The 55,392-nt window shown below is 65.9% G+C and carries 59 protein-coding genes (1 of these 59 only partly in view); 33 read left to right on the top strand and 26 right to left on the bottom strand.

The genetic code is table 11. From position 1 onward, the window contains the following. Positions 1-1,241, bottom strand: the 5' portion of a protein-coding gene (lepA, locus tag CSQ99_RS23370; RefSeq protein ID WP_099041381.1) for a translation elongation factor 4. 682 nt of this gene lie to the left of the window's left edge; only the first 1,241 of its 1,923 coding nucleotides appear in the window; the start codon lies at positions 1,239-1,241; the stop codon falls past the left edge of the window. Positions 1,242-1,261: 20 nt separating this feature from the next. Between lepA and CSQ99_RS23365 the strand changes: the two genes are divergently transcribed. Next, entirely contained in the window at positions 1,262-1,852 is a 591-nt protein-coding gene (locus CSQ99_RS23365; protein WP_099041380.1) for a type II toxin-antitoxin system PemK/MazF family toxin, read from the top strand. A gap of 51 nt (positions 1,853-1,903) precedes the next feature. Here the strand turns inward: CSQ99_RS23365 and CSQ99_RS23360 are convergent, their stop codons facing one another. Next, positions 1,904-2,512: a GNAT family N-acetyltransferase gene (locus CSQ99_RS23360; RefSeq protein ID WP_099041379.1), complete on the bottom strand. Its 609-nt coding sequence runs from the start codon at positions 2,510-2,512 to the stop codon at positions 1,904-1,906. Next, positions 2,505-2,933 carry a CBS domain-containing protein gene (locus tag CSQ99_RS23355; protein WP_099041378.1) on the bottom strand — a complete coding sequence of 143 codons (429 nt, stop codon included), beginning with the start codon at positions 2,931-2,933 and terminating at the stop codon, positions 2,505-2,507. The genes CSQ99_RS23360 and CSQ99_RS23355 overlap by 8 nt, the downstream gene beginning before the upstream one ends. A gap of 173 nt (positions 2,934-3,106) precedes the next feature. Here CSQ99_RS23355 and CSQ99_RS23350 point away from each other — a divergent pair, with 173 nt between their 5' ends. The 4 genes from CSQ99_RS23350 to CSQ99_RS23335 all read left to right on the top strand — a co-directional run bounded on the left by CSQ99_RS23350 (position 3,107) and on the right by CSQ99_RS23335 (position 7,023). After that, positions 3,107-4,126 carry an aldo/keto reductase gene (locus tag CSQ99_RS23350; protein WP_099041377.1) on the top strand — a complete coding sequence of 340 codons (1,020 nt, stop codon included), beginning with the start codon at positions 3,107-3,109 and terminating at the stop codon, positions 4,124-4,126. A gap of 37 nt (positions 4,127-4,163) precedes the next feature. After that, positions 4,164-5,018 carry a ribonuclease Z gene (locus CSQ99_RS23345; protein WP_099041376.1) on the top strand — a complete coding sequence of 285 codons (855 nt, stop codon included), beginning with the start codon at positions 4,164-4,166 and terminating at the stop codon, positions 5,016-5,018. A gap of 117 nt (positions 5,019-5,135) precedes the next feature. Continuing rightward, positions 5,136-5,819, top strand: a complete 684-nt coding sequence (locus CSQ99_RS23340; RefSeq protein ID WP_099041375.1) for a cutinase family protein — start codon at positions 5,136-5,138, stop codon at positions 5,817-5,819. Positions 5,820-6,084: 265 nt separating this feature from the next. After that, positions 6,085-7,023, top strand: a complete 939-nt coding sequence (locus CSQ99_RS23335; RefSeq protein ID WP_099041374.1) for an esterase family protein — start codon at positions 6,085-6,087, stop codon at positions 7,021-7,023. A 12-nt stretch (positions 7,024-7,035) separates the two neighbouring features. Here CSQ99_RS23335 and CSQ99_RS23330 read toward each other — a convergent pair whose 3' ends face one another. The 3 genes from CSQ99_RS23330 to CSQ99_RS23320 are packed head-to-tail and all read right to left on the bottom strand — an operon-like array spanning position 7,036 to position 10,561. Next, complete coding sequence (locus CSQ99_RS23330; protein WP_099041373.1) at positions 7,036-7,875, bottom strand: transglutaminase family protein; 840 nt, start codon at positions 7,873-7,875, stop codon at positions 7,036-7,038. After that, positions 7,875-8,852: an alpha-E domain-containing protein gene (locus tag CSQ99_RS23325; protein ID WP_099041372.1), complete on the bottom strand. Its 978-nt coding sequence runs from the start codon at positions 8,850-8,852 to the stop codon at positions 7,875-7,877. Before CSQ99_RS23325 ends, CSQ99_RS23330 begins: the two co-directional genes overlap by 1 nt. Continuing rightward, complete coding sequence (locus CSQ99_RS23320) at positions 8,852-10,561, bottom strand: circularly permuted type 2 ATP-grasp protein (protein ID WP_099041371.1); 1,710 nt, start codon at positions 10,559-10,561, stop codon at positions 8,852-8,854. The genes CSQ99_RS23325 and CSQ99_RS23320 overlap by 1 nt, the downstream gene beginning before the upstream one ends. Before the next feature lie 150 nt (positions 10,562-10,711). Between CSQ99_RS23320 and rpsT the strand changes: the two genes are divergently transcribed. Next, positions 10,712-10,972 (top strand): 30S ribosomal protein S20, encoded by a 261-nt coding sequence (gene rpsT, locus CSQ99_RS23315; RefSeq protein WP_099041370.1) that lies wholly within the window; start codon positions 10,712-10,714, stop codon positions 10,970-10,972. Between the two features lie 16 nt (positions 10,973-10,988). Here rpsT and holA read toward each other — a convergent pair whose 3' ends face one another. The 3 genes from holA to CSQ99_RS23300 are packed head-to-tail and all read right to left on the bottom strand — an operon-like array spanning position 10,989 to position 14,316. After that, positions 10,989-11,951 carry a DNA polymerase III subunit delta gene (holA, locus tag CSQ99_RS23310; protein WP_099041369.1) on the bottom strand — a complete coding sequence of 321 codons (963 nt, stop codon included), beginning with the start codon at positions 11,949-11,951 and terminating at the stop codon, positions 10,989-10,991. After that, positions 11,948-13,489, bottom strand: a complete 1,542-nt coding sequence (locus CSQ99_RS23305; RefSeq protein ID WP_099041392.1) for a ComEC/Rec2 family competence protein — start codon at positions 13,487-13,489, stop codon at positions 11,948-11,950. The genes holA and CSQ99_RS23305 overlap by 4 nt, the downstream gene beginning before the upstream one ends. Positions 13,490-13,494: 5 nt before the next feature. Continuing rightward, complete coding sequence (locus CSQ99_RS23300; protein WP_099041368.1) at positions 13,495-14,316, bottom strand: helix-hairpin-helix domain-containing protein; 822 nt, start codon at positions 14,314-14,316, stop codon at positions 13,495-13,497. A 153-nt stretch (positions 14,317-14,469) separates the two neighbouring features. Between CSQ99_RS23300 and CSQ99_RS23295 the strand changes: the two genes are divergently transcribed. The 5 genes from CSQ99_RS23295 (at position 14,470) to CSQ99_RS23275 (ending at position 17,733) form a co-directional block, all read left to right on the top strand. Then, on the top strand, positions 14,470-15,186 hold the full coding sequence (locus tag CSQ99_RS23295; protein WP_176561170.1) for a hypothetical protein: 717 nt from the start codon (positions 14,470-14,472) through the stop codon (positions 15,184-15,186). Positions 15,187-15,248: 62 nt separating this feature from the next. Further along, the gene (nthB, locus tag CSQ99_RS23290) at positions 15,249-15,896 is read left to right on the top strand and encodes a nitrile hydratase subunit beta (RefSeq protein WP_099041390.1); all 648 of its coding nucleotides are present in this window, start codon (positions 15,249-15,251) and stop codon (positions 15,894-15,896) included. Next, positions 15,886-16,479, top strand: a complete 594-nt coding sequence (gene nthA, locus CSQ99_RS23285) for a nitrile hydratase subunit alpha (protein WP_099041367.1) — start codon at positions 15,886-15,888, stop codon at positions 16,477-16,479. Before nthB ends, nthA begins: the two co-directional genes overlap by 11 nt. After that, entirely contained in the window at positions 16,476-16,760 is a 285-nt protein-coding gene (locus CSQ99_RS23280; protein WP_099041366.1) for an SH3-like domain-containing protein, read from the top strand. The genes nthA and CSQ99_RS23280 overlap by 4 nt, the downstream gene beginning before the upstream one ends. Before the next feature lie 115 nt (positions 16,761-16,875). Continuing rightward, positions 16,876-17,733 carry an alpha/beta fold hydrolase gene (locus CSQ99_RS23275; RefSeq protein WP_099041365.1) on the top strand — a complete coding sequence of 286 codons (858 nt, stop codon included), beginning with the start codon at positions 16,876-16,878 and terminating at the stop codon, positions 17,731-17,733. A gap of 4 nt (positions 17,734-17,737) precedes the next feature. Here the strand turns inward: CSQ99_RS23275 and CSQ99_RS23270 are convergent, their stop codons facing one another. The 3 genes from CSQ99_RS23270 to CSQ99_RS23260 are packed head-to-tail and all read right to left on the bottom strand — an operon-like array spanning position 17,738 to position 21,101. Further along, a complete protein-coding gene (locus tag CSQ99_RS23270; RefSeq protein ID WP_176561169.1) occupies positions 17,738-18,565 on the bottom strand; it encodes a mycofactocin-coupled SDR family oxidoreductase in 828 nt (275 codons plus the stop codon). Positions 18,566-18,567: 2 nt separating this feature from the next. Next, positions 18,568-19,368 (bottom strand): mycofactocin-coupled SDR family oxidoreductase, encoded by an 801-nt coding sequence (locus CSQ99_RS23265; protein ID WP_099041363.1) that lies wholly within the window; start codon positions 19,366-19,368, stop codon positions 18,568-18,570. Then, entirely contained in the window at positions 19,368-21,101 is a 1,734-nt protein-coding gene (locus CSQ99_RS23260) for a flavin-containing monooxygenase (protein WP_245909052.1), read from the bottom strand. The genes CSQ99_RS23265 and CSQ99_RS23260 overlap by 1 nt, the downstream gene beginning before the upstream one ends. A gap of 199 nt (positions 21,102-21,300) precedes the next feature. On the opposite strand from CSQ99_RS23260, the gene CSQ99_RS23255 reads away from it, so the two are divergent. The 7 genes from CSQ99_RS23255 (at position 21,301) to CSQ99_RS23225 (ending at position 27,699) form a co-directional block, all read left to right on the top strand. After that, on the top strand, positions 21,301-22,479 hold the full coding sequence (locus CSQ99_RS23255) for an acyl-CoA dehydrogenase family protein (RefSeq protein WP_099041362.1): 1,179 nt from the start codon (positions 21,301-21,303) through the stop codon (positions 22,477-22,479). Positions 22,480-22,482: 3 nt separating this feature from the next. Continuing rightward, positions 22,483-23,391 (top strand): biphenyl-2,3-diol 1,2-dioxygenase, encoded by a 909-nt coding sequence (gene bphC / locus CSQ99_RS23250; RefSeq protein ID WP_099041361.1) that lies wholly within the window; start codon positions 22,483-22,485, stop codon positions 23,389-23,391. Positions 23,392-23,394: 3 nt separating this feature from the next. Further along, positions 23,395-24,858, top strand: coding sequence for an FAD-dependent oxidoreductase (locus CSQ99_RS23245; RefSeq protein ID WP_099041360.1), 1,464 nt, complete (start codon positions 23,395-23,397; stop codon positions 24,856-24,858). A gap of 164 nt (positions 24,859-25,022) precedes the next feature. Beyond that, complete coding sequence (locus CSQ99_RS23240) at positions 25,023-25,808, top strand: IclR family transcriptional regulator (RefSeq protein WP_099041359.1); 786 nt, start codon at positions 25,023-25,025, stop codon at positions 25,806-25,808. Beyond that, complete coding sequence (locus CSQ99_RS23235; RefSeq protein ID WP_099041358.1) at positions 25,805-26,743, top strand: alpha/beta hydrolase; 939 nt, start codon at positions 25,805-25,807, stop codon at positions 26,741-26,743. The genes CSQ99_RS23240 and CSQ99_RS23235 overlap by 4 nt, the downstream gene beginning before the upstream one ends. Continuing rightward, positions 26,736-27,077: a hypothetical protein gene (locus CSQ99_RS23230; protein ID WP_425437857.1), complete on the top strand. Its 342-nt coding sequence runs from the start codon at positions 26,736-26,738 to the stop codon at positions 27,075-27,077. Before CSQ99_RS23235 ends, CSQ99_RS23230 begins: the two co-directional genes overlap by 8 nt. Next, positions 27,070-27,699 (top strand): Dabb family protein, encoded by a 630-nt coding sequence (locus CSQ99_RS23225; RefSeq protein ID WP_099041357.1) that lies wholly within the window; start codon positions 27,070-27,072, stop codon positions 27,697-27,699. The genes CSQ99_RS23230 and CSQ99_RS23225 overlap by 8 nt, the downstream gene beginning before the upstream one ends. Here CSQ99_RS23225 and CSQ99_RS23220 read toward each other — a convergent pair. Both CSQ99_RS23220 and CSQ99_RS23215 read right to left on the bottom strand, forming a co-directional pair. Further along, complete coding sequence (locus tag CSQ99_RS23220; protein WP_099041356.1) at positions 27,696-28,583, bottom strand: SDR family NAD(P)-dependent oxidoreductase; 888 nt, start codon at positions 28,581-28,583, stop codon at positions 27,696-27,698. The two genes, CSQ99_RS23225 and CSQ99_RS23220, sit on opposite strands and share 4 nt — an antisense overlap. After that, positions 28,580-30,502 (bottom strand): flavin-containing monooxygenase, encoded by a 1,923-nt coding sequence (locus tag CSQ99_RS23215; protein ID WP_099041355.1) that lies wholly within the window; start codon positions 30,500-30,502, stop codon positions 28,580-28,582. The genes CSQ99_RS23220 and CSQ99_RS23215 overlap by 4 nt, the downstream gene beginning before the upstream one ends. A gap of 102 nt (positions 30,503-30,604) precedes the next feature. Here CSQ99_RS23215 and CSQ99_RS23210 point away from each other — a divergent pair, with 102 nt between their 5' ends. The 9 genes from CSQ99_RS23210 to CSQ99_RS23170 all read left to right on the top strand — a co-directional run bounded on the left by CSQ99_RS23210 (position 30,605) and on the right by CSQ99_RS23170 (position 39,125). Beyond that, on the top strand, positions 30,605-31,762 hold the full coding sequence (locus CSQ99_RS23210) for an acyl-CoA dehydrogenase family protein (RefSeq protein ID WP_099041354.1): 1,158 nt from the start codon (positions 30,605-30,607) through the stop codon (positions 31,760-31,762). Positions 31,763-31,772: 10 nt separating this feature from the next. Next, entirely contained in the window at positions 31,773-33,353 is a 1,581-nt protein-coding gene (locus CSQ99_RS23205) for an acyl-CoA synthetase (protein WP_099041353.1), read from the top strand. A gap of 25 nt (positions 33,354-33,378) precedes the next feature. Continuing rightward, entirely contained in the window at positions 33,379-33,864 is a 486-nt protein-coding gene (locus CSQ99_RS23200; RefSeq protein ID WP_099041352.1) for a polyketide cyclase, read from the top strand. Beyond that, the gene (locus tag CSQ99_RS23195; protein WP_099041351.1) at positions 33,861-34,712 is read left to right on the top strand and encodes an SDR family NAD(P)-dependent oxidoreductase; all 852 of its coding nucleotides are present in this window, start codon (positions 33,861-33,863) and stop codon (positions 34,710-34,712) included. The genes CSQ99_RS23200 and CSQ99_RS23195 overlap by 4 nt, the downstream gene beginning before the upstream one ends. Positions 34,713-34,741: 29 nt before the next feature. Continuing rightward, positions 34,742-35,647, top strand: a complete 906-nt coding sequence (locus CSQ99_RS23190) for an alpha/beta hydrolase (RefSeq protein WP_099041387.1) — start codon at positions 34,742-34,744, stop codon at positions 35,645-35,647. Positions 35,648-35,745: 98 nt separating this feature from the next. Further along, entirely contained in the window at positions 35,746-36,648 is a 903-nt protein-coding gene (locus tag CSQ99_RS23185) for an LLM class flavin-dependent oxidoreductase (protein ID WP_099041350.1), read from the top strand. 164 nt (positions 36,649-36,812) lie between these two features. After that, a complete protein-coding gene (locus tag CSQ99_RS23180) occupies positions 36,813-37,889 on the top strand; it encodes a hypothetical protein (protein WP_099041349.1) in 1,077 nt (358 codons plus the stop codon). A gap of 10 nt (positions 37,890-37,899) precedes the next feature. Further along, positions 37,900-38,331: a nuclear transport factor 2 family protein gene (locus CSQ99_RS23175; RefSeq protein WP_099041348.1), complete on the top strand. Its 432-nt coding sequence runs from the start codon at positions 37,900-37,902 to the stop codon at positions 38,329-38,331. An 11-nt stretch (positions 38,332-38,342) separates the two neighbouring features. Beyond that, positions 38,343-39,125 carry an SDR family NAD(P)-dependent oxidoreductase gene (locus tag CSQ99_RS23170; protein WP_099041347.1) on the top strand — a complete coding sequence of 261 codons (783 nt, stop codon included), beginning with the start codon at positions 38,343-38,345 and terminating at the stop codon, positions 39,123-39,125. Positions 39,126-39,128: 3 nt separating this feature from the next. On the opposite strand, the gene CSQ99_RS23165 is transcribed toward CSQ99_RS23170, so the two are convergent. From CSQ99_RS23165 to CSQ99_RS23155, 3 genes are read right to left on the bottom strand one after another with little or no spacing between them, the layout of a single operon-like run. Continuing rightward, positions 39,129-39,938 (bottom strand): SDR family NAD(P)-dependent oxidoreductase, encoded by an 810-nt coding sequence (locus CSQ99_RS23165; RefSeq protein ID WP_099041346.1) that lies wholly within the window; start codon positions 39,936-39,938, stop codon positions 39,129-39,131. Positions 39,939-39,948: 10 nt separating this feature from the next. Beyond that, positions 39,949-40,239, bottom strand: a complete 291-nt coding sequence (locus CSQ99_RS23160) for a ferredoxin (RefSeq protein ID WP_099041345.1) — start codon at positions 40,237-40,239, stop codon at positions 39,949-39,951. Continuing rightward, complete coding sequence (locus CSQ99_RS23155) at positions 40,239-41,393, bottom strand: 3-ketosteroid-9-alpha-monooxygenase, oxygenase component (RefSeq protein WP_099041344.1); 1,155 nt, start codon at positions 41,391-41,393, stop codon at positions 40,239-40,241. The genes CSQ99_RS23160 and CSQ99_RS23155 overlap by 1 nt, the downstream gene beginning before the upstream one ends. Before the next feature lie 100 nt (positions 41,394-41,493). Here CSQ99_RS23155 and CSQ99_RS23150 point away from each other — a divergent pair, with 100 nt between their 5' ends. Continuing rightward, positions 41,494-43,197 carry a 3-ketosteroid-delta-1-dehydrogenase gene (locus CSQ99_RS23150; protein ID WP_099041343.1) on the top strand — a complete coding sequence of 568 codons (1,704 nt, stop codon included), beginning with the start codon at positions 41,494-41,496 and terminating at the stop codon, positions 43,195-43,197. Between the two features lie 21 nt (positions 43,198-43,218). Here CSQ99_RS23150 and CSQ99_RS23145 read toward each other — a convergent pair whose 3' ends face one another. Continuing rightward, complete coding sequence (locus CSQ99_RS23145; protein WP_099041342.1) at positions 43,219-43,890, bottom strand: PadR family transcriptional regulator; 672 nt, start codon at positions 43,888-43,890, stop codon at positions 43,219-43,221. A 120-nt stretch (positions 43,891-44,010) separates the two neighbouring features. On the opposite strand from CSQ99_RS23145, the gene CSQ99_RS23140 reads away from it, so the two are divergent. The 3 genes from CSQ99_RS23140 to CSQ99_RS23130 are packed head-to-tail and all read left to right on the top strand — an operon-like array spanning position 44,011 to position 46,499. Beyond that, positions 44,011-44,595 carry a PaaI family thioesterase gene (locus CSQ99_RS23140; protein WP_099041341.1) on the top strand — a complete coding sequence of 195 codons (585 nt, stop codon included), beginning with the start codon at positions 44,011-44,013 and terminating at the stop codon, positions 44,593-44,595. 31 nt (positions 44,596-44,626) lie between these two features. Continuing rightward, positions 44,627-45,433 (top strand): SDR family NAD(P)-dependent oxidoreductase, encoded by an 807-nt coding sequence (locus CSQ99_RS23135; RefSeq protein WP_099041386.1) that lies wholly within the window; start codon positions 44,627-44,629, stop codon positions 45,431-45,433. 10 nt (positions 45,434-45,443) lie between these two features. Next, on the top strand, positions 45,444-46,499 hold the full coding sequence (locus CSQ99_RS23130; protein WP_099041385.1) for an NAD(P)H-dependent amine dehydrogenase family protein: 1,056 nt from the start codon (positions 45,444-45,446) through the stop codon (positions 46,497-46,499). Between the two features lies 1 nt (position 46,500). On the opposite strand, the gene CSQ99_RS23125 is transcribed toward CSQ99_RS23130, so the two are convergent. The 8 genes from CSQ99_RS23125 to CSQ99_RS23090 all read right to left on the bottom strand — a co-directional run bounded on the left by CSQ99_RS23125 (position 46,501) and on the right by CSQ99_RS23090 (position 53,434). Next, positions 46,501-47,340, bottom strand: a complete 840-nt coding sequence (locus CSQ99_RS23125) for a DegV family protein (protein ID WP_099041340.1) — start codon at positions 47,338-47,340, stop codon at positions 46,501-46,503. Further along, on the bottom strand, positions 47,331-48,059 hold the full coding sequence (gene octT, locus CSQ99_RS23120; RefSeq protein WP_099041339.1) for a diglucosylglycerate octanoyltransferase: 729 nt from the start codon (positions 48,057-48,059) through the stop codon (positions 47,331-47,333). Before octT ends, CSQ99_RS23125 begins: the two co-directional genes overlap by 10 nt. Continuing rightward, positions 48,049-48,717 (bottom strand): glucosyl-3-phosphoglycerate phosphatase, encoded by a 669-nt coding sequence (gene gpgP, locus CSQ99_RS23115; protein ID WP_099041338.1) that lies wholly within the window; start codon positions 48,715-48,717, stop codon positions 48,049-48,051. Before gpgP ends, octT begins: the two co-directional genes overlap by 11 nt. Further along, positions 48,714-49,115 carry a ribosome silencing factor gene (rsfS, locus tag CSQ99_RS23110; protein WP_099041337.1) on the bottom strand — a complete coding sequence of 134 codons (402 nt, stop codon included), beginning with the start codon at positions 49,113-49,115 and terminating at the stop codon, positions 48,714-48,716. Before rsfS ends, gpgP begins: the two co-directional genes overlap by 4 nt. After that, on the bottom strand, positions 49,112-49,735 hold the full coding sequence (gene nadD / locus CSQ99_RS23105; RefSeq protein ID WP_281258507.1) for a nicotinate-nucleotide adenylyltransferase: 624 nt from the start codon (positions 49,733-49,735) through the stop codon (positions 49,112-49,114). The genes rsfS and nadD overlap by 4 nt, the downstream gene beginning before the upstream one ends. Before the next feature lie 108 nt (positions 49,736-49,843). After that, complete coding sequence (locus tag CSQ99_RS23100; protein WP_099041335.1) at positions 49,844-51,289, bottom strand: vWA domain-containing protein; 1,446 nt, start codon at positions 51,287-51,289, stop codon at positions 49,844-49,846. After that, positions 51,289-52,164: an AAA family ATPase gene (locus tag CSQ99_RS23095; RefSeq protein WP_099041334.1), complete on the bottom strand. Its 876-nt coding sequence runs from the start codon at positions 52,162-52,164 to the stop codon at positions 51,289-51,291. The genes CSQ99_RS23100 and CSQ99_RS23095 overlap by 1 nt, the downstream gene beginning before the upstream one ends. A 22-nt stretch (positions 52,165-52,186) precedes the next feature. After that, positions 52,187-53,434, bottom strand: a complete 1,248-nt coding sequence (locus tag CSQ99_RS23090; RefSeq protein ID WP_099041333.1) for a glutamate-5-semialdehyde dehydrogenase — start codon at positions 53,432-53,434, stop codon at positions 52,187-52,189. A 73-nt stretch (positions 53,435-53,507) separates the two neighbouring features. Here CSQ99_RS23090 and CSQ99_RS23085 point away from each other — a divergent pair, with 73 nt between their 5' ends. Together CSQ99_RS23085 and CSQ99_RS23080 are read left to right on the top strand one after the other, a co-directional pair. Continuing rightward, positions 53,508-54,401 (top strand): ribokinase, encoded by an 894-nt coding sequence (locus CSQ99_RS23085; RefSeq protein ID WP_099041332.1) that lies wholly within the window; start codon positions 53,508-53,510, stop codon positions 54,399-54,401. Beyond that, positions 54,398-55,228, top strand: coding sequence for an enoyl-CoA hydratase/isomerase family protein (locus CSQ99_RS23080; protein WP_099041331.1), 831 nt, complete (start codon positions 54,398-54,400; stop codon positions 55,226-55,228). Before CSQ99_RS23085 ends, CSQ99_RS23080 begins: the two co-directional genes overlap by 4 nt. The last annotated feature ends 164 nt before the right edge of the window (positions 55,229-55,392 follow it).

Below are 55,392 nucleotides of genomic sequence, written 5' to 3'. Positions count from 1 at the left end.
TCCTGGACAAGGCGATACACGACGTTGGGCGAGGTTGAAATGAGATCGAGGTTGAATTCGCGCTCGAGCCGCTCGCGGGTGATCTCCATGTGCAGCAGGCCGAGGAAACCGCAGCGGAAGCCGAATCCCAGCGCCACCGACGTCTCCGGCTCCCACGACAGCGCGGCGTCGTTGAGCTGCAGCCGCTCCAGCGCGTCGCGAAGGTCCGGATAGTCCGATCCGTCGACGGGATACAGCCCGGAGTAGACCATCGGCCTGGGCTCCCGGTACCCGGTGAGCGGCTCGGTCGCGCCGTGCCGCGCGCTCGTCACGGTGTCACCGACCTTGGACTGGCGCACGTCCTTCACCCCGGTGATCAGGTAGCCGACCTCCCCAACGCCGAGACCCACCGACGGCTTCGGGTCGGGTGAGACGATGCCCACTTCCAGCAGCTCGTGGTGAGCGCCGGTCGACATCATCTTGATTCGTTCACGCGGGACGATCCTGCCGTCGACCACGCGCACATACGTCACCACACCCCGGTAGGTGTCGTAGACCGAGTCGAAGATCATCGCCCGCGCCGGGGCGTCGGCGTCACCGGTGGGCGGCGGCACCTCCTGCACGACGTGGTCGAGCAGTTCCGTAACGCCATCGCCCGTCTTACCCGACACCCGCAGCACATCTTCGGGTTCGCAGCCGATGATGTGGGCGATCTCGGCGGCGTAGCGGTCCGGGTCGGCGGCGGGCAGGTCGATTTTGTTGAGCACGGGGATGATGTGCAGATCGCGGTCCAGCGCCAGATACAGGTTGGCCAGCGTCTGCGCCTCGATGCCCTGAGCAGCGTCCACCAGCAGCACCGCACCCTCGCACGCCTCGAGCGCCCGGGACACCTCGTAGGTGAAGTCGACGTGGCCAGGGGTGTCGATCAGATGCAGCACGTAGTCGGTGCCGTCGACCTGCCAAGGGAGCCGGACGTTCTGCGCCTTGATCGTGATGCCGCGTTCACGCTCGATGTCCATCCGGTCCAGATACTGGGCACGCATGTCACGATCGGCGACCACACCGGTCAGCTGCAGCATCCGGTCGGCCAGCGTCGACTTGCCGTGGTCGATATGGGCGATGATGCAGAAGTTCCGAATCAGCGCCGGCGGAGTGAAGGTCTTGTCGGCAAGGCTGCTGATGGGAATCTCCTGTTGAGCCGGGTGGTATGCCGTACCAGGGTATCGAGGTACGCCCCCGTCGACACAATCGTGGGAACGCAGCTTCGCTTAAGCTCGTCGATATGGCTCCGCCTTGGAAAGCCTTCCAGCGCTTTGCGGAGAACCTGGTGTTCAACGAGGCGCCCAAGTTCATCCGCCACCAACTGCAACCAGACACCGTGGCGCGCGGTATCCAGCAGGGCATCAAGCTCGGTATCGACGCCATCGTGGGCACCCCGTTCGAGGAGACCCGCGCGATCACCGCGGGGCGACCGGTAAGCCAGAACTTCGTCCCGACCGCGCACCGGGCCCGCAAGGTGGCCTACGCGCCGGATCTCGACGGCCGGGCCGACCCGGGCGAGATCGTGTGGACCTGGGTGGTCTACGAGGACGATCCGTCGAAGGGCAAGGACCGACCGGTGCTCGTGGTGGGACGCGATCAGACCGTGCTGCTCGGGCTGATGCTCTCCAGCCAGGAGCATCACCGCGAAGACCCCAACTGGGTCGGCATCGGCAGCGGTAGCTGGGACTACGAGAGCCGCGCCAGCTGGGTGCGGCTGGATCGGGTCCTCGACGTCCCCGAAGAGGGCATCCGCCGCGAGGGCGCGATCCTGGCGCGGGAGACGTTCGAAGTGGTGGCCACGCGGCTGCGCGCCGAGTACTCCTGGAGCTAGCTTCTCGGTGAGCGCCACCTCTGCCTTATCGTGGCGCGCGCCACCTCTGCCTCATCGTGGCGCGCGCCACATGGGCCACATGGACGGCCCGTCGTCCGGCAGCTTGATCTCGCCGATGACCTCGAATCCGAACCGCAGGTAATACGCCTCGTTCTTCGGATTGCTGTTCTCGAGGTAAGCAGGCACGCGTTCGGCGTCGCAGCGGTCCAGACGTGAGCGCATCAGGGCTTGGCCGAAGCCCGCCCCGCGCACGGATGGGTCGCTGCCGATGAGCATGAGGTACCAGTGCGGCTCCTCCGGGTGGTGCTTCTCCATCAGCTCCATCAGCCGCATGCTGGCCGAGACCCTGGAGCGCATTGCCCACAGCATCATGGGCATCATGGCGAGCTCCTCGATCCTGCCGGCCTTGCGCTGTCCTGGCGGATCCCACAACGTGGCGGCGCCGACATTCCCGTCGCGCCGCGCAACCTCCGAGCCCCCGCGCGGCAGGAAATGATGTCGCGCCAGTCCAGCGAACACCCTTGTCAGCGCCTTCAGCCGGGTCCGGTCATCGGGCAGCATCCATGAATTCACCGGGTCGTCGTAGAACGCGCGCGCCAGTACCGTGCCGATCTGGCCGATGTCGCGGCGCTGTGCAGGCTCTGCCCCGATCTCAGCCACGGGTGATGTAGGCCTGCAGTTGCTCCTGGGTGGCTTCGAGCTCTTCCATCCGAGTCTTCACGACGTCGCCGATGCTCACGATTCCGGTGAGGCGGCCGTCCTCCATCACCGGGATGTGCCGGACCCTCTTGGTGGTCATCAGCACACTGAGACTGTCGACCGAGTCGGTCGGGGTGCAGGTCGCGACGAACGTCGTCATGATCTCCGAGACCGGCATACGCAGCAGGTCGGCGCCGCGCTCATGCAGCGCCCGCACGATGTCTCGCTCGGAGACGATGCCGATGACGCCGTCGGGCGACACCACCACCATGGCACCGATGTTGTGCACGGAAAGTTCGGTGAGCAGCCCGGACACCGAAGTCTCGGGGGTGATGGTCGCCACCGACGCACCCTTGTTCCGCAATACGTCCGCGATCCGCATCGTTGCCTCCGCTCGTGACCTGCCTCACTTCAGGCTAGGTGGGAGTCGCGTTGCGCGAAAGGTTTTGGCATCCCTATCCCAAAGCTGTCCCAATGTGCCCGCGGAGGAATAGAAACGTAGTAGCAGCCGCTGGACCTTCAAGTCTTTCGACCGTCGACGCGAAAGGAAGGAACATGGCAGCAGAAAACTCGGTGCCCTCCGTCAATCTGGGGGACGAACTCTGCGTCAGTGCAATCGGTTTCGGTGCGATGGCGCTGACCCCGGTGTACGGCGAGGTTGACGACACCGAGTCGCTCGCCACGCTTCATCGCACCGTGGACCTGGGCGTGACCTTCATCGACACCGCCAACGTCTACGGCAACGGCGACAATGAACGGCTGATCTCCCAACTCCTTGCCGACCGTCGCGATGAGGTGACGCTGGCAACGAAGTTCGGTATCGCGAGCAATCCGGCCCAACGCGCGGCGAGGGAGCTCATCGCCCGCGGTGACGCCGCCTATGTGCGCCAATGCATCGACGAGAGCCTGCAACGGCTGCAGACCGATGTCGTGGATCTCTATTACATGCACCGTCGCGACACGAATGTGCCGATCGAGGAAACGGTGGGCGCCATGGCCGAACTGGTGGCCGCAGGCAAGGTTCGCCACCTCGGGCTTTCGGAGGTGACTGCTGAGGAGCTGCGTGCGGCCGTCGCGGTGCATCCGATCGCCGCGGTACAGAGCGAGTGGTCGATCTGGAGCCGGGACGTCGAAACCAACGTCGTGCCGACCGCCGCCGAGCTCGGCGTCGGGTTCGTCCCCTACTCACCGCTGGGCCGCGGCTTCCTCACCGGAACGATCGGCTCCACCGACGACCTGCCCACCGGGGATTTCCGTCGCACCATGCCTCGCTTCGGCGAGGGTGCGCTGGACGCCAACCTGGCGGTCGTGGCGCTCGTTAAGTCGGTGGCCGTTCAACAGGGCGCGACGCCGGCGCAAGTAGCGCTGGCATGGTTGCGCTACCGCGCCGCGGCGCTCGGAGTGGCAGCGGTGCCCATACCTGGCACCAGGCGCGCGGCTCGTGTCGAGGAGAACCGCGATTCACTGGCGGTGACGCTGACACCCGAGCAGCTCGACTCGCTGGATGCCGCGGCAGCCGCCGTCACCGGGCATCGCTTCGGAAACCTCGGCTGGGTGTCCGCGGGCCGCGAATAACGCACATCGGCCTCGTGTGGCAGGTATACCTAGCCCCATGATTGAGGTCACGCTGCTCGGCACCGGAAGCCCTATCCCCGATGCGGATCGCGCGGGTCCGTCGACGCTCGTGCGAGCGGGCGACCAGACGTTCCTGGTCGACTGCGGCCGTGGCGTCCAGCAGCGGCTGACGGCCGCGGGCACCGGGGCCAACGCACTGACTGCGTTACTGCTCACCCATCTGCACAGCGATCACATCGCCGATCTGGGCGACGTCATCATCACCCGTTGGGTCTCTACGTTCACCCCCGATCCCGCGCCGCTGCCCATCATCGGTCCCCCCGGCACCGCCGAGGTCGTCGAGGCCACGCTCAAGGCGTTCGGTTTCGACATCGGGTACCGCATCGCTCACCACGCCGACCTGAACTCACCACCCCCGGTGGAGGTGTTCGAGTACACCGATGGTCCCGTGTGGGATCGCGATGGTGTGCAGATTCGGGTCGCACCGACTGACCACCGCCCCGTGACTCCGACCATCGGCTTTCGCGTCGAGCACGCCGGCGCGTCGGTGGTGCTCGCCGGCGACTCCGTACCGTGCGAAAGCCTCGACGCCCTGGCATCCGGTGCCGGGGCCCTGGTACACACGGTGATTCGCAAGGACCTGATCGACCCGATGCCGATGCAGCGCATCCGAGACATCTGCGACTACCACTCATCGGTCGAAGAGGCGGCCGCCACCGCGACACGGGCTGGGGTCGGCATTCTCATCCTCACCCACTATGTGCCGGCCATCGCGCCGGGCCAGGAAGACGAGTGGCGCGCGCTGGCGGCAACGGCATTCGACCGGCAGATCGAGTTGGGCGACGATCTGCACCGCGTCGAGGTGCACCCCGGCGTCTGCGCCAGATCCTGACGATTGGTCGATCTCGGATTGATTACGACACTCGCGATACGGGAGTGACGCAAGTGATAATTGGGTAGACCCCCGGCCAGATCTGGTCATCCCTCGAGATAGAGGAGCGGTACCGCGATGCGCCCCGGTCGTGCCTTCCGTGCCGGATTGCTTACCGTCGCCGCCCTGGGCGCATCGGTGAGCGTTGCGCCGCAGGTCTCGGCCGCCCCCGAGTGCCCCGACGTCGAAGTCGTCTTCGCCCGCGGCACCGACGAACCTGCGGGCATCGGGCAGGTCGGCCAGGCGCTCGTCAACACACTTAAGCCGATGCTGAAGGGCCTCTCGATCGGCACCTACGCGGTCGAGTATCCGGCGTCGTTCGAATTCCTCGAGGCCGCGGCGGGCGCCAACGACATGAGCCGGCGGATAAAGAGGACAGTTGCCGACTGCCCGGATACCAAGCTGGTCCTTGGCGGCTACTCGCAGGGCGCGGCCGTCGTGGACATCGTCGCCACGGCACCGATGGCCGGCCTCGGCTACACGGAGCCGCTTCCCCGCGCGGTTGTGCCGCACGTCGCAGCCGTGGTGGTGTTCGGCAACCCTTCGGCGCGCCTCGGCCAGCCCCTCACCCGGATGAGCCCCGACTTCGGCGCCAAGACCGCCGACTTGTGCAACAAGGCCGACCCCATCTGCTCGCTTGGACGAGATTGGAACTCGCACATCACCTATCAGAAGTCGGGTCTGGTGAAGACCGCCGCGGAGTGGGTCGCCAAGCTCGTGCGCACGACCGGTTCGGATAGCACGAAGACGACCCGCGGCTAGCGTCGGCGTCTGCGCCAAGCCCGCGGAGTCATGACCGAAGAATGACGATCACGGCGCCACGGCGCCCGCGGTCGTAACGTGGGGTTGTCGCTTGCCGACAATTCCATTGGCAGCGCATTACGAAGCTCGCCTCTGCGGCAGGTGTGAAGCAGAAGCACCTGAACCGGCAGCGCCGGGAGCGCCGGTCCGTAGATCTCAATCGAAGACCGCAGCTGATGCGGCATTACCCGAAAGATGTGCGAAACAAATGACACTAGTGAGCAGAATGGCGCGCAGAATCGTCGCCGGCGCCCTGGCCGCCCTTGTGGTGCCGGGGTTGATCGCAGTCGCAGGCGGCTCGGGGTCGGCCGCCGCGTACTCCCGGCCCGGACTTCCTGTCGAGACGCTGATGGTGCCGTCCGCGGCCATGGGCCGTGACATCCCCGTCAAGTTTCAGGGCGGCGGGACACATGCTGTCTACCTCCTCGACGGCCTTCGCGCCCGCGACGACAACAGCGGTTGGGACATCGAGACCGCCGCGTTCGAGAACTACTACGAGTCCGGGTTGTCCGTGGTCATGCCGGTCGGCGGGATGTCGAGCTTCTACACCAACTGGCAGGGCCCGGCAGTCGGCAATGGCATGACGTACAACTATCAGTGGGAAACGTTTCTGACCTCGGAGCTACCCGCCTATCTGTCTGCCAACAAAGGCATCTCCCCCAGCGGCAATGCCGTGGTCGGCCTCTCCATGTCGGGCAGTTCGGCGCTGATCCTGGCCGCCTACCATCCCGGCCAGTTCATCTACGCCGGATCGCTGTCGGGCTTCCTGAACCTCTCCGAGGGCATCTGGCCTACGCTGGTCGGCATCTCGATGCGTGACGCGGGCGGATTCGATGCCACCGCAATGTGGGGCCCCGGTGGCGGGCCGGCCTGGCAGCGCAACGATCCGACCGTCAACGTCAGCCGGCTGGTGAGCAACGGCACCAGGATCTGGGTGTACTGCGGCAGCGGCCGGCCCGGCGAGTTGGGTGACACCGGAATTCCCGGCCAGGTCCTCGAGAGCATCACGCTGGACAGCAACAAGAACTTCCAGAATCAGTACGTCGCCGATGGCGGCAACAACGGCACGTTCAACTTCCCCGCGAGCGGCATCCACGACTGGGCCTACTGGGGTGCACAGCTCAATGCCATGAAGGGTGATATCCAGCGCACACTCGGGGCGTAAGTCCCGGGCCAGCTAGGCCAGTCGGGTGATCTCCACGACGACGTCGAGGTCGGTCGAGCCTTCACCGGAATAGATGCCCTTGAGCGGGCTGACATCGGCGTAGTCTCGACCGACACCGACGCTGATGTATTGCTCGTTGATGGCGGCGTCGTTGGTGGGGTCGTAGTTCCACCAGCCACCGGTCCACGCCTGCACCCATGCGTGGCTTTGCCCGTCGATGGTGTCATCGATCTTGGCCTTCTTGTTCGGATGCAGATACCCCGACACGTAGCGGCCGGGAATTCCCATGCTGCGCAACAGGATCAGGGTCAGATGTGCGAAGTCCTGGCAAACACCTTTGCCTTCACGATGCGCATCCAGACCGGACGAGTGCACACCGGTGGTCCCGGGCACGTAGTCGAGTTCACTGTGCACCCAGTTGGCCGCGGCGGTAACGGCCTCCCGCGGTTCGTGGTACTTGGCAATGCGTTGTCCCACCCTGGCGATCCGCTTGCTGTCCGGCGTGTACTTCGTCGCGGTGAGCACCTCGTCGAACCGGTCGATCACCGCCACCGAACGCAGGTCTTCCCAGCTGACATCGTCTTTCGGCATCGCCCCGCGGTTGGTCTCCACCACCGACGACGAGGTCACTTCCAGTTCGGTGTGCGGGGCGTGCAGGTCGAATGCCGTCACTGCAGTACCCCAGTAGTCGACATATCGGTATGACCTTGTGGCGGGGACGGTTTCGACGCGGTTCAGGATGACGTTCTGCCGGGCGTCCGATCGTGGCGTCAGCCTGGCCTCGTTGAAGGATGCCGTCACCGGCGACTTGTAGGCATATCCGGTGGAGTGCACCACCCGCAGCCGCCACATCAGACTTCGCCTTCCTCGATGACCAGCGGGCCATGGTGGCCCGCGTCCGTCCACGCGACCCAGGGTGCGGAGTGGAAGTACTCCACTGCCAGTGCTTCTCCGACGTCAGCACAGGTCTTCTGCAACCCGGCGAGGCGCTCCTCGAGCGAATCCAACAGCACGCCCGGACGCAGGAACTCCAACTCGCTGCGTGCACGGCCCAGGAGTCGCTGCGTCTCCGCAGTCGCACCGACGCGATTGAGGGCCCGGCGACGCAGTTCGTCGAGGCTGTGTTCGGCCAGCCGCAGCGAGTACATGACAGACCGCGGGAAAAGCCGGTCCAGCAGCATGAATTCGACGACGCGGCCCGCGTCGAGCACACCGCGATAGGTGCGTAGATAGGTGTCGTGTGCGCCCGCAGAACGCAGCACTGTCACCCACGCCGGTGACGAGGCGCTGTCGCCGACACGAGCCAGCAGCAGCCGGACAGTCATGTCGACTCGTTCGATCGCGCGGCCAAGCACCATGAACCGGTAACCGTCGTCGCGACTCAGCGTCGAGTCCGCCAAACCGGCGAACATAGCGGCGCGCCCCTCCACGAACGACAGGAATTCGTGTGGCCCAAGACGTTTGGCTGCGCGCTCACGTTCGGCGAGCGAATTGTAGGTCGTGTTGAGGCACTCCCAGATCTCGGTCGAGGTGACTTCGCGAGCCCCGCGGGCATTCTCGCGGGCGGCGGAGATGGCTTCGACGATCGAACACGCGCCGTGCGTTTCGTGGCTGAAGGCGACGATGTCGGTCAACGACCACACATCCAGCGATTCTTCGGGTGGTTCGATGCCGAGCACGCGCAGCAGGGTCCGCGACGCCTGGTCAGGGTCGACGCTGGAATCCTCGAGAAGTTGGTGCACTGTCACGTCGAGAATGCGGGCGGTATCGTCGGCGCGCTCGACGTATCGCCCGATCCAGTACAGCGATTCCGCGTTGCGAGCCAACATTATTGGCTCCTTTGCTGCTGCTGTTGCTCCTGCTGGCTCTTGTGTGATCCATTGGTCGCGTTCGTTGGCTGCGCCTGCTGTTGCTGTTGAGAGCTCTCGGCGCCGTTCTCGCTCTTCGGAGCCTTGGGCACCTTGGGTAGTGACCGCACCACTTCGGCCGCGGCGAGTTCGCGGTCGGCCCCCGACGCGCGCGAGGCCAGCACCCAGGTGTCCTTGGAACCGCCGCCCTGGCTGGAGTTGACCACCAGCGACCCTTCGGGCAGCGCTACCCGAGTCAGGCCGCCGGGCAGCACCCACACGTCGTCACCGTCGTTGACGGCGAACGGACGCAGGTCGACGTGGCGCGGCGCCAGGTTGTCGTCGATCTGGGTCGGCACGGTGGACAGCTGAACCACCGGCTGAGCGATCCAGCCACGCGGGTCGCTTCGGATCTTCTTGCTGATCGTCGCGAGTTCCTTCTCGGACGCCTCGGGACCGAACACGATGCCGTAGCCGCCGGAGCCCTCGACCGGTTTGATGACGAGTTCATCCACTCGGTCGAGGACTTCTTCGCGTTCCTCGTCCAGCCAGCACCGGTAGGTGTCGACGTTCGCCAGGAGCGGCTTCTCGCCCAGGTAGTACTGGATGATGGTCGGAACGTATGTGTAGACCAGCTTGTCGTCGCCGACGCCGTTGCCGACCGCGCTGGAGATGACGACGTTTCCTGCACGCGCCGCGTTGAGCAGGCCGGCGACACCCAGCACCGAGTTGGGGTTGAACTGCATCGGGTCGAGGAAATCGTCGTCGATGCGGCGGTAGATGACGTCGACCTGACGCTCACCCTCGGTGGTGCGCATGTACACGGTGTTGTCGCGGCAGAACAGGTCGCGGCCTTCGACAAGTTCGACGCCCATCTGGCGAGCAAGCAGCGAATGCTCGAAGTACGCCGAGTTGTAGACACCGGGCGTCAAGACCACGACGGTTGGATCGGCTTCGTTGGAGGCGGCCGCATTGCGCAGCGCTCGCAGCAGATGCGACGAGTAGTCGCCGACAGCCCGCACCCGGTGGGTGGCGAAAAGATTTGGGAAGACCCGCGCCATCGTGCGCCGGTTCTCCATCACGTAGGAGACACCGGACGGAGACCGCAGGTTGTCCTCCAGCACGCGAAAGGCGCCCTGCGCATCGCGGACCAGGTCGATGCCTGCGACGTGGATGCGTACTCCGTTGGGCGGGGATATCCCGACCGCCTCACGATGGAAGTGCTCGCATGAGGTGACCAGCCGCCGCGGGATGACCCCGTCGCGCAGAATCTCCTGTTCGCCGTAGATGTCGTCGAGGTAGGCCTCCAGCGCCTTGACCCGCTGGGTGATCCCCTTCTCGAGACGGGTCCACTCCGCCGCCGAGATCACCCGCGGAACGAGATCAAGGGGGAACGGCCGCTCCTGGCCGGACAGCGAGAACGTGATGCCCTGGTCGATGAAGGCGCGCCCCAGCGCCTCGCTCCGCGCCGCCAACTCGGAGGCGTCGGAGGGTGCCAACTCGGTGAATATGCCCTTGTAGGGGCCACGAACGTTGCCCTGGGCGTCGAACATCTCGTCAAACGCCTTCGAATAGCTACCCAGGTTGTTGTAACCACCGAAAACGCCGTCATGGCGCCGGGGTTTCTTCGAACGGGCGCGCGACGACCGGGCGGTGTCGGTGGGGACCGTTCGAAGACTCACCTTTGACATGCTGCACCAAGTGCAGCGTTTCGGCAGGCCAGTGAGTTCATTTTGGGCATTTACCCATTGCGCTGGTAATCTGAACCCTCGCTGCCCGCAGGTCGGGGGCCATAAAGTCTTTGCACTCAAGCCAACCTGGATTTACGAAGGAAAACACGCGTGGCCAACATCAAGTCGCAGGAAAAGCGCATCAAGACCAACGAGCGCCGCAGACTGCGCAACAAGTCGGTGAAGTCGTCGCTTCACACCGCAGTCCGCGGCTTCCGGGCGGCCGTCGAGGCCGGCGACAAGGACAAGGCAGGCGAGTTGCTGACCACCACCAATCGTCAGCTCGACAAGGCGGCAAGCAAAGGCGTGATCCACAAGAACCAGGCCGCCAACCGCAAGTCGGCTCTGTCGCGCGCCTTCAACAAGATCTGATTCGCCTCAGTCCGGTTCAATCCTGGACGAGCTCGGCGACCTTCCGCACCGCTGACTCCAGCGCGTAGTCGGCGTCCGCTGCGGCTCCCTTGACGTCGGCGTTCAACGCTGCAACAAGGCGCATCGCCTCGGCGACCGAAGCACGCGACCACCGTCTCGCCTGCTTCTGCGCCTTTTGCACCCGCCACGGCGGCATGCCCAGCTCAGATGCCAGCCGGTACGGATCTCCCGATAGCGGCGCGACGCGGGCGATCGTATGGACTGCCTCGGCCAGCGCGTCGGCCAACACGACTTGAGGCTCACCGCTCAACATCGCCCAGCGCAGCGCCTCGGCGGCACCCGCGACGTCGCCGACGACCGCCTTGTCGGCGATATCGAACCCCTTCACCTCGGCCTTGCCCGAGTGGTAGCGACGCACGGCTGCGGTGTCGACCTCACCGTCGGTGTCGGCGACCAGTTGCGAGCAGACCGAGGCCAGATCGCGGATGTCGGACCCGACGGCGTCGAGCAGCGCGGTCACCGTGTCGTCGCTGACCTTGACCTTCAGCGCGCGAAACTCGCGCCGCACAAAGTCCGCGCGCTCGGCGAACTTCGTGATACGCGCACATGGATGAACCTGTGCACCAAGGTTTTTGAGTTTGTCAGCCAACGCCTTCGCACGCCCACCACCCGAGTGCACCACGACCAACACGGTTCCTGGCGGCAGATCCGCGGCGACATCGGAGATGAGTGCAACCGCGTCCTTGCCTGCCTCGCCTGCGGACTCCAATACGACCACACGCTCGTCGGCGAACAGCGACGGGCTGAGCAATTCGGCCAGCTCGCTGGTGCTGACCTCACCGGCACGCATCCGGTCGACCGGGATGTCCTCGGTGCCGGCCTGCTTACGGACACCATTGAGCACCACCGATACTGCGCGTTCGACCAGCAACTCTTCGTCTCCGAGCACCAGGTGCAGGCGTGCCGCGTCCTCACTCACCCCACGATCGTGTCATGGCCGGCTGACAGACCCGACATCGTCCACGCCAGTCCGAGCACGACCGCCACGTATACGCCGATCCGTGTCCAGCGCCAGCGCCACAACACCACCGCAGCCAGTCCCGCCGCCGCGACCGTGACAGCACCCAGCAGCCCCGAGGGCACAGCGAGCGACGCTCCGGGAATTTTCGCCGACCAGTGCGCAACCCTGAGCAGCCACCACAATTCAGGTCCGGTGAAACGAATCAGCAGGTCCGCGCCGGCAGGCCAGATCCAGCAGAGCGCCGCGGCCGCGGTGCCGACGACGGTGATCGGCGGGATCACCGCGGCGACAGCCAAATTCGCCGCGGCCGACATGACGCTGAAGGTGCCCGATATCCCCGCGATCAGCGGCGCGGTGACCAATTGCGCGGCGACGGCGACGCACACCGCGTCGGCGAGCGGTTTGGGCCAGCCACGGCCAACGAGCCGCCTTGACCATTCGGGTGCGATCACAACCAACGCCGCAGTCGCCGACACCGACAGCGCGAATCCGACGTCGACGGCCAGTTCCGGCGACGCGATCATCAAAGCCAGCACCGTGGCCGACAGCGCCGGGATCGCCTGGCGGCGACGGCGAGACAACACGGCCAACAGCGTGATCGCGCCCATGACCGCGGCGCGCAGCACACTCGCCGAGGGCTGTACGACGATCACGAAGAGCAGCAGCGCGAACGCCGCAAGCACGACCGCGACCCGCGGACCGACCAATCCGGCGCTCAGCAGCACCGCGCCGCACACGATCGTCACGTTGGCGCCGGACACCGCGGTCAAGTGCGTCAACCCCGACGTGCGGAACTCCGCCGTCGTCTGCTGCGGCAACGCCGACGTATCGCCGAGCACCAACGCCGGCAGAATCGCCGCCTGATCGGCCGGCAGCGCACCGCGTGCCGCGTCGGCGAATCGTCCCCGGATCTCGTGTGCGGCCCGGTAGACCGTCGCCGCTTCGCCCCACGTCGGTTGACCTGTCGCCGACAGCACCGCAACTGTGAGGTCCTGACGCGTCGGTCGGCCGAGTCGGGCGCGGAAGCCGACCGGCCGGCCCGCGGCCAGCTCTGAAAAAGCGGCGGCCGAGCCGAATACGACCACCCTGCCGGCCGCCTCGTGACCGTCGAGCACCTGCAGAGTTCCACGAAACATGGTCCGGTTGCCGCCCAGTTGGCGCGGGGTTTCGACCGGCGAGACAACGACGGTGGCGATCGTGCCGTAGCGCTGAGTGATCGGATGCTGCCGTTGCGCGTCGAGGCGCAGTCCGACCGAGATCGCCAACGCCGCGCCGACCACGGCGACGGCAAGCACACCCGCGCCGATCGCGCGGTTATCGGTGTCCTCACCTCGGGCGCGGAACCACCACCCCACCGCGGAGGCCGCCGCGACGGCCACGGCCAGCGTGACAATCAAACCGGTTGTTTGCCAGAGGATTCCGGCCGCAGTCACCGCCCATCCGGTAAGAGCCGCCGGTACCAGCCGCAGGTCGACCCTCGTTGTGCCGTCGTTCATCCGGGTCACACATGGACGCGGTCGCGCAGTTTGTCCAGTCGCGCCGGCCCGATGCCCTCCACATCGCCGAGTTGCTCGACGCTGCTGAATCCTCCGTTGGCGTCGCGCCACGCGATGATCGCGGCGGCGGTGACCGGGCCGATCCCGGGAAGGGTGTCCAGCTGCTCCTCGGTGGCGCTGTTGAGGTTCACCAGGCCGCCCGGTGTCGTGGCGTCTCCCTGAGTGGAAGGGGCCTCCGACGCTGCCGGGCTCTGACCGGGGCTGACGGAGCTACCCATGGTCGCGGGCCCTCCGGGGACAGGCGCAATGCCGACGACGATCTGCTCGCCGTCGGCAAGGCGTCGGGCCATGTTCAGTTCGAGCAGGTCCGCCCCCTCCAGCGGCCCGCCCGCGGCGGTCAGCGCGTCAGCGATCCGCGCGCCCGGATCCAGCGTGACGAGGCCGGGCTCACCGACAAGGCCGACCACGCTGACCACAACCGGTTCCCGAGACGTCGGTGCGCCGCCGGGCGGTGTCGGGCTCGCTGACGAAACCATCTGCACTGGCGGCAATTTGGCCGACGAAACCGGTGGGGAATCGTCACGAGCGAGCGTGAACAGCGTCACCAGCACGGCGATGACGCCCACGACACCCAATGCGATGACCCCCGCACGTCCTGGGTCGGCTCGCACGGCCGCCACCCAACCCGATGCGCCACCCGACTGGGATTCGGGCAGCCACCGAGATAACAGCGTGTCGGGTTGAGGGGCGGCGTCCCGTTCGCCATCGGGCTCGCTTTCCGCGCCGAGGCGGCGATGCAGACGCTCTGCGGGCAATTCCGTTCGCATGAGGTGAAAGTAGGACCGAACTCGGACTGTTCGCCCCACGCTCGGGGACACGCGGCGCGCGCTGGGGATCAAATGGCGGTTGTGGATAACTACGTTGTCTACGATTGACTTCCGGCGTTCGCGACAATCAACGCGGCACACAGGGAAGGCAGCATGGATCGTCGTACCCCGATGATCGCGGGTATTGCGTTCGCGGTGCTGTACGCCGTTGCGCTGATTGTGATTCCGAAACTTCCCGGCGTTGACCAGCCGGGATCAGACATCGTCGCGCACGTCAGCGAGCACTCGGCGACGATGCGAATGCAAGCATTGTTGTTGGCATTCGGATCCCTCGCGCTGGTGGTGTTACTCGGGTACGCCCGCGAACGGTTGAGCGGGCCACCAAGCTACGTCTTCACCATCGGTGCGGCGGCGGTGCTGGTGCAGGTGTTCATCGCGACATGGTTCACCGCCGGGTTGGCGCTGCACCCCGCGCAGCTCGGCTCGGCGACCGCGCGGACGATCACCGATGTCGTGACCATGTGGGGTCCGATGCTGACGATCACCAATATCATGGTGTCGGTACCGATTCTGTTGGCTGCCAACGATGGTCGGTTTCCCCGCTGGCTCGGAATCGTTGCCGCCGTCTTCGCGGTGGAGCAGCTGATCGAAACGATTACCATCATCGGCCCCCCGGGAAGTTTCATCTCACCGGGCGGCCCGATGAACTCCTATCTCGGTGCACCGTTGTTCATTCTGTTCTTCCTGGCGCTGGGCATCGCATTGTCGTTGGAGCAGCAACGCGACCATCGGTCCGAGACCGTGGACGACACGGTGGGCGAGCCCGACCGGGTGGACGAACCGGCCACGGTCGACGATGCCGCCGAGTGACCGACGGCAGGGAAGTTCAATCCGCGAACGTCGGCGAACCGTTCGCCGTAACATCCAGAATCGTGGATGGGGTGCATGACCTCGGTGGAATCGCCGGGTTCGGCCCGGTGGAACACGACGCCGACGAATCCCCATTCGCCGAGGATTGGGAGCGGCGCGTCTTTCGCCTCAAAGTCGGCTCCGGTCCGCTGGGCCTCAACTTGCCCGCCTTCCGCCATTCGATCGAACGGATGGATCCGGCGCACTACCTCTCATCGCCCTATTTCGAGCACTGGCTGACCGGAGTCGCGACGATGGCTGTCGAGGCCGGTCTGACGACCCGCGAAGACCTCGAGCGGCGCGCCGGAGGAAGCTTCCCATTGTCACAACCGGACCGTGGCGTCCTGACCGACGACCTCACGTCGCGCACCGAGCCGCGGTACAAAGTCGGCGACGGGGTGCGGGTACGCGAATGGCATCCGCCCGGACACACCAGGGCTCCGCGCTATGTGCAGGGCAGGCGCGGCACCATCGTTCGCGTGCACGGCGTGGTCGACGTCGACGACATCGAGGCACACGGCGGCGGTTCGGTGACCGACCCCTTCTACGCGGTCCGGTTCACATCCCATGAGCTGTGGGGCGACGGGGGCGGCAATGGCGAGGTCGTCCACGTCGATCTGTTCGAGCGATACCTGCGGCCCGCCGTATTCGAGGACACTGATGGCAGCTGACCACCACCACCCCGCCGAACTGGCGCCGATCGAGGCCCGCGTCGCGGCGATCGAGTCGGTCCTCATCGAGAACGGAATCCTGGACATCGCCGCGGTCGACGCAGTCGTCGCGCACGTCGAGCACAACTTCGGCCCGATGAATGGTGCGCGGGTCGTTGCGAGAGCGTGGAGCGATCCCGCCTATAGGGAGCAGCTACTCGACGACGCGACCGCGGCTATCGACGCTCTCGGGTTCGGCGGTCCACAGGGTGAGCACATGATCGTCGTCGAGAACACGGCTGCGGTGCACAACCTCGTGGTGTGCACGCTGTGCTCTTGCTACCCGTGGCCGACGCTGGGGCTACCCCCGAAGTGGTACAAGGAACCGCCCTATCGCGCACGCGCTGTGCGTGAACCACGGAAGCTGCTCGCCGAGATGGGCACCGTCGTACCCGATGACGTCGAGATCCAGGTGTGGGACTCCAGTTCGGAGGCAAGGTATCTCGTGCTGCCGATGCGGCCCGCCAGCACCGACGAGATGTCGGAGGACGAACTCGCCGGGTTGGTCACCCGCGACTCGATGATCGGTGTGCAGCGGTTGTGAACATCCCCGACGACGAATCCCTGCCCCGCGACAACGGAAACCTCGTCTTCGACGCACCGTGGCAGGCGCGGGCGCTGGGCATCGCCGTCGCCGTGGTCGAAAAGCTCGGCCTGCCATGGGATGCGTTCCGGCACCGCCTGGCCGACGAGATCGCCGCCGACCCGCAGCGCCCGTACTACGAGAGTTGGGGCAGGGCACTCGAGTCGATGGTGCTCGATCTCGACCTCGCGACGCCCGCCGCGCTCGACGCTGCCACGCCGACCGAGCGCTCGCCGCTCTAACGGCCGTGGGTGTTCAGTCGCCGCTCATAGCCCGCTCACCGGGACCGTGGCCGCGCGGCCGTATGTCACGATGCCAGTCTGAGGTATGACCCAAACGTCGGTGACGGGATCGGTGATGGCAGCGGAATTGACCTACGATGACACGCTTCGCGAGATATCAACCGAGGCGGGCGTGCTTCGCTACCACGAAGCGGGCGCGGGTACCCCGCTGCTGCTCCTGCACGGCTCCGGCCCCGGTGTGACGGGCTGGCGCAACTTCCGCGGCATTCTGGGCATCTTCGCCGAGCACTACCGCTGCCTCGTGCTGGAGTTTCCAGGCTTCGGCGTGAGCGACGACTTCGGCGGTCACCCGATGATCACGGCATTCGGTGCGGTCGGCACATTCGTCGACGCGCTCGGTCTGGATTCCGTTGACATCGTGGGCAATTCGATGGGTGGCGCCGTCGGTATCAACTACGCGATTCACCAGCCGGCCAAGGTGCGGCGCCTCGTCACGATCGGCGGGATCGGTACGAACATCTTCTCGCCGGGGCCGAGCGAAGGCATCAGGCTCCTGCAGGAGTTCACCGAGAATCCGACCCGGCAGCGACTGGTCGACTGGTTGAACTCGATGGTGTTCGACCCGGCGCTGGTGACCGAGCAACTCATCGAGGAGCGGTGGGCGCTGGCGACCGACCCGCCGACGCTGGAGAGCGCCCGGCGCATGTACGGCAAGGCGGCGTTCGCACAGATGATGGCGGGCATGCGGGCATCCGACGCCCCGATGCCGTGGGCGATGATGCACAAGCTCGCGGCGCCGACGCTTCTGACGTGGGGCCGCGACGACCGGGTGAGCCCGTTGGACATGGCACTGATCCCGATGCGCACCATCCCCAACGCCGAACTGCACGTGTTTCCCAACTGTGGCCACTGGGCGATGATCGAGGCCAAAGACGCGTTCGTGTCGACTGTGCTGTCGTTTCTGACGCGCTGACCTCTCAGCGCTGGGTGCTGCCCGCGTCCACCGGAAGCGAAACGGACGTGATGTACCGGGCCTCGTCGGAGGCCAGGAACAGGCATGCATTGGCGACGTCGACGGCTTCGACCCACGGGATGGCAAGCATGTTCATCGAACACGCCGACTCGGCGAACTGCTCGCGGGTCACGTGCTCGAGGTCCGGCCGGAACGCCGCGCGGACATGGTCATTCTGAATCATCGGGGTGTCCACGTTGGTCGGATGCACCGTGTTGACCCGGATATTGTGCGGCGCAAGTTCATTGGCCAGGCTGCGCATCAGGCCGACGACTCCGTGTTTGGCCGAGGTGTAGTGCGCCACGCCGACCAACCCCCGCAGGCCCGCGATGGAGCTGATCAGAATCATCGACCCGGCGCCGCGTTCAATGAGATGTGGAGCCGTGGCGCGACAGGTGCGCCACACCCCGGTCAGGTTGATATCGAGCATTGTCTGCCAGGCGTTTTCGCTCAGTTCGGTGGCTAGCCCGCGCGACGTGATCCCCGCCGTCGCGCAGACGACGTCGAGGCCGCCGAGCTGTTCGACACCACGGTCAGTCGCACCCTGCACGGCCTCGGTGTCGCGGACGTCGACGACCTCCGCGACGACCCGGCCACCCGCTTCGGCGACCAGCTCGACCGTCTCGTCGAGGTCGGCCCGGGTGGCGGGTGGTGTGACGACGGTGTCCACCGGACCGCAGATGTCGAGCGCGATGATGTCGGCGCCCTCCTGCGCGAACCGCACCGCCTGCGCGCGCCCGATGCCCCTGGCCGCCCCGGTGATCAAGGCGACCTTTCCCTGCAAGCGATCCATGGTCATACCTTCTGCGTCAGGCCGGCATCGACCACGATCTGGGTTCCGGTGATGTAGCGGCCTTCGTCGGAGGCGAGGAACACGACGGCGTTGGCGATGTCGACAGGCTCGACCCATCCCACCGGCAACAGGTTGCGCGCCTTGAGGACTTCGGCGGCGTCGGCCGCCGTCGGGTTCGGCAGATCGGGACACAGACGTCGAAACGTCGCCTCGTTGAGCACCATCGCGGTGCCTACCGCCCCCGGATGAACGGTGTTGACCCGAATTCGCTGCGCGCCCAGTTCGTTGGCCAGCGTGCGGGCAAGGCCGACCAAGGCATGCTTGCTGGCGGTGTAATGGGCGGTGTTGGCGGTACCGCGTAATCCGTTGGTGGAGCTGATGATCACCACCGATCCCCCGCTCGCGCCGATGTGTGGCACCGCCGACTTCACGGTGTGCCAGACGCCGGTCAGATTGATGTCCAGCGTGTTCTGCCAGGTTTCCTCGCTGAGTTCCCATACCGGTGCACCCGCGGTGTGCACACCGGCGTTGGCGACGACGACGTCGAGCCGGCCCAATTCGCCGACGGCGGCGTCGATCGCGGCGGACATCGCCTCGGCGTCGCGCACGTCGGCCGTCGCGGCGACGCATCGCCGACCGCGATCGCGCACCTGCGTCGCCGTGTCGCCCAAATCATCGGCGAGCGCGGCGGCATCGAGAGCGATGACGTCGGCACCTTCGTCGGCGAACCGCTGGCAGTGCACGCGGCCCGTTCCCCTGGCGGCGCCGGTCACGACGACCACCTTGTCGTCGAGTCCCGACATCACTGCGCCTTCGAGAGGCTGAACCCTTTGTAGCCCGCAGCCACGACCTCGTTGCAGATGTCGAGATAGGTGGCAAACCCGCCGATGAACAGCATGAAACCCCGAGGCTTACCAGGCACATTCGCCCCCATGTACCAGGAGTTCGCCCTTGTGAACAGCGACGCCTCCGCCCGACGGCTCAGTTCGGCGTTCCAGTCCTCGACGGCGTCGGCCGTCGCCTCGATGGCGGTGTGACCGTGGTCGTCGAGATAGGTGATGGCCTCGGCGATCCAGTTCACGTGGGCTTCAGCATGCAGCACCATGTTGGCCAGCACGGCGGGGGCGCCGGGGCCGGACACCATGAACAGATTCGGGAAATCGTCGACACACAATCCGAGATAGGTACGCGGTCCGTCGGCCCAGTCGTCGCGCAACGTGTGCCCGTCGCGTCCGACGATCTCGATCTTGGCCAAGGCGCCCGTCATCGCGTCGAAGCCGGTGGCGAGCACAATCGCATCGACATCGAAACGGGCCTCGGAGGTGTTGATACCCGTCGCGTCGATGGACTCGATCGGTGTCCTGCGCACGCTGACAAGTTCGACGTGCGAGCGGTTGAAGGTCTGAAAGTAGTTGGTGTCGGTGCAGATCCGCTTGGTGCCGATCGGGTGGTCGTTCGGAATCAGCAGATCGGCGACGTCGGGATCGTCGATGACGCCGCGGACCTTTTCCTCGTAGAACCTGCGGGCCTCGTCGTTGGCTTCGATGTCGGTCATCTGGTCGCTGAACGTCTTGGAGAACAACACGCCGCCGAGTTCCCATCGTCGTTCGAAGGCCGCCCTGCGCTCCTGCGCGCTGGCCTCCATCGTCAGCTTGGGATGTGCGATGTGCGGTGAGCCGCCGCCGCTGCGCCACGACAACCGCCGTCGCTCGTCGTAGCCGGCCTTGTAATCGGCAATGTCCTGGTCGGTCAGCGCTCGATTGCCCGCGGGCACACTGAAATTCGGAGTGCGCTGAAAGACGACGAGCGAATCCGCCTGATCGGCGATGATCGGTATCGACTGGATGCCGGATGAGCCGGTGCCGATCACCGCGACGCGCTTGCCGGTGAAGTCGACGGCCTCTTTCGGCCAATGCGCGGTGTGGTACACCTCGCCCGCGAACGTGGGCAAGCCTTCGAAGTCCGGCGTCAACGCCGCCGACAGCGGTCCCGTCGCCATCACACAGAACCGTGCGCTGACCGACTCCCTCTCGTCAGTGCTCACTGTCCAGCGCAGAGCCGTCTCGTCGAACACCGCCGATGTGACCCGGGTATTGAACGTGATTCCGTCGCGCAGGTCGAGTGTGTCGACCACCCAGTTGAGGTAGCGCAGGATCTCGGCCTGCGTCGCATACTTCTCGCTCCAGGACCATTGCTGTTGCAACTCGTCGGAGAACGAATAGCAGTAGTCGACGCTCTCCACGTCACAGCGCGCACCGGGATACCGGTTGAAGTACCAGGTGCCGCCGACCTCCGGCGCGGCCTCGAATACCCGCGTCGTCAATCCCAGGGACCGGAATTTGTGCAAGGCGTAGATTCCGGCGAACCCTGCGCCCACGACAATGACGTCCAAGACATCCACGTCTGTCTCCTTGCTCACCACCACACGGTAGGACGTCGCACGGGTCGAACCGGGCAGTTTCCCGGTGACTGGACGCTCCCGAGTTCCTCTCCCGGACACCGGGCCGCCACCGTCCCCAGCGGGCAACGGCACCATATCGATTATCGACGTGCCCCACTCATGCCGCGAAGGACGGTGCGGCCCGTGGGTGATCTTGGCCTGTCGGTCGCGACCCGTCTCCGACGCGGTGCACATCGAGTTCTGAAAACCAGCCGTCCGCTGATCGGGATCGGCTGCGGCGCGACCGCGATCTGCGGTACACCATCAATCAAGCCCACAGAGTAAGGACGAAAGCATGACCGAGCGGGTAATCGACCGGGTAATGGAGATGGCCGGCCAACTGCGCGAGCAGGGCGCCGAGGCCGAGAAGATCGGCCAGCTCACCGACCAGACGACCAAGGCCATGAAGGCGGCGGGCAACATCCGGCTGCTTCAGCCTTCCAAGTACAGCGGCTACGAGGTCCATCCGCGCGAGTTCGCCGAGACCGTGATGGCGACGGCGTCGCTGGATCCCGCTGCGGGATGGGTCAACGGTGTCGTCGGCGTGCACCCCTACCAGCTGGCCTATGCCGATCCTCGGGTGGCTGAGGAAATCTGGGGTTCCGACGTCGACACCTGGGTCGCGTCCCCCTATGCTCCGCAGGGCGTGGCCAAGCCGGTTGACGGTGGATATATCTTCAACGGGCGCTGGCAATTCAGCTCCGGCACCGACCAGTGCGAGTGGATCATCCTCGGTGCGATGCTGGGCGACTCCGACGGCAAACCGCTGATGCCGCCTCAGATGCTGCACATGATCCTGCCGCGCAAGGACTACGAGATCGTCGAGGATTCCTGGAACGTGGTCGGCCTGCGCGGCACCGGATCCAAGGACGTCATCGTGCGCGACGCGTTCATCCCCGACTACCGGACGATGGACGCCACCGAGGTGATGGACGGCACCGCCCAGCGCAAGGCCGGGATGACGTCGACGCTGTACCTGATGCCGTGGTCGACGATGTTCCCGCTGGGCATCACGTCCGCAGTGATCGGCATCGCCGAAGGGGCGCTCGCCGCCCACCTGGACTACCAGCGCGACCGCGTCGGCGCCTACGGGGCAGTCAAGGACGATCCGTACGTCATGTACGCCATCGGCGAGGCCGCCGCCGACATCAACGCCGCCCGCCAGGAGTTGCTGGCCAACGTCGACCGGATCTACGACATCGTCGACACCGGTGCGGAGGTGTCATTCGCGGACCGTGCCGCCGGACGCCGGACGCAGGTGCGCGCGGCGTGGCGTGCGGTCGCCGCGGTCGACCAGATCTTCGCCCGCTCGGGAGGCAACGCGTTGCGGATGGACAAACCGCTGCAGCGGTTCTGGCGCGACGCACACGCGGGCCTGGCCCACGCGATCCACATCCCGGGCACGCCCTATCACGCGTCCGCGCTGAGTTCGTTCGGCGTCGACCCCGAGGGTCCGCTGCGGGCGCTGATCTGACAGATGAGCCTTCTCAAGAGCCTCGGCTACATCACCGTTGCGGCCGGCGATATCGACCGGTGGCGTCAGTTCGCTTTTGGCGTCCTGGGATTCGCCGAAGGAAAGGGTCCCGATCCGTCGGCCCTGTACCTGCGGATGGATGAGCGGGCCGCGCGCATCATCGTCGTACCCGGCGACGTCGACCGGGTTCTGACGGTCGGCTGGGAAGTGCGCGACCACGCCGCGCTCGAGGAAGTCAAGGCCAACCTCGACGCCGCCGGAGTCGTGTTCAAGGAGCTGTCCGCGGCCGAGGCCGACGAGCGGCGGGTCGAGGAAGTGATCAGCTTCTCCGACCCTGCGGACACGACGGTTGAGGTTTTCCATGGTGCGGTGCTCGACCACAGTCCGGTGATCACCCCGTTCGGCGCGCGGTTCGTCACGGGCGACCAGGGGCTCGGACACGTGGTGATGCCTGCGATGGATGCGAACGGTCTGTTCGACTTCTACACCGGCGTCCTGGGTTTCCGCTCGCGCGGCGCATTCCGGGTGCCTGCACCGCCCGAATTCGGCCCGATACGTGTGCGATTCCTCGGCATCAACGAGCGGCACCACAGCCTGGCCATCTGCCCGGCGATGAACCAGGACAAGCCCGGTGTCGTGCACGTCATGGTGGAAGTCGACAGCCTCGACGCCGTCGGGCAGGCGTTGGACCGCGTCAACGCGGAAGGATTCCAGCTCTCCTCGACGCTGGGCCGCCACACCAACGACAAGATGGTGTCCTTCTACGTCCGCGCGCCCGGCGACTGGGACATCGAATTCGGCACCGACGGCATGCGAGTCGACGAACGGTATTACACCGCCGAGGAAATCACCGCCGACAGCTACTGGGGTCACCAGTGGATGGGCGAACCGCCAGCCGCGATGCGGATGTAGCCGATGGATACCGACGTCTATCCCAAGTCCGTTGATCAGATCGAGAGTTGGGACTACGAAGCCGATGTCGTGATCGCGGGGTACGGCATCGCCGGCGCGGCCGCGGCGGCGGAAGCCGCCTCGGTTGGCGCCGACGTGCTCGTCCTCGAGCGCACCGGAGGCTGGGGCGGGGCAGCCGCCATGGCCGGCGGGTTCATTTACCTCGGCGGCGGCACCGCGCTGCAAAAAGCATGCGGCTTCGACGATTCGGTCGACAACATGGCCGCGTTCCTCAACGTGGCGATGGGACCGGGCGCCGATGCGAACCGTGTCGGCGACTACTGCGCGGGGAGTGTCGACCATTTCGACTGGCTCGTGCGCTGCGGTGTGCCGTTCAAACCGGTGTTCTGGGGTGAGCCCGGCTGGGAGCCACCCGGCGACGAAGGCCTGATGTTCACCGGCGGCGAGAACGCCTTCCCGTTCAACACGATCGCGAAACCCGCTCCGCGGGGCCATATTCCGCAGATGTCGAACAAGAAGGCCGGCGAAGCCAGCGCCGGCTACATGCTGATGAAGCCGCTCGTCGATACCGCGACCTCGTTGGGGGTGCGGGCGGTGTACGACGTCCACGCGTCCTCGCTAGTCGTGGAGTCCGACGGCCGCGTCGCCGGCCTGGTCGCGCGCCAGTACGGTAAGCAGGTCGCGATTCGCGCGCGGCGCGGCGTCGTCCTCGCCGCGGGCAGCTTCGCCTACAACGACGCGATGCTGGCCCAGTACGCGCCGAAGCTCGTCGGACGCCCCGCGGCATCGATCGAACAGCATGACGGACAAGCGATCCGGATGGCCCAGGCGCTCGGTGCCGATCTCGCGCACATGGACGCCACCGAGGTCGCATTCCTCATCGACCCGCAGCAGACGGTCCGCGGCATCCTCGTCAACGGGCGCGGACAGCGCTATGTACCCGAGGACATGTACTCCGGCCGGATCGGGCAGCTCACGCTGTACCACCAGGACGACACCGCGTACCTGATCATCGACGGCGACGCGCAGGAAGAGGCCATGGCGGCAACGTCGGCGACTCCGTTCCTGAAACGTCCGGCCACTTGGGTATGCGACTCGGTTGCCGAACTCGAAGCCGAGATCGGCCTCCCCACCGGAACGCTGCAAGCCACCGTCAGCGTCTACAACGACAATGCGGCACGCGGCGAGGATCCGTTGCTGTACAAGAAGGCCGAATGGTGCAAGCCCATCGGCACACCTGTCGGCGCGATCGATCTTCGGGCCAGTTGCGCCGGTTTCACCCTCGGCGGCCTGCAGACCACGCTGGACTCGGAGGTGCTGCACGTCAGCGGCGCGCCGATCCCCGGCCTCTACGCCGCTGGCCGCTGCACCGCGGGCGTGGCCGCCTGGGGCTACGCCAGCGGGATCTCGCTGGGTGACGGCAGCTTCTACGGCCGTCGGGCGGGGCGCGCCGCAGCCAAGGGCTGAGACTCTCCCCGTCCGCTGATTTGTGCACCCAGGGCTGCTGTCCTGGGTATTTCACGACCCTGGCCGCACAATTCACGCTGCCGATTCGCCGTCAATAGTGACAGCCGCCACAGCTCTATGCTACAACTAGGCATATAACTATTAGTTATATAGCAGGAGGCGTCATGACCACGGCCGTCGAAACCCCCAGTGCCGTCATCGATCGGGTGTCGCTGGTGTTGGACGCCTTCGACGGGCCGGGACGGCTGACACTGGCCCAGATCGTGCGCCGGACCGGTCTGCCGCGGTCGTCGGCGCACCGCATGCTCGAGCGATTGGTTGCTCTGCGCTGGCTGCGCCGCAGCGGGCGCGACTACGAGCTCGGGATGCGACTCGTCGAACTCGGCTCACTCGCCGTGCACCAGGACCGGCTACACCGCGCCGCGATTCCACTACTGCATGATCTGCACCGCGCGACCGGGCTGGTCGTCCATCTCGCAGTACTCGACGGCTCCGACGTGGTCTACCTCGAGAAGATCGGCGACCGGATGGTGGCGGCGATTCCCACCCGAGTCGGCGGGCGCCAGCCGGCACATTGCGCGGCGGTCGGCAAGGCCATGCTGGCTTACAACGATGAGGCCGACGCCGTCGATCTGGCCACCCGAAAGACCAGGTACTCGATCAGTACACCGGCGCAGATGCGCGACGAACTCGTCAAGGTCCGTGCCCGCGGGGTGGCCTTCGACCGTGAGGAGTCGCTTGCCGGATTCGGTTGTGTCGCAGCAGCGATCGGTGCGCCGGGCGATGCCGTCGCAGCGGTATCGGTGTGTGGACCTATGAGCCGAATGGCGTTCGACCAGCGCCTGGCCGCGCCCGTGCGGATGACGGCGATGGGCATCTGGCGCGATGTCGAGGACCGGGTGGCACCGACGCTGCAACAGGCGCGGCCCCTTCAGCGCGTCTCGGCATGAACCTGGACCCCCAGATCGCGGGGATCATCGAAGCCCTCGACTCCGGATTCCCGCCCGTGCACACAATGACCGGTGCGCAGGTCCGCGCGGCGATCCGGTCCCGCTTCGTCGCGCCAGAGTCCCCCGAAGAGGTCGGCGAGGTCATCGACGCATCCGTCCACGGACCGGCAGGTGACATCGCGGTGCGCATCTACCGCCCCGCTTCGGCGGCCGGCCCGGTGCCGACTCTGGTGTACGCCCACGGCGGCGGATTCGTGTTCTGCGATCTGGACAGTCACGACGGCCTGTGTCGCGCGTTGACGAATCTCATTCCCGCCGTGGTTGTTTCGGTCGCCTACCGGCTCGCGCCGGAACATCCGTGGCCGGCGGCCGCCGAGGATGTCTTCGCGGTGACGCACTGGGCCGCCCGCAATGCCGATGCGCTCGGCGGCGATGCACGCCGGATCATCGTCGGCGGTGACAGTGCGGGTGGTCACGTCGCGGCGTCGGTCGCACTGATGGCGCGTGATCGCGGAGCACCCGCGCTGGCGGCCCAGCTGCTGCTCTACCCGATGATCTCCCCGAACTTCGACACGGAGTCCTACCTTGCCTACGGCGAGGGCTTCTACAACCCTCGCACCGCCCTGCAGTGGTACTGGGACCAGTACGTACCCTCCCCTGCCGACCGTGGGCATACCTACGCCGCACCGCTGAACGCGGATCTGCGCGGGCTGGCGCCGGCGGTCGTCGTCACCGCAGGCCACGATCCCTTGCGAGACGAGGGAATTGCGTACTGTGATGCACTGGACCGCGCAGGAGTCCCGACGACTCACCTCAGCTACGACGGCGGCATCCACGGGTTCATGACGATGCCGATGTTGGACCTTGCGCAGCAAGCGCGCAAGGAAGTATCCGGACACGTGGCCGCGCTCTTCGTCGGGACTGCCCGTGGCTGATGTGTACGTCGTCGACCGTGTGGTGACACGACCGGGCTGCGCCAAGGACTTCATCGACTGCTACCTCGCCGAGTACACCCCCGGCGCCCGTGAGCGTGGAATGTCGTTGCGCGACATACTCGTCAGCCCGCCGATCTGGTTTGCCGACCAGAGCAACGTCGTGACGATCACGTGGTCGCTACGCAGTGCTCGAGAGTGGTGGGAGATGACCTGGAAGGGCAGGCCGGATCCGGAACTGGCTCGGTGGTGGGACAGCATCGGCCACCTCGTGGTGGAGCGTGATCGCTCTGTGGCCGCGGCGGCCAACGATGTCGACAGCCTTTGCGATGTTTAGCGTCACGCGACTCATCGATGTGCCCGCTGGACACCTTGTCCGGGTTGCGGATTCGCTCCAGAAACTTACTGCCGACTGCGGGGCACATCACGCGGTGGTGGCACCTACGCTCGCCGGCAGCCGCAACGGCGGTGATCTTCTGATGCACCTGCGGTTCGAACGCAAGGACAACTGGCAGTCCGTTGCCGCCGAAGTCGAGACAACGCTTACTGATCCGGCGATCACGCGGGTGAATGGAGCCGACTACCACGGTGCGCCCACCGTGATAGCCGAACGCACGCCTGGCACGGTGTACCGAACGCTGTTGCTACGGGTGGAAGCGGACGCGGGTGCCGAGAAGGTGGACAAGTTCGAGGCAGACCTTCGCGCCCTGCCCGGGTATGTATCGTCCATCAGCGCCTGGCAGTTGAGCCGGCCCGCGCATACGGTCGGCGCGACCGAGTGGACGCACGTTTTTGAGCAGGAGTTCTCCGACGCCGACGGGATCATGGGCCCGTATCTGATGCACCCTTTCCACTGGGCTGTCGTCGACCAGTGGTTCGACCCGGAATGCCCGAACAGCATTGTGCGCGCGAGGGTATGTCACAGCTTTTGCGAATGTCCGCCAACGGTGTTGCGCTAGATACAGGCGGGCAGAATGTTGGGGTTGGCCGTCGCGGGCGGTTCCAGTGGAGGCAGCAACGTGGCGCCATCGAGGCTATGCACCGGTAGCTGCACGGACCACGGATAGTGCAGGCTGAACGCCACCAGCCCGGTGCGTTCCGCGGCCGGCCTGTGACACATCGCCAGTACCGTCTCGGCCAGATACTCCACCGGTTCCGTCGGAAAGCTCTCCGGGATCAGCTGTGACGCACCGGGTGTGCGCACCGCAGTGGAGGGCCCCACGCAATTGACCGCGATGTTGGCTTCGAGCAGTTCGGCCGCTACGCCCTGCGTGAACCGATGCAAAGCCGCCTTCATCGACGCGTAGACCACATCGCCGGAGGTCTTGTTGTACTCGCGGTACGGCCGCACCGGCGCCACTCCGGTCACCGATCCGATATTGACGATCCAGCCCGCGCCTTGCTTACGCATGTGCGGCACCGCAGCCTTGGTGAGGACGAACGGTACGCGCACGTAGTGCTCCACGGTGCGTTCGAAGGTGTCCAGGGACATGTGCTCGACCACCGCATAGTCGGCGAAACCCGCGTTGTTGACCAGGATGTCGAGGCGACCCGCGGTGTCGAGCACCCGTTGCACGAGGTGGTCGCGATCGTCGGGATTCTCGAGGTCGGCCGCCATTCCGATCGCCTTGCCTCCGGCGGACTCGATCAGCTCAACGGTTTCGCCGATGGTGCCGGGCAGTGCCGAGGACGACCCTCCGCGTACGGACGGCGACGGCTCGTAGGAGCGCGCCGTCACCACCACCGTCGCGCCCTCGGCGGCCAACCGTTGCGCAATCGCCCGGCCGATCCCCCGGCTGCTGCCGGTGACCAAAGCCGTTTTGCCGGTGAGTAATTGCGTCATTGCAGCAAGAAGTCCTCTTCGATCGGCGCCCGGTGCTGATGCCAGAGGTCGACCAGCCGATACGGGGTCGCCACCACCACTCGCCCCGACCCGGATCGATAGTAGGTGTGCGCGTTCGGGGTGTGACACCACACGGTGCCGGCCATCGCCTTGTCGATACCGCCCACATATTCGTCGTGGGCATCCTGCGTGACTTCCATGATCTTTGCATCGCGCAGCGCCATCAGTTGCAGGCACTCGACGACATAGTGCGCCATCAATTCCATCGAAAAGTTGGCGCCCGCGCCGTGGCCGGGGCTGTAGTTCGGTGCCGAGTTGATGAACAGGTTGGGGAATCCCGGGACGGTGCCGCCGCGATACGCGCGCGGATTGTCGCCCCACACGTCGGCGAGTTTCTGCCCACCCCTGCCGCGAATATCGATGGTGGACAGGAAGTCCAGATGGTATCCGGTCGCATAGATGATCACGTCGAGGTCAATCTGCCGACCATCCGCGGTGACAATTCCGCGTTCGTTGACGATCGCTGGTTCGCTGGCTTCCACGTCGACGTGGTCACGGGTGAGCGCCGCGTAATAGCCTCCCGGGTCACGGATGATGCGCTTGCCGTATGGCGCGAAGTCCGGAGTGACTTTCTTCGCCAGTTCGGTTCCCGCACCGAAGGTTCGGGTGATGTAGTCCATGCACAACGTCAAGAGCACGTCGTTCGCCGGGGATATCGACAGGTGGTCCTTCGCCCACTCCGGATCCCGCAGGATGACGGGATAGTTGTTGTCAGAGGTGCCCCAATAGGACTTCAACCGGTGCCAGTTCGCGTAGTACGGCAGCCGGCGGCCGAGGTAGCGTCGGTGCCCCGGCACGTCGTCAGTTGGCCGCTTGCGCGGTGCCACCCAGTGCGGCTGCCGTTGGAACACCGTCAGATGCTCGACCTGGTCGACGCACGAGTCGACGATCTGGACAGCTGTGCAGCCCGCACCGATGACCGCCACCCGCTGTCCAGTGAGATCCAGGGCCTCATCCCACTGAGCGGAGTGAACGCTGATGCCCGCGAACGTCTCCCGGCCGGGGACCTCAGGCCATCGCGGGCGGTTGAGGTAGCCGGCGGCGGTGACCACAACGGACGAGTAGGTGACGTCGCGGTTGCCGTCGCGGTCGACCGAATGGATCTGCCACTGCTCGCGCTCTTCGTCCCACCTCAGCGCTTCCACCTCGGTACCGAATCGTGTCCGCTCGCGCAGTCCGTACTTGTCCGCAAGAGCGACCAGGTAGGCCTGGTACTCCCCACCCTGGGGGTAGTAGCTCGTCCAGTCGGGGTTCACGTCGCGGGACAGCGAGTAGTACGCCGATGGCGTGTCGACGCCGATGCCCGGATAGTTCGTGGTCAACCATGTGCCGCCGACTTCGGAGTTTCGATCGAAGATCTCGTAGGTGACTCCTGCGTCGGCAGCGGCGAGTGCGGTGATGATTCCGGCAAGGCCCGCTCCGACGACGGCCACCGTCATCGTCGCAGGAATTGGCACGGTGCGCGGCAGCGTCGGCTGCGACAGCTGAAAGCCGCCCTGCTCGAGCAACAGCGGGACGAACTCGTCGTCGACCTCCGAGCCCAGCGCAACCGGCAGCAGCAGCCTGAAGAACTCGGGGTCGTCGGCGGCCAACACGCCGTCGGACCGCGGCCGCCCGAGCGCCTCGACGACCGCCGATACGAGCACTTCCGCTGTCTCAGGGTCGGTGACGCCGGCCCGCTCGGGTGGATCGGGAACGTGGGAGATCGCCGGTCCGAAACGATCGATCACCGTTGCGTCGCCGGTGAGCTGAGCCAACACCGCGACAAGCACACCGGGGTCGGCCTGGCGCAAGTTGGCCTTCAGTTCATGCGAATCAACGTCGTTCGAGGCCGCCGTCGTTTCGGCATCAGTCGTCACGACAGTCGAGTATCGGGGCGTTGGCCGGCGCCGGCGCGGCGACTGTCTACTGAGCGGGACACGTGTCGGTAGCGATCCCACGACCCTGTCTACGCTCCGGCGATGCAACGGGTGCACTACGACGCTGACCACCGCGCCTTCGCCGAACTGGCGGGCGATTTCGCGGCCAAGGAGGTCGCACCTCACATCGCCGGCTGGGAAGTCGACGGCATCATTCCCCGTGAGGTGTTCGCCAAGGCCGGTGGCATCGGGCTGCTCGGCTTCGCCGCCGACGAAAGCTTCGGCGGAGTCGGCGCCCGTGACTTCCGCTACAACCAGATCCTGATCGAAGCGTTCATGGACTCCGACTGCGGCGCGGTGGGACTCAGTTTCGCCGTCCACAACGACATCTGCCTGCCGTACCTGGCAGACCTGACGACGCCCGAACAGCAGGACCGGTGGCTACCCGGCTTCGTCAGCGGCGATCTGATCGCCGCCATCGCCATGACCGAGCCCGGCGCCGGATCCGATGTCGCCGCCATCCGCACATCCGCCGTCGACGCCGGCGACCACTTTGTCGTCAATGGCGCCAAGACGTTCATCACCAACGGGCAGAACGCGGACTTGGTCATCGCCGCGGTGCGCACTTCGCCCGACCGTCACCGCGGCCTGACCCTGCTGGTGCTCGAGCGCGGCATGCCTGGCTTCGCACGCGGACGCAACCTGGACAAGCTGGGACTGCACTGCCAGGACACCTCCGAGCTGGTTTTCACCGATGTGGCGGTCCCCAAGAGCAATGTGCTGGGTGAGGTCGGCCGGGGATTCGCCGAGATGATGAAAAACCTTCCGCAGGAACGCATGCAGATCGCCGTTGGCAGCCTGGCCCGCGCCCGCGCCGCATTGCGCTGGACCATCGACCATGTGCGCGAGCGCTCCGCATTCGGCAAGCCGATCGGCGCGCTGCAGAACACCCGTTTCGTGCTGGCCGACGTGACCACCGAGGTCTCGGTTGCCGAGGCGTTCATCGATCGGTGCGTCATCGAGCTCAATGCACGCCGGTTGTCACCCGCCGATGCCGCGAAGGCCAAGCTCTGGGCAACGGAGATGGAGTTCCGTTGCCTCGACTCCTGCCAACAACTGTTCGGCGGCTACGGCTACATGCGCGAGTACCCGATCGCCCGCTCGGCGATCGATGCTCGGGTGACGCGGGTATACGGCGGTACGTCGGAGATCATGCGCGAGATCATCGGTCGCGACCTCGCGCTGGTGCCGAGAGACTGAGGACGACAATATGCAGGTCCGTAGCCATTCGCTGGGCGACATCCCGCGCCGGTCGGCCCGCCGCTGTCCCGACAAGGTCGCAATCGTCGACGGTGCTGTCGGGTTGACGTTCGCCGAATTCGACGAACTGGTCGATCGGGCTGCGGCGGCGCTGCGGGACAACGGTTTTGCGCCGGGCGACCGGATCGCGCTGTTGGCCCGCAACTGCTGGCAGTACGCGGTGCTGGCATTCGCCACTGCTCGCGCCGCCGTCGTTCTCGTACCGATCAACTTCATGCTCACGGCCGAGGAGATCGCCTACATCCTCGATCACAGCCAGGTCCGCGGTGTGATCGTCGAGCATGACCTCATTCCCGTCGCCGCACAGGCGATGACCCGGGGTGGCATGGTCACGACGAAGGTGGTGTTGACCACCGGCGAGCAGCGAACGCCGGCCGGGTGGGACGACTTCGCCCTCTGGCTGACGACCACGACTCCCGCGCCGGACCTCACAATCGACGACGATCAGCTGCTGCGCCTGATGTACACCAGCGGCACGGAATCCCGGCCGAAAGGTGTGATGCATTCCAGTCGCAGCCTGATGGCGAACTACGTCAGTTCGATCGTCGCGGGGTCGATGGAATCCGATGACGTCGAAATCCACTCGATGCCGCTGTACCACTGCGCACAGCTGGACAACTTTCTGGCCACCGACATCTATCTCGGTGCGACCAGCATCATCCTTCCACGACCCGATCCGGAGTTGGTTCTGCGCGGCATAGAAGCCCATTCGGCGACCAATTACTTTGCCCCACCGACAGTCTGGATCGCACTGTTGCGGTCGCCCATTTTCGACCAGGTCGATCTGAGCAGTCTCCGCAAGGGGTATTACGGGGCATCGGCCATGCCTACTGAGGTGCTCCACGAGATCCGTGAACGGTTACCGAATCTCGCCCTCTGGAATTTTTACGGGCAGACGGAGATGGCGCCGCTTGCCAGTGCGATGGGGCCCGACGACCAGCGCGACCACGCCGGTGCGGCCGGCAGACCCGCGATCAATGTCGAAACCGCCATCGTCGACGACACCGACCATCCCGTAGAGCCCGGAACGATCGGCGAGATCGCCCACCGAGGCCCGCATCTCATGCTGGGTTACCTCGACGACCCGGTCCGTACTGCGGAGGCATTCCGCGGTGGATGGTTCCACTCGGGAGACCTCGGTTACTACGACGAATTCGGGCTGCTGCGGGTGGTCGACCGCAAGAAGGACATGATCAAGACAGGCGGCGAGAACGTCGCCAGCCGCGAGGTCGAAGAAGTTCTGTACCGCCACCCCGGCGTGGAGGAAGTCGCTGTGTTCGGCATTCCGCACCCGGTGTGGGTCGAGGCCGTGGTGGCGGCGGTGGTGATCCGGAACGGGGGCACGACCGACGAGCACGAACTGATCAAGCATTGCCGCGCCCACCTTGCCGGTTTCAAAACCCCCAAGCAGGTCTTCTTTGTCGACAGCCTTCCGAAGAACCCCAGCGGCAAGCTGCTCAAACGCGACCTACGCACCCGATTCGGGTCGGAAAAACCGTTCCACTCACCGGACGCCTCCGTGCCGCAGTGAATGTGGCGACGGTTGACTGGCGGCCATGAGCGACGCCATCACGCTGTCCGAAGTCCAGGAATTCCTCGCCGGCTTTTGGTTCCACTACGACCAAGGGCACTTCGACGAGCTGGCGCTCCGTATCGGCGACGAGATGGAGTATCTGAGCCGATCGGACTCTGGCGCGTGCCCCTTTGAGGAGCTGCTGGCCGCCGAACTACACGGCGGCGCCGAAACGCTGGCGTGGCTGATCCAGCACCGCAATGAGAACCCCTATCCGTTGCGCCACCACGCGACGAACATCTTTCGCACAGGCACCGACGGAGCGATCACGAATGTGCGCTTCTATCTCTACGTAAACCAGATCACCAATAACGTCCCTTTCGATGTGTCCAGCGGTGTGGTCGACGTCGGCATCCGCCGCGGAGATCGCGGCCTTGTGTTGACGTCCATGAATGTTGTGCTCGACGCCGAGGATTCGATTCCGTTCGCCGAACACAGCGCCAAGAGCTCGGCCATCGCCGGCGCGTGAGGACGCCATTCGATGGCGGCGTCGCCGTCATCACCGGTGCGGGAGCCGGCATCGGTGCCGGCCTGGCACGCCACGCCGCAGGCCTTGGCATGACGGTCGTGCTGGCCGACATAGACGGCGCCGCAGTGGCCGCGCTCCGCGACGAGTTGACCGCTGCCGGTGGCGCGGCGGTAGACGTCGAATGCGACGTACGCGACGCCGATGCTGTCGAGCTTCTCGCCGAGCGTACGTACCGCGACATCGGACCGGTGCGGCTTCTGGTCAACAATGCGGGCATCGAGCAGTTCGGCTATCTCTGGGACACCCCGGTCAAGAACTGGAATCGGCTGGTGGACATCAACATCAGCGGAGTCTTTCACGGCGTGCGCGCCTTTCTGCCGCAGATGATCGCCGCCGGTGAACCCGCCTGGGTGTGGAACCTCTCGTCGATCGGCGGCGTCGTCGCCGTCCCTTTGCAGTCGCCCTACATCATGAGCAAGCACGCCGTGCTGGCGCTCACCGAGTGCCTACGACTCGAGGTCGAACTGGCCGGCCATAACCACATTCATGTGCAGGCCGTGCTACCTGGCGCCGTGGTGTCCGACATCTTCGACTCCGCCGGAGGTGTGGACAGCGGCGATGTCACGGCAGCCGAGTCGCAGCGTCGCGCCATGCTCGACATCAAAGCCGACGCCATGGATCCGCTCGCGGCCGCCGAAGCCGTGTTCGAGCAGGCCGCCGAAGGGCGCTTCTACCTGCTCACCCAACCCGACTACGTCGGCTCGGCAATGGCCGAACGTGCAGAAGTCCTTGTCTCCCAGAAGCCGCCGGCGCTGCGGGCAGGCCGTCGTTTCGACCCGGGCCACTAGTGAGACTCGACCCCGACGCCGCAGCCCGCATGGCGTCGTTTGGCCCGATACCGCCGATGCGAGTGCGTGGCCTGGCGGCCGTGCGGGACGCGATCGAGTCCGCACCGCACCCAGACGACATGGCGCCCATGGCGAATATCGAGGATTGCGCGATCCGCGGGCCAGCCGGTCAGATTCCCGTCCGGATCTACCGACCCTCGACCGCGTCGATAGCGCCGGTGCTGGTCTACTTCCACGGCGGCGGCATGGTGATGGGGTCCAACCATTCGTTCGAGCCGCTGGCGAGAACGCTTGCCGCCCAGTCGAACGCCACCGTCGTGTCGGTGGATTACCGTCTCGCTCCGGAGTGCCCCGCACCTGCCCAGTTCAACGACGCACTTGCGGCCGCCGAATGGGTTGCGGGGCAAGGAGAGCAGTTGGGCGTCGACGTTACGCGGCTGGCGGTCGTCGGCGACAGTGCGGGTGGCTCGCTGGCCGCGGCGGTGGCCCTGGCGGCCCGGGATCACGGCGGGCCCGCCATCTGCTGTCAGGTGCTGCTCTACCCGGGCCTCGACCGCGACATGATGGCCGAGTCGATGGTCGCGCTCCCCGATGCGCCGATGCTCAGCCACGACGACATCCTCTACATGCACGAGCTCGCCGACGCCGGCAGCGGCGCGCCGCACGACCAGTACCGGGTGCCGGCATACGCTACCGACTTGAGCGCACTGCCGCCCGCCATAATCGTTACCGCAGAATGCGATCCGATCCGAAGCTGGGGTGAGCGCTACGCGTCGCGACTGCGAGACGCAGGGGTGCAAACCACCGTGACGCGCTATCCGGGCGCCGGTCATGGGTTCTTGATGCGGTCAGATGCCACCGCCCGCGGAAGGCTGGCAATCGCGGAGGTGTGCGGGCTTCTACGCGCGAAATTCGACAACCCGCTGCGGTTCTGACGTCCACGGAGTGGTTGGGCGAAGTACGTCAACGCAACAATCTGATGAGCTAACACCGCCGGCTGCCAGATCCTCTCAGAAAGGTATGAACTCCACGCATGCACATCACCATGGGGCTTCCGACCCTCTTTCCCCACGGGCGCGAGACAGAGCTCTCCTGGTACCGCAAGATCGACGAAGGGCCGTGGCACGGCCTTGCCACCTACGAACGAGTGCTCTATCCAGACAGCTGGTCGGTCGTCCCGCAGCTCGCCGCCGCGGCAGCGATGACCGAGCGCGTGCGGCTGTGGACCGACGTCATCACGCTCCCGATGCGGAACCCGGTTATGTTCGCGAAGGACCTGGCGACCATAGATGTCCTGTCCGACGGGCGCCTGACCCTCGGGGTCGGCATCGGCGCTTGGGATGAGGACTACATCGCAGTCGGCAGCTCACTCGACCGGAAACGTCAACGCATGGACGAGGCCGTAGCGGCGATGCGGCGAGTATGGGCCCAGGAGCCACCCGTGGAGGGACACCATCCCGCAGGACCCGCGCCGGCGCAGATCGGCGGCATACCGCTCGTCGCCGGCGTGATCGGCCCCAAGGCGCTTGCTCGAGCTGCGAAATGGGCTGTGGGGGTGAGCGACCCGGCGCATTCACTTCACTTCGACGCCGAGGCATTGGCTGCGCAGCGTGATCGCGTCATCCAGGCGTGGCAGGCGGCAGGCAGAGCAGAACGACCGCACTTCTCCGCGCCGATCTGGTTCGCACTCGGTTCAGACCCGGAGAACCAGCTCAGAGAACATGTGCGGGACTTCTGGGACCAGGACGTCGCCGTCACCGGACCGGCGTCCTCATACCTGACGGCCCCGGCCGCGGGGACGCTGAACTGTGGAGCATCCGGGCTTCTCGCCGCCGTGAACGGCGCACGCGAAGCGGGTCTCGACGAGCTCAGGCTCGTCCCGACGACCGCCGACCCCGACGAGATAGACCGAGCGCGCGAGGTGCTCGGTATCTGATCCGGCCGCTCGGTCGGAAACCCGGCGGGCCCTGCACGCGAAGTTCGCTCATCTGCTGCGGTTCTAGCGCGAGAACGTGTCTCCCGATCACCGGACAGTCACGGCCCGCCGGTCCCTGATCGTCAGCACAATCGAGCCAACGAAGTCAGTAAGGAGACCATGACATGCTCACGAACGAGCGGCGAATGGAGCTTTCCGATGTGTTGCGGCCCGCTGCGCCGCCGCGGGAGATCGACAATGTCTACACGGCCGACCAGAAGGAGCGGTTACTCGACGTCGTCCGCACCGAGGGGCCATGGCGGCTGATCATTGCGCAGCACTTCGCCTCGGCGGAAGAGCTGATGGCAACGATGAGTGGCATGTTCCCCGAGGGCTTCGAGCCGTCGCTTGACCTCTTCCTGACCCCCACTTTCCGTGGTTACCTGGCCAACTACGGCGCGGTGCTCTACCCCGAATTGCACGACTGTTTCTACAACGAGCAGTTCCTGACCACGGCGAAGAGCTACTGGGGCGCGCAGTACGCGAAGCCGGAGTTGATGCTGTTCAACATCAACGGCCCGTGTGCGAACCGCGACCCCGGCCACCTCGACTCCCCCAGCTTTCGCGGCGTCCGTCACGAGAACGCGCCGACATGGCTGTGCAGTGTGATGGGCAAGTCTGGGCTGTTCACCGACTATCTGATCAAGATGGCTCAAGTGATCACGTGGTTCTCCCTGGACGAAGGTAGCGGATTCACGTACTGGCCGAATGGTCCGCTGAAGGCGCCGCAGCGGGTGTTACCGCCGATCAACAACCGCGGCGTGGTGGTGCAGAACGAGATGATGGTGCACCGAGGCGAAGCGAACGGCCCACTCGAACAACAGATTCCGACCGGGCTGGCTTTCGACACGGTTTTCACCGGCGACCCGGCCGATCGCAACCAGTGGCTGCTCAAGAACGGTGACGACGTGATCGCCCGCCACCACACAGACGAGTTGCGGTTCCTGGTGCACTGGTCAGCCGAGGTGTTCTCCGACTTCGACGAGCTGAAGAAGAACATGGACGGCTCCGATGACCTCACCGCCGAGAAGGCCATCGACATGATGGTCGACGACCTCAGCCACAAGGGCATCAAACTCGATATTCCTGGCGAGCCGATGCACGATCCGGCCTTCATCGGTGCGCTCAACGCGGCCTACGATCTCGGTGGCCCGGCGGCATATCCGGCGGAGGCGCCGATCAGCGCATTCCAGCTGGCTTGAGAGCAAACACATGAACTGCGAATGCACAGAGCGCCAGGCAATCATCGATGTGCTCAACGCGTATGCGACATGTCTTGACGCCCGTGACTGGTTGGGGCTCGACGACGTATTTCATCCGCAGGCCGTGGGCGTTTACGGCGCGACACTCACTGGGCGAGCGGCGATCATCGAGTCCATCCGCAGCTTTCTCGGCGGGTGCGGGCCGTCGCAACACCTTCTCGGCAACTACCAGATATCCATTGATGGCGACAACGCCGAGTCCTCGACCAAGGCGCGCGTACTGCACGTCGGGACCGGCGAGCGCGCTCAGCTGACCCCCTACGAGGCGATCGGCTTCTACCGCGATCGACATGTCCGCACAGCCGACGGATGGCGAATCATTCACCGCCACTTCGATGTGCAGATCACCCTTGGAGATTTCAACGTCCTCCAACCGGCTTGAAAGGAGCGATCGTGCAGAGGTTCGGCGACCGCAGGATCATCGTCACCGGTGCCGGTTCAGGAATCGGACAGGCCACCGTCGCCCGTCTGCTCGAGGAGGGCGGCACGGTCGTCGCGTTCGACGTGTCTGCCGAAGGACTCGCGAGAACAACGGCTGCTGCCGAGGACGCGGGTACGGCCAAGAGGTTGACGACCGCCGTGCTGGACATCTCGGACGAGGTTGCCGTGGGCAACGAGGTGGCAACTGCCATCAACACACTCGACGGGCTGGATGTGCTCGTCAATGCCGCAGCCATTCAACTCTGTGCCCACACCCACGAAAACACGCTGCACGACTGGAACACCACTCTCGCGATCAACCTGACGGGCACGTTCTTGATGACGCGGGCTTCACTTCCCGCGCTCATCGACTCCGGCCGCGGCGTCGTCGTCAACTTCACCTCCACCGCAGCGACTTTCGCGCATCCATACATGGCGGCGTACGCGGCGAGTAAGGGCGGTGTCCTGGCGTTCACCCATTCGCTGGCGCTCGAGTATTCAAAACAGGGACTGCGGGCAGTGAACATCCAGCCGGGCGGCGTATCGACCGCCTTGGCCAACAGCACCCTCGACAAGATGCCCGCGGGATACGACCTCGGACTGTGGGCCAAGCAGACGCCATTGCTGCACGGCAGAGACAGCGAGATCCTTGGCGATCCCAGCGCTGTCGCGTCGGTGATCGCGATGGTCGCCTCCGACGACGGAGCCTTCATCACCGGCACCGAGATCCGCGTCGACGGCGGCGCCCACGCCTGACGTTCAGCGCACCACCACTGAACTGGGCTCGCGCGGCGCGCCCATCATCTCGCGGTGCGACGGCGGCTGCCGACCGTCCTCGTCCGTGATGCCGTAGCGCTGGGCGATCTCCGCGCCGATCACCGTGTGGCCGGACAGCTCGGCGAGGCCCGGGTCGTGATACAACGCATTGATCAAATGTCCGGTGAATCCAGGGGTTTCGGCGTGCTCAGCCGTCTTGGCCAGCGCGTCAGGATGGCCGGCAAACGCGGCGCGGAAGCGGTCGGTGAGCAGGATCCCCATCCAAATCGATACCGTGGACACCCCGGTACCGCGAAAGTCGACGGCCATATCGGCCGCCATTTTGTCCACACCCGCCTTCTGGGCACCGTAGGCCGGGCCGTGCATGTAGCAGACCGATCCCGGTGACGACGTGAACGCGATCAGTCCGCGGCGGCGGCGCACCAACAACGGCGCAGCGTAAAACGACGCGACATACGCCGACCGCAGTCCGACGTCGAGCACGTCGCCCAGCTCGAGTGGCTTCTCCCAGAACGGCTTCGGACTGACCAGGTCGTCGTGAATAGCGGCGGCGTTGTTCACCAACAGGTCCAACCCACCCTGTTCATCCTCGACCCGCTCGAACAACGCGGCGACTGCGAGGTCGTCACGGTGGTCGACGGGGACAGCGATACCACCATCACCGGGGTCGCTAACGGTTCTGCCGGTCAGGTACACGCGCCACCCGTCGGCAACAAGTGCAGCGGCGATGCCGCGCCCCGCGCCGCGACTGGCCCCTGTCACGACCGCCACCGGCGGTTCAGTGTCTGTCACAGGATTGAAGTTACGTGCTCACCCGCGCTGATTCATCGACCACCGGCAGATCGCCGGTGCGCACCGCGTCGACGATCGAGTCGGTCAACGCTGAGCAGCCAAGGAACAAGCCGCGCTCCGAGTGCGCGGCCAGGTGCTGCGCGTCGCGTCGCTCCAGGCAGGATGCCTGCGCCTCGGCGGTCCACTGCACGCTGGTCTGATTCCAACTGCTCTTTCGCGCCGATACGCAGGCTCCGCAGCGGCGACAGGCAACCGGCACCATCGGGGAGTCGGCAAGGCGGTTGTCGGGCCGGACGCCCATCAGGCGGTTCCGGACCTCGCCGCTTGCGCGCTGATGTTCTCTTCGACGACCTTCATCCACTCCTCGTGCGGGCTGGTGGTGTCGAGTTCGTATTCGAAGCGGTCCACCATGTCGGGCTCCACATCAGCGGCATCAACGTAGAACTGCTCATACCACCGGCGCAGCTGGTAGACCGGTCCGTCTTCCTCGCACAGCAGCGGATTGTCGATGCGTGCCTTGTTCTTCCAGATCTCGACATCCTGCTCGAAGCCCACCTTGACCCAGTCGCCGAGCGCGATCGCCGACTGCATCGCCGCATCACCGGGCAGCGTCTGCGACTTCTTGACGATGATGCCGTACTGCAGCACAAAGGAAGTCGCATCGATCGGATAGTGGCAGTTGATCAGAATCGTGTTCTGATCGTCGTTCTCGAAGTGGTAGGTCAGGTCGTCGATCATGAACGACGGGCCAAAGTACGACGCCACCGAGGTGGTACCGAGCAGCCGGGGCTGCCCCTCGGGATTCGGGATGTCGCCGCGCGAGCCGCCGTTCATGTACTGCGTGGCGACATGGCCCTCGAAGATGTTCTTGAAGTGCGTCGGCAGCGACCCGTGGATGTAGAAGAAGTGCGCCATGTCGACGACGTTGTCGATGATCTCGCGACAGTTGGTGTTGACGACGGTGGTGTACCAATGCCAGTCGGTCCAGTCGGCACTCGTCGCGCCCTCGATACGCGGGATGGCGACCTCCGGCGGCGGGGGCTTGCGCTCGGGGTCGTTCCACACGAACAGCATCCCGTCCTGTTCCAAGGTGGTCCACGTCGCAGTGCGGGCCAGCCGGGGTGTCCGCTTGCTGTAGGGCACCTTCTTGCATCGGCCGTCGCCGCCCCACCGCCAGTCATGGAACGGACAGGCGATCTCGTCGCCCTTCACCTGCCCCTGGCTGAGATCTCCGCCCATGTGGCGGCAATAGCCGTCGAGCACGTTGATCTTGCCGTCGCCGCTGCGGAACACCACAAGCTTCTCGCCGAAGGCATGCACCGCGTGCGGTTCACCGTCGCCGAAGTCCCTGGTCAGCCCAAGGCAGTGCCAGCCGCGGGCGAATCTGGTCGGCGCTGCCGCGGCTTCGATCTGCCGAATCTCGTCGGTCTCTGAGGTCTCTGACTGCAACGTCATGACCTCGTTTTACTCCCGCGACACAGCTTTCGGAGCCGATCGTCCCGCTGGGAGGGAGAACTCGCCGCAACCGCGGGGCGCCCCACTTACTGTCGAAGCCGTGACGACTGCCCAACAGGCCACCATCCCCGCAGGCCTGCCCGTGGCCGATACGACCGTTGATCTGCTCGTCGTGGGTTCGGGCACGGGTATGGCCGCTGCGCTGGCGGCCGCCGAGCGCGGATTGACCGTGCTGATCGTCGAGAAATCGGAGTACGTTGGCGGCTCGACCGCGAGGTCCGGCGGCGCGCTGTGGTTCCCTGCGAGCCCTGTGCTCGCGGAGAACGGCGCCGGGGACACCGCGACGAAGGCGCGCGACTACCTGAACTCGGTGGTCGATGGCACCGCGGCCCCACAGCGGTCGGCCGAATTCATCGACCACCTGTCAGAGACGGTCGCGATGCTGCGACGCACCACACCGATGCGGTTCTCGTGGGCACGGGACTACTCCGATTACCACCCGGAGCATCCGGGAGGAAGCGCCGACGGGCGGACGTGCGAGTGCAAGCCGTTCAACGCGTCGGTGCTCGGCCCGTACCGATCACGGCTGCGTCCAGGGTTGATGGAACCGAAGATCCCGATGCCGACCACCAGTGCGGACTATCGCTGGATGAACCTGATGGCGCGGATACCGCGAAAAGGGCTGCCGCTCATCGTCAAACGACTCGCCCAGGGCGTCGGCGGTCTGATGCTCGGCCGGCGGTACAACGCGGGCGGGCAGGCTCTGGCCGCCGGCCTGTTCGCCGGTGTGCTGCGTGCCGGCATCGGCGTATGGACGCAGACCGCTCTGGTGCGGTTGATCACCGAAGGGGGCAGGGTCACCGGGGCCGTCGTCGCCCACGACGGACGTGAGGTGACGATCGGGACGCGACGCGGAGTTGTGTTGGCGGCGGGCGGCTTCGACCACAACATGGACATGCGGTGGAAGTTCCAATCCGAGTCGCTCGGCGGGAACGAAAGCCTTGGCGCCGAGACCAACACCGGCGACGCGATCCGGATCGCCCAAGATGTCGGCGCCGGAATCGACCTCATGGACCAGGCGTGGTGGTTCCCGGCGGTGGCACCGCTGCCGGGGGCTGATCCGCTGGTCATGCTCGCCGAGCGATCGCTGCCGGGCTCTCTGATCGTCGACCAGACGGGTCAGCGGTTCACCAACGAGGCCAGCGACTACATGTCATTTGGCCAGTGTGTGCTCGCGCGGGAACGCAACGGGAACCCGATCGAATCCATGTGGATCGTGTTCGACCAGCAGTACCGCAACGGTTATGTCTTTGCCGCCGATCGCTTTCCGCGCATGAAACTGCCGCAGGCGTGGTACGACGCGGGTATCGCCCACCGCTCGGAGGATCTGGCCGAACTCGCCGAAATGATGGAGGTGCCCGACGAGCAGTTCGTGGCCACGGTGTCACGATTCAACGACATGGCCCGTGCCGGAAACGATTCCGACTTCGATCGCGGAAAAAGCGCGTACGACCGCTACTACGGCGATCCCACCATCACGCCCAACCCGAATCTGCGTCCACTCGACAGGGGTCCCTTTTACGCCGTGCGGATGACGCTCAGTGACCTCGGCACGTGCGGCGGTCTGCGTGCCGACGAACGCGCCCGGGTGCTGCGCGAAGACGGCACTCCCATCGCGGGGCTGTATGCGATCGGCAACTCGGCCGCGAACGCGTTCGGAGCCACCTACCCCGGTGCGGGCGCGACAATCGCGCAGGGTTTGGTGTACGGCTACATTGCCGCCAACGACGCGGCTGTGTCCTAGGCAGACGCCCCAACGATGTAGTCACGCGTCGTCGGCAGCGGCCTTCTTCTCGATCTCGTACCAGTACTCCGGCGCCGGGAAAGGAACTTTCGTCCGCTCGCCATCACCGACGCGCGGGAACTCGGCTTCCGCCTCATCGAGTTCCTTGATCATCTTCAGGGTCAGCTCGCGCTCATTGGCGTAGTACCGCTCGGCCCAGTTCAGCGCGACGCGTGCATACGCCCATGACGCGTCGGCCTTGGCCCACTTCGCGTCCTTGGCCGCGCTGCGGTGCATCTCGTCGGCGTAGGCCAGGTGCTCTTGCAGGATCTCCCTGAGCCTGGCCGGACTGGTCAGATGCCCCAATGTGACTCGCAGCAGCGGACTGTGCTTGAGAACAGGAGGGTCGAGCGGCGCCTCGTTCGCCCACCGCGTGACGGCATCCAGACCGGACTCGGTGATCTTGTACAGCCTGCGGCTGCGAGCGCCGCCACTGTTGTCGACACGCGATGTCACAAAGCCGAGTTGCTCGAGCTTTTTGAGTTCTGAGTAGATCTGGCTGTATGCCGGGCTTCCGTAGAAGAAGCGCATACTCCAGTCGATCCACTTTCGGATGTCGTACCCCGATAGCTCGTACTCGTAAGACAGCATGCCCAGCAGCGCCCAGCTGGTAGCCGCAAGATTCGGCTTGCCCTGCTGGTCGCTGCCTTTCACCGTTTCAGACTAACAACACAGGTCACAGCGGTGGGCTCGCTCACCACTGAGCGGGAGACCGTGTTGCGGCGCACCGGCGGCAGCGGCGAGAGTTACGTCCACCGCGACTGAAGGCAGGCGATGACCAGCGCTCACGAATGGCTGACCGGCTCTGTGCGCCGTTTGATCGACGCCACCATCAGGACCGAGGTGGATGCTGAGGCGATTGCCGCGGCAACCGAGAAGATCGATTCGGCGACAGCGCAATTGAGCGATTCGTTGTTGCCGGGCTCATTCGGTGTGCAGACCGGCCCGGACGGACGACCTACCGCGTGGGGCAACGTCGTCATCGGGCTTCGCAATCCAGTCGCACCGCCGCTGACCATTCACCACGGCGCGGACGGCGCGGTGCACACGGACTTCGTTCTGGGCGCCGCATACGAGGGACCGCCAGGCCATGTCCACGGTGGCGTGTGCGCGTTGATCCTCGACCATGTCCTCGGCGCCACCGCGCACCAGCCCGGCAAGCCCGCCTATACCGGCACTCTGACGCTGCGCTACCTCCGCGGCACACCCCTCGGACAGTCGCTGCGCGCGTCGGCGCACGTCGAGCGGATCGAGGGGGCCAAGACGTTCGCCGTCGGCCACATCACCGGGTCCGATGGCGTCACCGTCGAAGCTGAAGGTGTCTTCATTCATCCGAAAGGAGGTCAGCGAGATGGCTGACAACTCGCGTCCGGACCAGCAGTATCTGCCTATGGCACCTTTACAGCGATACGCCGACCGTCGGGTCCTGGTCACCGGCGGCGGCTCCGGCATCGGGCAAGCAACCGTCCTGCGGATCCTCGACGAAGGCGGTCGGGTGGCCGCGGTGGACATCAGTGAGTCCGGATTGAAGGACACCGTTGCCAAAGCCGAACCGCACCGTGACCGGCTCACGACGCTGGTGATCGACATCGCCAGTGAGGAGTCCGTCAAGCAGGGCGTGGCCGGTGCCGTCGAGGCTCTTGGCGGCCTCGATGCCCTCGTCAACGCCGCGGGGATCTTGCGATCGGTGCACTTCCTGGACACCACACTTGCCGACTTCGAGCAGGTGCTGCGGATCAATCTCGTCGGCACCTTCCTGATGACGCGGGAGGCCATCCCCGCCTTGCGCAACGGCACCGACCCCGCCGTGGTCAACTTCAGCTCCACGTCCGCTGCCTTCGCCCACCCCTACATGTCCGCCTATGCGGCGTCCAAGGGCGGAGTCCAGGCAATGACCCATACGCTGGCGTTGGAGTTCGCCAAGGAACGGATCCGGTTCAACGCGGTTCAGCCCGGCTCCATCTCCTCTGGGATGACCGATGGCACCGGCGAATCCAAGCAGAGCATCGGACCCGGACTGCCCGCCGATGCCGACTTCTCGCTGTTCGGCAAGATCATGCCGACCCTGCCCGTCGACGGTGGCGGGATGTTCGCCGGGCCGGACGCCGTCGCCGCGGTGGTCGCGATGCTGGCCTCCTCGGATGCTTATTTCATCACCGGGACAGAGGTGCGCGTCGACGGCGGAACGCACATGTAACGTGCTTCGCATGACGACCCTTGAGCGGCCAATCCGCGTCATCCAGTGGACCACCGGCAACATCGGCCGACGATCGCTGCACGCAATCATCGGCCGCGACGACATGGAGCTGGTCGGCGTGTACGCCCACGGCGAGGACAAGGTGGGAGTCGACGCCGCGGAGCTCTCGGGCTGGCCCGAACCCACTGGCGTGAAGGCCACCAACGACATCGACGCGCTCATCGCGTTGAAGCCCGACGCGTGTTGCTACAACCCGTTGTGGCCCAGCATCGATGAGTTGGTCCAGCTGCTCGAAGCCGGCGTGAACGTGTGCTCGAGCGCCGCCTGGATCACCGGGGGAAAGCAGTCACCCGAGGATCAGGCACGCATTCGGAAGGCCTGCGAGAAGGGCAATTCCACCATCTTCGGCAACGGCGCTCACCCTGGCATGACGAACATGGTGGGAATGGTGCTGTCCGGCTCCTGCGAGCGGGTCGACGAGATCCGCATCACCGAATCGGTGGACTGCTCGACCTACGAATCGGCGGGAACGCAGACGGCGATGGGGTTCTCGCAGGACCCCGACACTCCCGGTCTGGCCGAGAACGTGCGCCGCGAAAGCGAGGTGTTCGCCGAGTCCGCCGCGATGATGGCCGACGCCATCGGCGCCAAACTCGACAAGTTGACGTTCGACGTGACCTTCACGGCCGCCACCGGCGACAGCGACCTGGGCTTCATGCAGATCCCGGAGGGGACGGTCGCCGGCGTCATGGGCTATCACCGCGGCTGGGTGGGCGAGAAGAACGTCGTGAGCGTCGGATTCAACTGGATCATGGGAAGCCATGTCACTCCGCCCAAGCCGCTGGAACACGGTCACGTCATCCAGGTGTTCGGCCTGCCCAACATGCGCACGGTGCTGCACTGTCTGCCGCCGAGGGACTGGACCGAACCCGGGTTCATGGGTCTCGGCATGATCTACACCGCCATGCCGGTGACCAACGCCGTGCCCGCCGTCGTCGCGGCCGCGCCGGGCATCGTCACGCTGGCGGATCTGCCGCCGGTCACCGGTCGCGTGGCGCGGAACTGACCTAGTCCGGCGCGGTCTGGACGACGACGCCGATCGCGCCTGCGCCCAGGTGGATCGACAGCACCGGACCCATGTCGGCCACGGTGAGCGATTCGATCTGCGGCAGGCGAGTGGTCAGCGCAGCACCCATTTCGTCGGCGCCGTCATGGTTGTCGACGTGGTGTACGGCGATGCGCGCACCGCGCTCCCCGACCACCTCGGCGACCCGGTCGACCATCGCGGCGTGCGCCTTGGTGAGCGTGCGGACCCGCTGATCGAGCACCAGTCGGCCGTCTTCGTCCAGACACAGCAGCGGCTTGAGCGACAGTGCCGTGCCCAGCCACGAGGCGGCCGTGCCGATACGACCGCTGCGCCGCAGGTTGTCCAAGCGGTGGACGACGATGAACGCGTGGGTACGCGGCACCGCCGAACGGGCCGCATTCTCAACGGTTTCCAGATCCGCTCCCGTCGATGCCGCCTCGGCGGCTGCGCACGCGACGAACCCGACCCCCATCGCGGCCGATCGCGAATTGACGACGCGGACCGCGGATCCGAACTCCCTGGCGACCTGCACTGCGGAACTGAACGTGCTCGACAACGCGGCCGAGATATGGACCGCGACGACACCGTCGCCCGCACTGTCGGCCAGTGCCTGCCGATAGGTCTCGATCAACGCGGCCGGCGCCGCTCCCGATGTCGTCGCGCGCGGACGGTCGTGAATGTCAAAGGGCACCTCGTCGATTCCGTCGCGCAAATCGGCGCCGTCGACGAGGACGTGCAGCGGGACCTGGCGGATGTTCCACCGTTTCAGCTCATCTGAATTCAGGCGGGACGACGAATCCGTGACGACAACTACGGACATGTCACGCCGGCCTCGGCGAGCGCCTTGAGCATCAGGTCCGCCACGGCCTGGTGGGCTTCGAAGTTCCAGTGGATTCCGTCCGGATTGCCGCGGCCGCTCATGACCTCTTCGCCGACGGCGGCCTTCAGGTCGACCAGCGGGATGTCGTGCTCGGCCGCCCACGCCGTGATCGCCTTCACCGTGCCCTCGCGCCCGCGGTGCGCCTTACCGTAGGTTTCCGCGATGTGCACCGACGGCAACGACGCCACTACCGGGATGCCAGGTCGGTTGAAATCGATGGCACCACGGGTCATCTCGAGGTATTCCACCGACACGTGGGGTGGCAGCGCCGCGCGCGACACCGGTGAGAGCCGCGGCTGTAGCCAACCGTATCCGTCGCGCGCCCAGCGCCTAAGCCAGGCCGGACGGACATAGCGAATCAACTCGCGCAACGCCGTTGGTAACGGCGACGGCAGCGAATCCATCCCGCCTGTCGCGAACACCACCGCACCCGCTCGCGGCAGCGCCGCCCACGCCCGCGGGTCCTGGGTCGCCGCCCACCAGACGTCGCGGCACGTCCAGCCGATCCGCCCGATGACTTCGACATCCCAACCAAGTTGGGCAGCAACGATATTGGGCCAGATACGCGGATCGTCCGATGGCAGCCCGCCCGTTGGGCCGTAGTACGACAGGGAGTCGCAGAACAGCAACAGGGTCCGGCGGGCCGAATCAGAGGACATCGTTGGCAACCTGTGCCGAGGCGTTCCAGACATCAAGGCGCCAGCGGATGTCCGCTGGGGCCGCGTCGATCTCGCTGTGCGCGGACAATTGCACCCAACTGCAGTTGCCCATTCCGCCGAGGATCGGCCAGTTGTCGACGGGGAGTCTGAGCAACGCTGCGGTCAGCGCGGCGATCAGCCCGCCATGTGCGACCAGCACCGCAGGCCGGTCCGGTTCGTCGACACCCCAGTCCGTCTGCCCGGCGAGAATTTCATCGACCAGCGGCAGGCTGCGCTCGGCGACGTCGACTCGGCTTTCTCCCCCGTGCGGTGCCCAGCGGGCGTTGTCGCGCCACGCGAGCCGGGCGCCCGGCGCTTGGGCGTCGACCTCGAGATGCGTCATCCCCTGCCAGTCGCCCAGATGTGTCTCCCGCAGACGGGTGTCCACCTGCACCGGTGTTCCTGCGCGCTCGCCGAGGCAGACCGCGGTGTCGAGCGCCCGCCGCAGGTCAGAGGACACGATGAGCAACGGCTGACGCTTGGCCAGCACCTCGGCCGCGGCGACAGCCTGATCGCGGCCAAGGTCGGACAGGTCGGTGTCCAGTTGGCCTTGCATACGGCTGCCCGCGTTGTACTCGGTCTGCCCGTGGCGGAGCATGACCAGGTGACGAACCCTCACGACTCGGGGTCCTCTGCTCTTCGCGCAAGCGGCTCATCGCCATCCAGGTCCACCGCGATAACGGGGCAATCACGCCACAGCCGATCCAGCGCATAGAAGTCCCGCTCGTCCTGATGCTGGATGTGCACGACGATGTCGACGAAGTCCAGCAGCGTCCACCGCCCCTCGCGCGCACCCTCGCGGCGGGCGGGCTTGTGCCCCGCGAGCCGCATTTTCTCCTCGACCTCGTCGACGATCGCGTTGACCTGCCGCTCGTTGGACGCCGACGCGATGACGAAGCAGTCGGTGATGACCAGCTGTCCCGACACATCGATCACGACGACGTCCTCGGCCAGCTTGTCCACCGCCGCCCGCGCTGCCACGGTGGCCATGCCGATCGCCTCTTCGGATGCGCTCATCGTGTGATCCCTTCGTGCGCGACCGATTTGGATTCGTACAGCCTGCGTTTGGTCACGTACTGGACCACACCGTCGGGCACCAGATACCAGATGGGCCTGCCCTTTTCGGCGCGCTTACGGCAGTCGGTCGACGAGATCGCCAGCGCGGGCACCTCCACGAGGCTCAGTGCCTCGGGAGGCAACTCGGCCATGGCCGCTTTGATGTGCTGGCCGTCGAGTTCGTAGCCGGGTCGGCTGACTCCGACGAATTTGGCGATGGAGAACATCTCCTCCCAGTTCTGCCAGGACAGGATCGACGCCAGCGCGTCGGCTCCGGTGATGAAGTACAGATCGGCGTCCTGATTGAGCGCACGCAGATCTCGCAACGTGTCCTTGGTGTAGGTCGGGCCGCCGCGATCGATGTCGACACGGCTGACCGAGAACCTCGGGTTGGACGCGGTGGCGATCACGGTCATCAGGTAGCGGTCCTCGGCGGCGGTGACGGGGCGCTGGCGCTTCTGCCACGGCTGGCCGGTGGGGACGAAGACCACCTCGTCGAGTTCGAACAGGTCGGCCACCTCGCTGGCCGCGACCAGGTGACCGTTGTGGATGGGATCGAACGTCCCACCCATTACGCCCACTCTGCGTCGAGAAACCACGATTTGCCAGCTTACTTCCCGCGCCGAGCGTGGGCTTGCACCACGGTTTCGACCGCCGAAGTGTGCGGGTAACCCACGTTCGCGCCGTTCCTAGACCGGCAGCAGCGCATCGATGACCGAGGCCAGCTGTTTAGCGGACCGACATTCGTGCATCGTGATGACGTCCTGATAACGCGGCACCGCCGAATCGCCGCTGCCCCACAGGTGCCTGGGCTCGGGATTGAGCCAGTGTGCGTGCCTGCTGGAATTGACCATGTGGGCCAGCAGCTCCAGCTCGGGATTGCGGTAGTTGTTGCGCCCGTCTCCGAGCACCAGCAGCGAGCTGCGCGGCGACAGCACATTCGGCCAGGTGTTCATGAACGAGGAGAACGCGTGCCCGTAGTCGGAATGGCCATCGCGGGTGTACACGCCCGCCTCACGGGTGATCCTTTGCACGGCGACCGCGAGGTCGGCGTCTGGCCCGAACAACTCGGTGACTTCGTCGGTGGTGTCGATGAACGCGAAGACGCGAACCCGGGAGAACTGCTGGCGCAGTGCGTGCACGAGCATCAACGTGAAGTGGCTGAAACCGGCCACCGAGCCGGACACGTCGCACAACACCACCAGCTCGGGCCGGGCCGGGTGCGGCTTCTTGAGCACCACGTCGATCGGCACGCCACCGGTGGACATCGATTTGCGGAGCGTCTTGCGCATATCGATCTCGCCTCGCCGTGAGCGTCGCCGCCGCGCGGCCAGCCGGGTCGCCAACGTGCGCGCCAGCGGCTTCACCACCCGTTGCATCTGGCGCAGCTGTTCACCGGAGGCACGCAGGAACTCGACGTTCTCGGCGAGCTGCGGCACTCCGTACATCTGCACATGGTCGCGGCCCAGCTGTTCGGCGGTGCGGCGCTTGGTCTCCGCCTCCACCATGCGACGCAGTTGGTTGATGCGTTGGGCTGCCATCGCTTTCGCGATCTGTTCCTGCGTCGGCGTCGGTTCGTCGCCGTACGGGGCGAGCAGGCCTGCCAGCAGCCTGCCCTCGAGGTCGTCGAGATTCATCGCCTTGAGCGCCTGATAGGACGAATACGACGGGCCGCGACTGGAGTTGTACCGCCCGTGCGCCTCGACGATCTGGGCGATCATCCGCTGGAGTCGTTCGTCCAGATTGGCCAGATCCTCGTTGTTTTCCAACAGGTCCAGCAGGGCCTGACGCATGGCGTCGACGTCCTCTGGCGGCAAACCCTCGGGCGAATCTTCGGCATCCTCGTCGTCATCGAGGACCGTCTTTGCGCCGAGCGCCGCGGGGAACCACAGATCGAACATCGCGTCGTAGGTTTCGCGGTGGTCGGGACGGCGTAGCACCGCGCACGCGATGCCCTCGCGCAACTGTTCCCGGTTCAAGAGGCCCAGCACCGACATCACCCGGCCTGCGTCGACGGTTTCCGACGGCCCGACCGAAATCCCTTGCCCGCGCAGCGCTTCGACGAACTCGACCAGGTGGCCGGGAATGCCGTGTGGAGCCAACGGCTGCGGCGGGCGGGTTCGGCGGAATGCCATCAGTTCAGCCTTAACTCTCCGGAGGCCTTGATCTGATCGGACTGGTGTTTGAGCACCACGCCTAGGGTCGCCGCGATGGTGGCATCGCTGATCGTGTCCAGCCCCAGCGCCAGCAGCGTGCGCGCCCAGTCGATGGTCTCCGCCACCGACGGCAGCTTCTTGAGCTGCATCCCGCGCAGCACACCGATGATGCGAACGAGTTCCTCGGCGAGGTGCTCGGGTAGTTCCGGCACGCGCGACAACAGGATGCGCCGCTCCAGTTCGGCATCGGGAAAGTCGATGTGCAGGAACAGACACCGGCGCTTGAGCGCCTCGGACAATTCGCGAGTCGCATTGGAGGTCAGCACGACGAACGGCTTGCGCTCGGCGGTGATGGTGCCCAGTTCCGGCACCGTCACCGCGAAGTCGCTGAGCACCTCCAGCAGCAGACCTTCGATCTCGATGTCCGCCTTGTCCGTCTCGTCGATCAGGAGGACCGTCGGCTCGGTGCGGCGGATCGCGGTCAGCAGCGGCCGCGTCAGCAGGAACTCTTCGCTGAACACATCGGTTTTCGTCTGGTCCCAGTCGCCGGAGCCGGCCTGGATGCGCAGGATCTGCTTGGCGTGGTTCCACTCGTAGAGGGCGCGGGCTTCGTCGACGCCCTCGTAGCATTGCAGCCGCACCAGCCCCGAGCCGGTCGCCTGCGCAACCGCGCGGGCCAGTTCGGTCTTGCCCACGCCCGCGGGACCTTCGACCAACAGCGGTTTGCCCAGCCGATCGGCAAGGAATACCGCTGTGGCGGTGGCGGTGTCGGGAAGGTAGCCGGTCTCGGCAAGTCGCTTGCCGACATCGTCGATGTCGGCGAACAACGGTGCTGGGCGTGCGGGGACGCTCACTGCGCTTCTCCTCGGTTCATGGTCATGCGGGGCGGGTCTGGCCGTCGCCCCACACAATCCACTTGGTCGATGTCAGTTCGGGCAGGCCCATCGGGCCCCTGGCGTGCAGCTTCTGGGTCGAGATACCGATTTCGGCGCCGAATCCGAATTGCTCGCCGTCGGTGAACGCCGTTGATGCGTTCACCATCACCGCCGCGGCGTCCACCCGCTCGGTGAAGCGCTGTGCAGCAGCAAGATTCGTCGTCACGATGGCCTCGGTGTGTCCGGTGCCGTATTCGTTGACGTGGTCGATCGCCGCGTCGAGACCGTCGACCACCGCAATAGCGATATCCATTGACAGGAACTCTGCGCGCAGTTCCTCCTCCGAGGGCTTCTCGTGCAGCGTCACGCCCGCGTTCTGCAGCGCCTTGGTCAGCCGGGGGAGGGCGGTGTCGGCGATCGCCGCGTCGATCAACAACGACTCCGCGGCGTTGCACACACTGGGCCGACGCGTCTTGGCGTTGAGCAGAATGCGCTCGGCGACATCGAGATCGGCCTCTTCATGCACGTACACATGACAATTGCCGACACCGGTCTCGATGGTGGGGACCATCGCGTCGCGCACCACCGCGTCGATCAGACCTGCACCGCCGCGCGGGATCACGACGTCGACGAGGCCGCGGGCCTGAATCAGGTGCGTGACGCTGGCGCGGTCCGCACTGGGAAGCAATTGCACGACGTCGGATTCGAGTCCCTCACCCGCCATTGCCGCGCGCAGTGCAGTGACGAGCGCGTCGTTGGAGTGGGCCGCCGACGAGCTTCCACGCAGCAGCACCGAGTTACCGGACTTCAGCGTCAACCCGAATGCATCGACCGTGACGTTGGGCCTGCCCTCGTAGACGATGCCGACGACACCGAGTGGAACGCGCTGCTGACGGAGTCGAAGGCCGTTGGTCAGCGTGCGACCGCGCAGCACCTCGCCGATGGGGTCGGGCAGGCCGGCGACTTGACGCAGCCCGGCGGCGATGCCGTCAACGCGCTGGGTATTCAGCGCCAGCCGGTCGAGCATGGCATCAGGCGTGCCCGAAGCCCTGGCAGCGTCGAGATCTCGTTCGTTGGCGGCCAGTATCTGGTGCACCTGCGCAAGCACGGTGTCGGCGGCGGCATGCAGCGCGCGGTTCTTGGTTTCGGTGGGCAGCGTGGCCAGTGTGCGTGCCGCGACGCGGGCCCGCTTGGCGGCGTCGTGGACCTGTGAGCGCAAGTCGGGTAGCACTGGGGCCGGCACACTCATTGAGCCAGCGTATCGAACCTGTCTGCGACGTTCGACACGTGTCAGGTAGCAGGGCTGGACTAGCTTGGCAGTTATGACCGCGCGGGTCTGCAGCCGGGTATGTGTAGTGGGCAGTGTCAACGCCGATCTCACGTTCACCGTGAACGCTTTACCCCGGCCCGGCCAAACCGTTCTGGCGTCCTCCATGCTGTCATCACCCGGCGGGAAGGGCGGCAATCAGGCGGTGGCCGCCGCCCGCGCAGGGGCATCCGTGCAGCTGGTCGCGGCGCTGGGCAGCGACTCCGGGGCCGATCAGTTGCGTGCGCATCTACACGACAACGACGTCGGGCTGGACGCGGTGGTGACGCTGCCGGGGCCAAGCGGCACGGCGGTCATCGTCGTGGACGCAGCCGCGGAGAACAACATCGTGGTCGCGCCGGGCGCTAACGCGCAGTTGACCGTCGACTCCTCCGATATCCACGCCGTCATCGCCGGCAGCGACGTCGTACTACTGCAACTGGAGATCCCGATCGCCACCGCGCTCGCGGCGGCACGTGTCGCCCGGGCCGCGGGCACGACCGTCATCGTCAACGCCTCCCCCGCAGGCGCGCGACCGCACGACCTGCTCGCGCTGTCCGAACTGGCTGACGTCGTCGTCGTCAACGAGGCCGAGGCGCGTGAATGGCACTGGCCCGTGCCCCATCTCGTGATCACCCGGGGCGGGCGCGGCGCCAGTTACCTCGGTGCGGACGAGCGCTTCGACGTGCCTGCGCCACGGGTCACGCCGGTCGACACCACAGGTGCGGGCGACGTCTTTGCCGGCGTGCTGGCCGCCGGATGGCGAGGCGGCCATGAAGTCGCGCTGCGCCGCGCGTGTGCGGCAGGCGCCCTGGCGACACTGGTGTCCGGCGCGGGCGACTGCGCGCCGTATGCCGAGGCCATCGACGATGCTGTGTCCAACCGGAGAGCGAGCGAGGGACATCTATGACGACCGAGACAGCGAATACACCGCGTCCACCCGAGGGTGACTGGCTGGGCACCCAGTACCTGCGCTTCACCCGGGACGGAGCGTTCGGCGTCTGCACGTTGGACCGGCCCGAGGCGCGCAACGCGATGACACCCGCCATGTACTTCGGCATCCGGTACGCGGTCCGGCACGTCGACGCCGACCCCGATCTGGCGGGTCTGCTGATCACCGGCGCAGGTGACGTGTTCGCGCCCGGTGGCGACATGGGCGGGGGCGACGGCAGCGACAACTGGCTGACGTTCGGTTCGGCGCTTGGTATGGACGTCACGCCGTTCGAGACGCTGCGCCAGTCCGTGAAGCCGGTGGTCGCGGCGGTGAATGGGTTATGCCAGGGCGGCGGCTTGCAGATTGCGCTGTGCAGTGACATGGCGGTGGTCAGCGACCGGGCGACGTTCCGCGTGCCTGAGCTGCTGCGAGGGATTGCCGACACCTACTACAGCCAGATGCTGGCGCGTCTGATCGGCCCCGTCCGCACCCGCGATCTGATGTTCACCGGTCGCACGTTGACCGCGCAGGAGGCCCACGACTGGGGCATGGTCGCGCGCGTCGTCCCGCACGAGGAGTTGCTCGATGCGGCGCGCGAGGTGCTGGGTCAGTGCTGCCGGACCGCGCCCGCCGCCAGGAGCGTCGTGAAGTCCAGCCTGGACAACTACCTGGGCCTTTTCGACCGCATCGGCATGCAGGCCAGCTACTCCTCACCGGAGGCGCTGGAGGGCTTCCGCTCATTCAAGGAGCGACGGTCACCGGACTGGGTGCACCCCGACCTGCGCACCGAGGGCCGCCTCTGAGTCGCGATTTCGGTGCGCACACAGTCGCTGAGCGGTCTGTTCTGTTCGGGGACATCGCTGACGCCGGTATGTCTCGGGACATCGCTGACACCTGAGTAGGGCCTCGACCACGATGGTTCATGGCCCAGAAGGTGACGGCGATGGACATTCGGATGGCTGCGGCG

The sequence above is a fragment of the Mycobacterium neglectum genome, from assembly GCF_002591975.1.
Lineage (GTDB): Bacteria > Actinomycetota > Actinomycetes > Mycobacteriales > Mycobacteriaceae > Mycobacterium > Mycobacterium neglectum.
This window is presented reverse-complemented; position numbering and strand designations above follow the sequence as displayed.

Excerpts from the sequence above, each read along its gene's own strand:
- CSQ99_RS23365 (WP_099041380.1), top strand. The coding sequence starts at position 1,262 with ATGGCTCCGCCTTGGAAAGCCTTCCAGCGCTTTGCGGAGAACCTGGTG.
- CSQ99_RS23355 (WP_099041378.1), bottom strand. The coding sequence starts at position 2,933 with ATGCGGATCGCGGACGTATTGCGGAACAAGGGTGCGTCGGTGGCGACC.
- CSQ99_RS23350 (WP_099041377.1), top strand. The coding sequence starts at position 3,107 with ATGGCAGCAGAAAACTCGGTGCCCTCCGTCAATCTGGGGGACGAACTC.
- CSQ99_RS23345 (WP_099041376.1), top strand. The coding sequence starts at position 4,164 with ATGATTGAGGTCACGCTGCTCGGCACCGGAAGCCCTATCCCCGATGCG.
- CSQ99_RS23340 (WP_099041375.1), top strand. The coding sequence starts at position 5,136 with ATGCGCCCCGGTCGTGCCTTCCGTGCCGGATTGCTTACCGTCGCCGCC.
- CSQ99_RS23335 (WP_099041374.1), top strand. The coding sequence starts at position 6,085 with ATGGCGCGCAGAATCGTCGCCGGCGCCCTGGCCGCCCTTGTGGTGCCG.
- CSQ99_RS23330 (WP_099041373.1), bottom strand. The coding sequence starts at position 7,875 with ATGTGGCGGCTGCGGGTGGTGCACTCCACCGGATATGCCTACAAGTCG.
- CSQ99_RS23325 (WP_099041372.1), bottom strand. The coding sequence starts at position 8,852 with ATGTTGGCTCGCAACGCGGAATCGCTGTACTGGATCGGGCGATACGTC.
- CSQ99_RS23320 (WP_099041371.1), bottom strand. The coding sequence starts at position 10,561 with ATGTCAAAGGTGAGTCTTCGAACGGTCCCCACCGACACCGCCCGGTCG.
- CSQ99_RS23305 (WP_099041392.1), bottom strand. The coding sequence starts at position 13,489 with ATGAACGACGGCACAACGAGGGTCGACCTGCGGCTGGTACCGGCGGCT.
- CSQ99_RS23300 (WP_099041368.1), bottom strand. The coding sequence starts at position 14,316 with ATGCGAACGGAATTGCCCGCAGAGCGTCTGCATCGCCGCCTCGGCGCG.
- CSQ99_RS23295 (WP_176561170.1), top strand. The coding sequence starts at position 14,470 with ATGGATCGTCGTACCCCGATGATCGCGGGTATTGCGTTCGCGGTGCTG.
- nthA (WP_099041367.1), top strand. The coding sequence starts at position 15,886 with ATGGCAGCTGACCACCACCACCCCGCCGAACTGGCGCCGATCGAGGCC.
- CSQ99_RS23275 (WP_099041365.1), top strand. The coding sequence starts at position 16,876 with ATGGCAGCGGAATTGACCTACGATGACACGCTTCGCGAGATATCAACC.
- CSQ99_RS23270 (WP_176561169.1), bottom strand. The coding sequence starts at position 18,565 with ATGGATCGCTTGCAGGGAAAGGTCGCCTTGATCACCGGGGCGGCCAGG.
- CSQ99_RS23265 (WP_099041363.1), bottom strand. The coding sequence starts at position 19,368 with ATGTCGGGACTCGACGACAAGGTGGTCGTCGTGACCGGCGCCGCCAGG.
- CSQ99_RS23260 (WP_245909052.1), bottom strand. The coding sequence starts at position 21,101 with ATGGTGCCGTTGCCCGCTGGGGACGGTGGCGGCCCGGTGTCCGGGAGA.
- CSQ99_RS23255 (WP_099041362.1), top strand. The coding sequence starts at position 21,301 with ATGACCGAGCGGGTAATCGACCGGGTAATGGAGATGGCCGGCCAACTG.
- bphC (WP_099041361.1), top strand. The coding sequence starts at position 22,483 with ATGAGCCTTCTCAAGAGCCTCGGCTACATCACCGTTGCGGCCGGCGAT.
- CSQ99_RS23245 (WP_099041360.1), top strand. The coding sequence starts at position 23,395 with ATGGATACCGACGTCTATCCCAAGTCCGTTGATCAGATCGAGAGTTGG.
- CSQ99_RS23240 (WP_099041359.1), top strand. The coding sequence starts at position 25,023 with ATGACCACGGCCGTCGAAACCCCCAGTGCCGTCATCGATCGGGTGTCG.
- CSQ99_RS23235 (WP_099041358.1), top strand. The coding sequence starts at position 25,805 with ATGAACCTGGACCCCCAGATCGCGGGGATCATCGAAGCCCTCGACTCC.
- CSQ99_RS23225 (WP_099041357.1), top strand. The coding sequence starts at position 27,070 with ATGTTTAGCGTCACGCGACTCATCGATGTGCCCGCTGGACACCTTGTC.
- CSQ99_RS23220 (WP_099041356.1), bottom strand. The coding sequence starts at position 28,583 with ATGACGCAATTACTCACCGGCAAAACGGCTTTGGTCACCGGCAGCAGC.
- CSQ99_RS23210 (WP_099041354.1), top strand. The coding sequence starts at position 30,605 with ATGCAACGGGTGCACTACGACGCTGACCACCGCGCCTTCGCCGAACTG.
- CSQ99_RS23205 (WP_099041353.1), top strand. The coding sequence starts at position 31,773 with ATGCAGGTCCGTAGCCATTCGCTGGGCGACATCCCGCGCCGGTCGGCC.
- CSQ99_RS23200 (WP_099041352.1), top strand. The coding sequence starts at position 33,379 with ATGAGCGACGCCATCACGCTGTCCGAAGTCCAGGAATTCCTCGCCGGC.
- CSQ99_RS23190 (WP_099041387.1), top strand. The coding sequence starts at position 34,742 with ATGGCGTCGTTTGGCCCGATACCGCCGATGCGAGTGCGTGGCCTGGCG.
- CSQ99_RS23185 (WP_099041350.1), top strand. The coding sequence starts at position 35,746 with ATGCACATCACCATGGGGCTTCCGACCCTCTTTCCCCACGGGCGCGAG.
- CSQ99_RS23180 (WP_099041349.1), top strand. The coding sequence starts at position 36,813 with ATGCTCACGAACGAGCGGCGAATGGAGCTTTCCGATGTGTTGCGGCCC.
- CSQ99_RS23175 (WP_099041348.1), top strand. The coding sequence starts at position 37,900 with ATGAACTGCGAATGCACAGAGCGCCAGGCAATCATCGATGTGCTCAAC.
- CSQ99_RS23160 (WP_099041345.1), bottom strand. The coding sequence starts at position 40,239 with ATGGGCGTCCGGCCCGACAACCGCCTTGCCGACTCCCCGATGGTGCCG.
- CSQ99_RS23155 (WP_099041344.1), bottom strand. The coding sequence starts at position 41,393 with ATGACGTTGCAGTCAGAGACCTCAGAGACCGACGAGATTCGGCAGATC.
- CSQ99_RS23140 (WP_099041341.1), top strand. The coding sequence starts at position 44,011 with ATGACCAGCGCTCACGAATGGCTGACCGGCTCTGTGCGCCGTTTGATC.
- CSQ99_RS23135 (WP_099041386.1), top strand. The coding sequence starts at position 44,627 with ATGGCACCTTTACAGCGATACGCCGACCGTCGGGTCCTGGTCACCGGC.
- CSQ99_RS23130 (WP_099041385.1), top strand. The coding sequence starts at position 45,444 with ATGACGACCCTTGAGCGGCCAATCCGCGTCATCCAGTGGACCACCGGC.
- CSQ99_RS23125 (WP_099041340.1), bottom strand. The coding sequence starts at position 47,340 with ATGTCCGTAGTTGTCGTCACGGATTCGTCGTCCCGCCTGAATTCAGAT.
- octT (WP_099041339.1), bottom strand. The coding sequence starts at position 48,059 with ATGTCCTCTGATTCGGCCCGCCGGACCCTGTTGCTGTTCTGCGACTCC.
- rsfS (WP_099041337.1), bottom strand. The coding sequence starts at position 49,115 with ATGAGCGCATCCGAAGAGGCGATCGGCATGGCCACCGTGGCAGCGCGG.
- CSQ99_RS23100 (WP_099041335.1), bottom strand. The coding sequence starts at position 51,289 with ATGGCATTCCGCCGAACCCGCCCGCCGCAGCCGTTGGCTCCACACGGC.
- CSQ99_RS23090 (WP_099041333.1), bottom strand. The coding sequence starts at position 53,434 with ATGAGTGTGCCGGCCCCAGTGCTACCCGACTTGCGCTCACAGGTCCAC.
- CSQ99_RS23085 (WP_099041332.1), top strand. The coding sequence starts at position 53,508 with ATGACCGCGCGGGTCTGCAGCCGGGTATGTGTAGTGGGCAGTGTCAAC.
- CSQ99_RS23080 (WP_099041331.1), top strand. The coding sequence starts at position 54,398 with ATGACGACCGAGACAGCGAATACACCGCGTCCACCCGAGGGTGACTGG.